A 57,671-nucleotide genomic window follows, 5' to 3' on the forward strand; every position below is an offset into this window, starting at 1 on the left:
GGCCCTCGCGCTCGGCGAACGCGCCGACGCGAGCGTCGTGCGCACCGGCTGCGGCCGCGCCGACATCACGGCCGAATTCACGCCGCACGACCGCGTCGCGCGCTGGCTCGACGAACACGCGTTCGACGCCGAGGACACCGTGATGCTGCGCCGCGTGATCGACGCGAACGGCCGTTCGCGTGCATTCATCAACGGCACCAGCGCGACGCTCGCGCAACTGCGCGAACTCGGCGAGATGCTCGTCGACATCCACGGCCAGCACGCGCACCAGCTGCTGATGCGGCCCGACGCGCAGCGCGAGCTGTTCGACACGCACGCGGGGCTCGTCGCCGATGCCGCGAACGTCGCGCGCGCGTGGCGCGTGTGGCGCGACGCGACGCAGGCGATCGACGCCGCGAAGGCGCACGAGCGCGAACTGCAGCTCGAACGCGAAAAGCTCGCGTGGCAGCTCGCCGAGCTCGACAAGCTTGCGCCGCAAGCCGGCGAATGGGACGAAGTCAGCAACGAACACAAGCGCCTGTCGCATTCGGCGAACCTGATCGAAGGCGTGCGCGGCGCGCTCAACGCGCTGTCCGAGTCCGACGACGCGATGCTCGCGCAGCTCGGCGCGATCGTGTCGAAGCTGCGCAGCCTGGCCGACTACGACACCGCGCTCGGCGACGCGCTCGCGTCGCTGGAGCCGGCCGAGATCCAGTTGCAGGAAGCCGTCTATTCGCTGTCGCACTATGCGCAGCGCGTCGATCTCGACCCGGAGCGGCTCGCGCAGGTCGAAACGCGCCTCGACGCGCTGCACTCGACCGCCCGCAAGTTCCGGCTGCCGCCCGACACGCTTCATGAGGAGCATGCGGCGCGCCGCGCGCAACTCGCCGCGCTCGACGCGGCCGCCGATCTCGGCGCGCTCGAAGCCGCGCAGGCAAAGGTGCGGGAAGCCTATCTCGCCGACGCCAAACGCCTGTCGAAGGCGCGCGCGCAGGCCGCCAAGGCGCTCGGCACGGCCGTCACGGCCGGCATGCAGGAACTGTCGATGGCGGGCGGCAGCTTCGAAGTCGCGCTCGTGCCGCTCGCCGACGGCGGCCCGCACGGGCTCGAACAGGTCGAATTCCGCGTGGCCGGGCACCCGGGCGTGCCGTTGCGACCGCTCGCGAAAGTCGCGTCGGGTGGCGAACTCGCGCGGATCAGTCTCGCGCTCGCGGTGATCGCCAGCGCGGCGAGCCCGACGCCGACGCTGATCTTCGACGAAGTCGATACGGGGATCGGCGGCGGCGTCGCCGAAGTGGTCGGCCGCCTGCTGCACCAGCTCGGGCGCGAGCGCCAGGTGTTGTGCGTGACGCACCTGCCGCAGGTCGCCGCTCGCGGCGACCATCATTTCCAGGTGGCGAAAGGCGCCGACGAGCGCGGCGGCACCGTGTCGTCGGTCGTCCCGCTCGACAAGGCGAGCCGCGTCGAGGAAGTCGCGCGGATGCTCGGCGGGCTCGAGATCACGGCCACCACGCGCAAGCACGCAAAGGAAATGCTGGCGGCCTGACCGGCTCGCAAGCGTGCCGCCCGCCGAAGCGGTGAGCGGCGTCCGCGCGAAGGCACGCTGCTGCCCGTTGTCGCGGCAGGCGGCGCAGGGCGGCGTATCACAGCAAACCCCGCGGCTTCCACCGTCACGGCTACCCGCACCGCGGCCGCAGCCGCACTTACTTGCTCTTGCACATCGCATGCATGTTCGCGACACCCTTCTCGCGCCATGCCGCCCACTCGCCGCCCGTCCCGGGCACATCGCCGAGCACCCACCAGCCGTTGAGCCAGGTCTTGCCCGCATGGCTGACCTCGTGGCACGGCGTCGCGTAAGTCTTCTTCGGATCCCACGCGGCCGCGCCCTCGCCCGCCGACGCGCGCACGGTCACGTCGTGCGCCGCGTTCGCGTGGCGGCCCTGTACGTCGGTCACCATCAGCCTGAACGCATAGCGACGCTCGTCGTGCGCCTTCGGCGCGATAAACGTCGCGCTCGCGCCGTTCTGGACGATCGACACCCCGGCCGGCCCCGTCCACGCATACGTGAGCCCCTTGCCCGTCGACGACGCGCCGGACAGCGTGACGGTCGCGCCGCCGTCGACCGACGCCGGCCCGCTGATCGCCGCGCGCGGCGGCGCGACGATCTCCTGCGCCTTCACCTTGACGACGTGGGTGGCCCGCGCCGTATAGCCGTTTTTATTACTCACGGTCAGCTCGAACGCGAAGTCGCGGTCCTGTTCGAGCGTCGGCGCGACGAAGCGCAGTTCCGCGCCGTCCGGTCGTGCGTCGATGCCGGCCGGCACCGTCCACGCATGGCGCAACGACTCGCCGGCCGACGCGGCGCCCGACAGCACGACCGCCGCGCCCGCGGCCGCGTGCTGCGGGCCGGTCACCACCGCCCGCGGCAGCAGCAGGCCGTCGTTCGTCACGTCGACCACCGCGCCGTCGGGCCCGACCGACTGGACGGTGATGATCTTGCCCGACAGCGTGTCGTGCAACGCGTGGCCCGGCATCAGCGGCGCGTCCTTCATTCCCGCCGGGCTGCCGGGCATCGCATCGACCAGCGTGTTCGTCACGACGTTGCCGCCATGCGCGACGGTCCGCACGATCACGCCGTTGACGAACGGATCGTCCGACTTCCAGTCGTCGAAGCCGCGCTGCGGCTGACGAAACTCGAGCCACAGCGTCGACCCGTCGGCGCGCGCGATGCGGTACGCCTTCGCACCCGGCGCGTCGCCCCACAACGGCGCGAGCCGGTAGGTGCCGTCCGCGTGGATCTCCGGCACGTCGGCCGCGCCGAGCCAGCCGGCGAACAGCTGATAGCTCGCCGGATACAGGCGCCGGCCGCCGCCGCCCATCGTGTCGGCCGGGTCGTCGATCTTGCCGGCGCGGCATGCGCCGCCGACCTCGACCGTGCCGCCCGGCGTCGGGCAATCGACCAGCGAGCCCGGATGCTTGGCGCCGAGGTTGTGCCCGAATTCGTGCGACCACATCCAGTAGCCGTGGCCGCTCGCGTTCGACAGGATCCAGTTGCCCGGCGTCGCGGCGAGGCCGCCCCAGTTGCAACTGCTCATTCTCGGCAGGTCGACGAACAGGTAGTTGAACTTGTCCGGATTCACGCCGCGCGCGAGCGCCGCGTTGCGAGCGGCCGCGCGGATCGCGCCCGAATCGCACGTGGCGGGCCGCTCGCCGAGGTTGACGCTGTCGAGCGTTTGCCCGTGCAGCGTCAGCTTGCCGCGCGACGCAACCTCGAGATAGCGCCGCAGCGACGCATGGTCGTCGCCGTCGCCGAACACCGCCTTGCGCACGACCTCGCTGTCGGCCGGCTTCGAGTCGTTGAAGTGCGTCACCATCAGCAGCACGGACTTGTCGCCGAGCAGCGGACGCTGCGACGGCGCGATCGACACGGCCGACTTCCAGATCGACGACGGCTGGCCGCGCAGGTTCTGCGTCGCGACGCCGGCGCCGCCGTCGCGCGGGGCCAGCACCTCGGCCGTCCGGCCGGTATTGACCCGGTACCGGTTACCGAACACCGCTTGCCCGTCCAGCCCACGGTCCGGCCGCCAGTCGCGCATCGTCTGGTCGCCCTCGCTGCAGACGCCGACCGCCACGCGCCCCATGCCGGTATCGCCGGCGGCCGCGTGCAGGCACATCTTCGTGCCGCGCGCGGCGCTCGCGCCGGTGTTGACGATGCGCTGGAAACCGTCGCGCGGCTCGAAGGTCCAGTCCTGCGCAGCGCCGCCGTCGCACGCGGCGAACACCGCCGCGTTGTCGGCCGGCCGCCATGCGAGGCACTGGCCGTCGCCGCGCGACAGGTTCGTGAGGGTCGTGGAAGCCGGCTCGGCGGCATGGGCGGAAGCGGAGAACAGTCCGGCGGCAGCCGCGGACAGCGCCGTCGTGGCAAAGGCAAGGCGAAACGGTTTCAAGATGGTACGGGCTCGTTGAGGGCGCGCGGCGCCGGTTGAACGGAAAGCCCGCATTCTTTCGATCCGGGCGCTGCCGCTCAAACAATCTCAAACGATTCTCAACACGGCCGGACCGGCCGCCCCGCACGGCAGCCGGCGCCGTGCCGACCGCCCGTCTACACGACCTTCACGCGCCGCCGAACACGCGTTCCCACAGCGCCGTCACGGCCGCGCGCTCGCCGGCCACCACCGCCGGATCGACGCGCGCCTTCTCCATCCCGTCGAGCCGCAGCTTGTGCTGCAGCTTGCGGTACTTGCGGTACGCCGCGCCGACGCGCTCGGCCTCGTCCTCGCCCATCAGTCCGAAGCGCGCGACCTCGCGCAGCAGCGCGATGTTGCCGGTATTGCGGATCAGCTCGGCGTCGCTCGACGCATGCAGCAGCACCCAGTACTGGACGATGAACTCGATGTCGACCATCCCGCCGCGATCGTGCTTCAGGTCGAACAGGTCGGTGTGGTTCGGATGGCCGGCAAATACCTTGCCGCGCATGTCGACGATCTCCTTCGCGAGCACCGCCCCGTCGCGCGGCGTCGTCAGCACCTGCTGGCGGATCGCCTCGAAATCCGCGCCGATCTGCGCGTCGCCCGCGCTGTAGCGGGCGCGCGTCAGCGCCTGGTGCTCCCACACCCACGCGGTGTTCGCCGCATCGCCCTCGCGCAGCTGGTAGCGGCGGAACGCGTCGAGATCGGTGACGAGCAGCCCGGCCTCGCCGTTCGGCCGCAGCCGCAGGTCGATGTCGAACAGCGCGCCCGCGCCGGTCGCGGTCGTGAGCCACGTGATCAGGCGCCGGGTGAACGTCGTGTAGACGTCCGCCGAGCGCTCGTCCGGGTCGTCGTACAGGAAGATCAGGTCGAGATCCGACGCGTAGCCGAGCTCCTTGCCGCCCAGCTTGCCGTACGCGATCACCGCGAACTTCGGCACGTCGCGGTGGCGCTTCGCGAGCTGCGACCAGACGACCTCGATCGTCACGTCGAGCACCGCGTCGGCCAGCTCGGACAGCCGGTCGCTCACGTGCTCGACCGACAGTTGCCCGGCCAGGTCGATCAGCAGGATCCGGAACACCTCCGCGTGCTGCGCATGACGCAGCAGGTCCATCTGCTGCTCGGGGCCGTCGGCCGCCGCGAGCCGCGCGCGCAGCGCATCCTTGAACGCGGGCCAGTCGAACGGGCTCGCGATCGCCTCGTCGTCGAGCAGCTCGTCGAGCAACTGCGGATGGCGGATCAGGTAGCCGCCGCCCCAGCGCGTCGCGCCGAGCACCGACAGCACGCGGTCGAGCGCGGCCGGATATTCGGTCAGCAGCGCGAGATAGACACCGCGCCGGCTGACCGTCTCCAGCAGGTCGAACAGGCGCACGATCGTGTCGTCGCGGCGCGCGGCGTCGATCTTCGGCGCGGCGTCGAGCGCGCGCTGCGCGACGCTGTCGAAGCGCTGCCGGCTCTTTTCCGGCAGCCCGGCGTAGCGCGACGATTGCCAGATCGCGCGCAGCCGCGCGAGCACGGCGGCCGGATCGGCGAAACCCAGCCCGTCGAGGCGCGCGACCAGCGCGTCGTCCTCGCCGTCGTCGGCCAGCGCGCCGCTCCAGATCCACGCGGCCGCCGTGTCGTCGCCGGCCGCGCAGGGCCCGCCGTTCGCCTTGTCGGCAAAAATCTGGTCGAACTGCGCTTCGACGAACGTGCGGTGGCCGTCCAGCACCGTCATCAGCGCCGCGTAGTCGGCAAAACCGAGCGACGCGGCCAGCGCCGCGCGCTCGTCGGGCTCGACCGGCATCGCGTGCGTCTGCGCGTCGTTGCGGTACTGCAGCCGGTGCTCGAGCGTGCGCAGGAAGTTATAGGCATCGGTCAGGCGCGCGCGCACGTCGTCGCCGATCAGCCCGCGTGCCTGCGCATGCCGCAGCACCGCGAGCGTCGGCCGCACGCGGAATCCCGCATCCTGGCCGCCGCGGATCAGCTGGAACACCTGCGCGCTGAACTCGATCTCGCGGATCCCGCCGCGCCCGAGCTTGATGTCGTCGGCCTTGTCGGGCCGCATCGACGCGCGCCGCGCGGCTTCGTGCCGGATCTGCTGGTGCAGCGAACGGATCGCGCCGATCACGCCGAAATCCAGATAGCGGCGGTAGACGAACGGCTTGACGATCGATTCGAGCTGCGCCGCGAGCCGCTGCGCCGCGTCGCTGTCGCCTTCCGACACGAGCCGCCCCTTGATCCACGCATAGCGCTCCCACTCGCGCCCCTGCACGTAGAAATATTCCTCGAGCATGCCGATGCTGCAGACGAGCGGCCCCGAATCGCCGTTCGGGCGCAGCCGCATGTCGACGCGAAACACGTAGCCGTCGGCCGTAACCTCGGACAGCACGCCGATCAGGCGCCGGCCGAGCCGCGTGAAGTATTCCTGGGTGGACAGCGGCGAACGCGTGCCGCCGGTGGTTTCGCCGTCGTCCTCGTAGACGAAGATCAGATCGATGTCCGACGACACGTTCAGCTCGCGGCCGCCGAGCTTGCCCATCCCGACCACGCCGAGCACGACGCGCTGGCCGTCGGCGCCGCGCGGCTCGCCGTACTGCGCCTCGAGTTCGGCCGACAGCAGCGCGAGCGAGCGCTGCACGGCCACTTCGGCGAGATCGGTCATTGCGCCCGTCACTTCGGCGACGTCCGCCAGCCCGCGCAGGTCGCGCTCCGCGACCGCGCCGAACGCCTCGATGCGCAACTGCCGCAGCGCGCGCTTCAGTTGCTCGTCGCCCGGCGCGGCCGTGCCGGCCGGCGTCGCGAGCAGCTCGGTGAGGCGCGCGTCGAGCTGCGCGCGGCCGAGCGGCGCGGCCGCCCACGCGGCGACCTGCTCGGCCAGCGCGGGCCGCGCGGCAGCCGCGCGGGCAAGGTATCGGGAATAAGACGTGCTGATCAGGGCGGAAGCGTCGGTCATCGAGAAGCGGGCCTGGCGAAAAGGCCGGCGGGCAGCGCGCCGCTGCCGACCGGCCCCATGGACTCGGCGCGGCCTCGCCGGACGCGCGTGCGCCCGTCGCGACACCGCGCGCCGGAAAGCCCGTGCCATACGGCCCCAACGGCCGCCGACACGAACCCGTGTGATACATTTCAACGTCAGTCTGCAAAACTACCATATCGCCGCCCGTCCGCCGCATGTCCGACCGTCAGGAATCCGCCGTAGCTGCGCCCGAAGCGGGACCTCCGAAGCACGATCATCCGGTCCTGCGTCGCGTGTTCAGGGTGACGCTGGCAGTCGGGATCGGCACCTACTTCGTCGCGGCCGGCACCTTCCTCGGGCTGCGCTACGTGGTACTGCCCCGCATCGACGAATTCCGCCCGCGCATCGAGCGCGCGGTGTCCGACAAGCTCCACGCGCAGCTTTCGATCGGCAAGCTTTCCCCGAACTGGTCCGGCATGCAGCCGGGCGTCGAACTCACGAACCTGACGATCCGCGGCCGTGACGGCAAGGTCGCGCTGTCGGTGCCGCACGCGACGGCCGCGCTGTCGTGGATGTCGCTGCTGCGGCTGTCGCCCGCGCTGTCGAGCCTGATCGTCGACGAGCCCGACCTCGTCGTCGCGCGGGCGGCCGACGGCTCGCTGAGCATCGCGGGCGTCGGCGTGGCCACCACCCACGGCGGCAACGACACGTTCGGCACCTGGCTGCTGAACCAGGAGGCGATCGTGCTGCGCGGCGGCACGCTGCGCTGGCGCGACGCGCAGCACGACGCCCCGGAGCTCGTGCTGTCCGGTATCCGGCTCGCGGTGCTCAACGACGGCCGCGTGCACAAGGCGGCGTTGCAGGCGCCCGCGAACGGCACGCTGCTGCTCGGCCCGCTCGATTTCCGCGCCCGCTTCAAGCACAAGCCGCTCGCACCGATCGGCAAGCCGGCGAACTGGACCGGCGACGCGTACCTGTCGACCGGCCCCGTCGACCTGCAGACGCTCACGCGCTATCTCGACGTGCCGCTCACGATCCACGCGGGCCGGATCGACAACGCGATCTGGGCGACCTTCGGCGACGGCCACCTGCGCTCGGCGGGCGGCGACCTGCAAGGCGCCGACGTCGCGCTGCGCGTGCGGCCGACGCAGCCGCGGCTCGACGTGCCGACGGTCGGCTTCGGCTGGGACATGGTGCTCGATGCGGGCCACGACTACACGCTGCACCTGACCCGCTTCAATGCGGAGCTCGGCCAGCCGCCGCTGCCGGACGGCACGCCGCTCGCCCGCTCGCTCGCGCTGTCGAGGCTGACCGCGCGCTACCGCGTGCCGACCGCGAACCAGGGGCAACTGCTCAGCGTGGTCGGCGACCGCGTCGATCTCGGCATCCTCAGCGAATTCATCCGCGGGCTGCCGCTGCCGGCGCGCCTGCGCAACGAGCTGATCAAGATCGACCCGCGCGGGATGGTGTCGAACTATCACATCGAGGTCGAGCGCGCGAAACCCGCGCACGCCGATCTCGCCGACGAGGAGCGGCGCATGGGCGCCGCGCCGATCGTCCGCTACCGCTTCCTCGGCGATCTGCAAGGCATCAGCTTCGCCGCGCAGGAGCCGCCGCCCGGGCTCTCGCCGCGCGGCCACCCGCGCGCCGGCTGGCCGGGCGTCGAGAACCTGTGGGGCCGCGTCGATGCGAACGAGACGGGCGGCGCCGCGCATATCGACACGGTCCACGCGGCCGTCACCGTGCCCGGCGAATTCGACGAGCCGCGCCTGACGTTCGACCGGCTGCGCGGCAACGCCAAATGGACGATCACGCCCGCGCCCGGCGACAAGCATGCGCGCGTCGACGTGTCGCTGCCCGACCTGCTCGTGTCGAACCCCGATGCCGAAATCGCGGTGTCGGGCTCGTACACGAACCCCGGCCACGGCCGCGGCTCGCTCGACCTGCGCGCCGATTTCGCGCGCGCGTCGGTCGCGCGCATTCCGCGCTACCTGCCGACCGGGATGTCCGAGCACCTGCGCGACTATCTCGGCCACGCGCTGCAGGACGGCAACGTGAGCAAGGGCGCGTCGATCGTCGCGCGCGGCCCGCTCGAGAAATTCCCGTTCGAACACGAGCCGGACGCCGGCGTGTTCCACATCGTCGCGCCGTTCACCGGCGGCCGCTTCGAGCCGACGCCGTATCCGCCGCGCAAGCTCGCGAACGGCACGCCGAGCGTCTGGCCGGCGCTCGACGGGATCGACGGCGTGTTCGAGCTCGCGCAGAACAAGCTGCGTTTCGACATCCACCGCGCGCACTACAAGCGCGTCGCGCTGACGAAGGTCGCGGGCCGCATCGACGATCTCGGCAATCCGTCGCACTCGCCGCTGATCATCGACGGCCATGCGCAGGGCCCGCTCGCCGACCTGATCGACTACGCGGACAACAGCTCGCTCGGCACGATGAGCAACCATATCGGCCAGCGGATCGACGCGCAGGGGCCCGCGTCGCTCGGGCTCAAGATCACGATTCCGCAGCACGTCGCCCATCCGCACACGCACATCGAGGGCGCGCTCGCGTTCGGCGGCAACACGCTGTCGACGAGCGGCGTGCCGCCGCTGTCGGCGCTGCGCGGCAGCGTCCGCTTCACCGAGGCCGGCGCATCGCTGCACGACCTGGCGGGGCGCTTCCTCGGCGGCCCGGTGCGCGCGAACGGCAGCTTCCGGTCGCACGGCCCGTACGCGGTGGACGTCGACGGCCGGCTCGCGCTCGACGCCGCGCGCGGCCTGAACCTGCACGGCGCGGCCGCCGCGCTGCTCGAACACGTGGTCGGCGACGCGCCGTACAAGGTCGCGGTGCGCGGCGCGCCGGGCCGCCTGCCCGACGTCAGCGCGCAATCCGACCTGACGGGCGTCGCGCTGAACTTCCCGGCGCCGTTCGCGAAACCGGCCGGCACGCCGATGCCGTTCCGCTTCACGCTGCAGCCGGCGCCGCAGACGGACGGCAAGCGCCTCGAACACGCCGACCTGACGCTCGGCCCGGTGACCGCGACCTACCTGCTCGACGCGACGCCCGGCCAGCCGCTGCGCGCGGTGCGCGGCGCGATGGGCATCCACCGGATGCCCGACATGCCGCAGGACGGCGTGAGCGCGGCCGTCGACGTCGACGAACTGGACGCCGACGCGTGGCTCGCCCTCGCCCATACGCTGAAGCCCGACACGCCGCGCGCACCGGCGCCGCCCGCCGCGCCGCGCGTCGATTTCGCGAGCTTCGCGCCGAAGCGCTTCGCGTTCCATTTCGGCACGCTGAAGCTGCTCAAGCGCAACTGGGAGAACGTGATCGTCGGCGCGTCGCACGTCGACGACCTCTGGCAGGCGAACATCGCGTCGAACCAGGTGTCGGGCTACCTGTCGTGGGCGCCGGGCGGCGGCCACAACGGCGCGGGCGTGCTGAACGCGCGGCTCGCGAAGCTCGTCGTGCCGCAGAGTGCGCAGCACGACCTCGTCGGCCGCGCGATGAACCTGCCGACGCCGACCGACCGCCCGATGCCGTCGATCGACCTGATCGTCGACCAGGTCGTCGCGCGCGATCACGACATCGGCCGGCTCGTCGTCAACGCGCGCAACATCGACGAAGACGGCACGCCCGTGTGGCAGCTCGACAAGCTGGAGCTGTCGAACCCGGACGCGAAGCTCACGGCGACCGGCAACTGGCGCACGTCGCGCCGCGCGCTCGCCCGCGGCGCCGACGAAACCGACGCGCCGCGCCGCACCGTGTTCGACTTCAAGCTCGACATCGACAACGCGGGCGCGCTGCTCGACCGCGTCGGCCTGCCGCGCACGCTCGCGAACGGTCACGGCTCGGTCACCGGCAAGGTCGGCTGGCGCGGCGGCCCGACCGCGCTCGACTTCCCGTCGCTCGGCGGCCAGGTCGCGATCGACCTCGAACACGGACAGATCCTGAAGGTCGATCCGGGCGCGGCCAAACTGCTCGGCGTGCTGAGCCTGCAGAGCCTCGCGCGCTTCCTGACGCTGAACTTCCGCGACGTGGTCGGCAAGGGGCTGCCGTTCGACAAGATCACCGGTACCGGCCGGATTTCGAACGGGATCGCGCGCACCGACGACTTCTCGATGACGACGGCGCCCGCGAACGTGACGGTGCGCGGCGCGGTCGATCTCGGCACCGAGACGCAGGACCTGCACGCGCACGTCGCGCCGAAGATCGGCGCCGGCACCGCGGCGATCGCGGCCGCGATCATCAACCCGCTGCTCGGCGTCGGCGTGCTGGCCGCAAACTACGCGCTGTCGGAGACGCTGTCGCGCGCGTTCGCGCTCGACTACGCGATCACCGGCTCGTGGGCGCACCCGCACATCGAGCGGGTGCGGAGCGATCAGGGTAAGATGAATCACGGTCCGGCCGATGCATCGAGCCATTGAACGCGCATCGAACCGCGGCGCGCCGGGCCGCACCCCATTTATGACGCAACCGATTCCGCGATGACCGACCACGCCCGTTCCGCCACGCCCTTCCCGGTCGCCGCGCTGCAGATGGTGAGCACGCCGGACGTCGCCCGCAATCTCGCCGAAGCGCGCCGCCTGATCGCGGAAGCCGCCGGCGAAGGCGCGCAGCTCGTGCTGCTGCCCGAGTATTTCTGCTTCATGGGCCACCGCGACACCGACAAGCTCGCGCTCGCCGAACCGTACCGGGACGGCCCGATCCAGCAGTTCCTCGCCGACGCCGCGCGCCGCCACGGCATCTGGGTGATCGGCGGCACGCTGCCGCTGAAGGCGCCGGAACCCGATCGCGTGCTGAACACGACGCTCGTGTTCGATCCGTCGGGCAACGAGGCTGCCCGCTACGACAAGATCCACCTGTTCAACTTCGAGAAAGGCGACGAATCGTTCGACGAGGCGCGCACGATCCGCGCGGGCGACACGGTCGTCGCGTTCGACGCGCCGTTCGGGCAGGTCGGCCTGTCGGTCTGTTACGATCTCCGCTTTCCCGAGCTGTATCGCCGCATGGGCGACTGCGCGCTGATGGTCGTGCCGTCGGCGTTTACGTATACGACGGGCCGCGCGCACTGGGAAATGCTGCTGCGCGCGCGGGCCGTCGAAAACCAGTGCTACGTGCTCGCGGCCGCGCAGGGCGGCAAGCACGAGAACGGCCGGCGCACGTGGGGCCACAGCATGCTGATCGACCCGTGGGGCGAGATCGTCGCGGTGCGCGACGAGGGCGCGAGCGTCGTGCTCGGCACGCTCGATCCGCAACGCATCGCCGACGTACGCCAGAGCCTGCCCGCGTGGCGGCACCGCGTGCTGAGCTGAATTCGCCGCACCGCTTGAAACGCCGCGCGGCCCACCCATCTGCCCGGCAGCACCCGACAACTTTTTGAGAACTCCCGATATCCGCATGAACATCATCGAACCCGGCATCCGCAACCTCGCGCTGGCGAAGGACATCCTGCTCACGCCGTACGGCCTCGACGAAAGCCTGCTCACGCGCACGATCGCCGACATCTTCACGCATCGCGTCGACTACGCGGACCTGTACTTCCAGGCGACCCGCAGCGAAGCGTGGAGCCTCGAGGAAGGCATCGTCAAATCGGGCAGCTTCAGCATCGACCAGGGCGTCGGCGTGCGCGCGGTCGCGGGCGACCGCACCGCGTTCGCGTACTCGGACGACCTGTCGCCCGAAGCGATCGCGCAAGCTGCTGCCGCGACCAAGGCGATCGCGGCGGCCGGCGGCGGCCGCCAGAAGATCAAGGCCGCCTCGTCGCTGACCGGCATCTCGGGCCGCGACCTGTACCTGCCGTCCGACCCGCTCGCGTCGCTCGACGCGACGGCCAAGGTCAAGCTGCTCGAACGCATCGAGCAGATGGCGCGCGGGCGCGACCCGCGCGTCACGCAGGTGATGGCCGGCCTCGCCGGCGAATACGACGTCGTGCTGGTCGCGCGCAGCGACGGCGCGCTCGCGGCCGACATCCGCCCGCTCGTGCGCGTGTCGGTCACGGTGATCGCCGAACAGAACGGCCGCCGCGAGATCGGCTCCGGCGGCGGCGGCGGCCGCTTCGACTACGGCTACTTCACCGATGACATCCTGTCGCGCTACGTCGACGACGCCGTGCACGCGGCGCTCGTCAACCTCGACGCACGCCCCGCGCCGGCCGGCGCGATGACGGTCGTGCTCGGGCCGGGCTGGCCGGGCGTACTGCTGCACGAGGCGATCGGCCACGGGCTCGAGGGCGACTTCAACCGCAAGGGCTCGTCCGCGTTCGCGGGCCGGATCGGCGAGCAGGTCGCCGCGAAGGGCGTGACGGTGGTCGACGACGGCACGCTGCCGAACCGCCGCGGTTCGCTGAACATCGACGACGAAGGCAACCCGACGCAGTGCACGACGCTGATCGAGGACGGCATCCTGAAGGGCTACATCCAGGACACGCTGAACGCGCGCCTGATGAAGATGCCGGTCACGGGCAACGCGCGGCGCGAGTCGTACGCGGCGCTGCCGATGCCGCGCATGACGAACACCTACATGCTGAACGGCGACAAGGATCCGCAGGAAATCATCGCGTCGGTGAAGAACGGCCTGTACGCGGTGAACTTCGGCGGCGGCCAGGTCGACATCACGAACGGCAAGTTCGTGTTCTCGGCGTCCGAGGCGTACATGATCGAGAACGGCAAGGTCACCTACCCGGTGAAGGGCGCGACGCTGATCGGCAGCGGCCCGGAATCGCTGAAGTACGTGAGCATGATCGGCAACGACATGTCGCTCGACACGGGCGTCGGCGTATGCGGCAAGGAAGGCCAGAGCGTGCCGGTCGGCGTCGGCCAGCCGACCCTGCGGATCGACAAGATGACGGTCGGCGGTACGGCATAACCGCATCGCGGCGCAGATAATCCGCGCATTTTGAGGAAAACGCGCGGATTGTCCGCATTTTTGAACGCCCCCGGTTGCCAGCCGCGCGCGGACCGGGTATAAATTCCGAATCAACTTTTTTGACGAGCCGAATTTCCGTCATGTCCGCCAAGTTTTACTTTTACTTTTTTTGGTATCTCAGACCGCTGGCGGATCGAGAGGGTTGATGGCGCGTGAAGCGCAACCGAAATTCCCGAAAAAACCGCCGGCGAACCCGGCGGTTTTTTTTCGCCCTTCGTCAGCCGATCGCCGCCGCAGCGGATCCCGCGGCCGTGACCGAAACCACTGAATTGCCTGAATTGATGAATCTGCCGCACGCGCACTGACCGAACGGCGCCCGGAACCAAGGAGAAACAGCATGCCCCCGCACAACACCGACGACGTCCGCATTCGCGAACTCAAGGAACTGACGCCGCCCGCCCACCTGATCCGCGAATTCGCGTGCTCCGAAGCCGCGTCCGAGCTGATCTACACCTCGCGCCAGTCGATGCACCGCATCCTGCACGGGATGGACGACCGGCTGATCGTCGTGATCGGGCCGTGCTCGATCCATGACACGAAGGCGGCGATCGAGTACGCGGGCCGGCTCGTGAAGGAGCGCGACCGGTTCAAGGGCGAGCTGGAAATCGTGATGCGCGTGTACTTCGAGAAGCCGCGCACGACGGTCGGCTGGAAGGGGCTGATCAACGATCCGCACCTCGACAACAGCTTCAAGATCAACGACGGGCTGCGCACCGCACGCGAGCTGCTGCTGCAGATCAACGAAATGGGGCTGCCGGCCGCGACCGAATACCTCGACATGATCAGCCCGCAGTACATCGCCGACCTGATCTCGTGGGGCGCGATCGGTGCACGCACGACCGAGTCGCAGGTGCACCGCGAACTGGCGTCGGGGCTGTCGTGCCCGGTCGGCTTCAAGAACGGCACCGACGGCAACGTGAAGATCGCGGTCGACGCGATCAAGGCCGCGTCGCAGCCGCACCATTTCCTGTCGGTGACGAAGGGCGGCCATTCGGCGATCGTGTCGACGGCCGGCAACGAGGACTGCCACGTGATCCTGCGCGGCGGCAAGGCGCCGAACTACGACGCGGACAACGTGAACGCCGCGTGCGCGGACATCGGCAAGGCCGGCCTCGCCGCGCGCCTGATGATCGACGCGAGCCACGCGAACAGCTCGAAGAAGCACGAGAACCAGATTCCCGTGTGCGCCGACATCGGCCGCCAGATCGCGGCCGGCGACGAGCGCATCGTCGGCGTGATGATCGAGTCGCACCTCGTCGAGGGCCGCCAGGACCTGAAGGAAGGCTGCGCGCTGACCTACGGCCAGAGCATCACCGACGCGTGCATCGCGTGGGACGACAGCGTGAAGGTGCTCGAAGGCCTCGCGGAATCGGTGAAGGCGCGGCGCGTCGCGCGCGGCAGCGGGAACTGAAGGACGCCGACAGGCTGACCGTATGGCCCCGCCTCGCGGCGAAATGGCCACGCGGCCAGCCTGCGGTCGGCGTGTCGCTCTGCTAGACTAGCTAACATCATCTAGCTAACCAAGGGGATCGACCATGTCGACCGTCAACATGCACGATGCCAAGTCGCGGCTTTCCAGCCTCGTGGAAGCGCTTGAATCGGGGCGCGAAGCCGAAGTCGTGATCGCCCGCAATGGTCATCCGGTCGCCCGGATCGTTCCGTACACCGCGCCGAAGCGGATCGGCGCGGCCCGTCAGTTGCTTGCCGGATTGAACATCCCGACCAGCGTCGAGGCATTCAATGCCGGCGATGAATCGATCGCCGCCGACTTCGATGCCAGCTCGGACCAAGGGCTTGCACCGTGAAGCTGCTGCTCGATACGCACATCGCGCTCTGGGCGGCTGAAGGCGCGCCGCAACTTTCGGCAACCGCGGCCGCATGGATCGAACATCCCCAAAACACGCTGTACGTCAGCGCCGCGTCGATTTGGGAAATCGCGATCAAATACCGCAAAGGCAATCTGCCCGTCCATCCGAGAGATGCGCGTTCGGCATTTCGGCTTGCAGGTTTTGCGGAGTTGCCGATCAGCAGCGATCACGCCGAGGCAGTCGCCACGTTGCCGGATTTCCCGGACCATGCCGATCCGTTCGACCGCATGATGGTCGCGCAGGCACTCCATGAGGGCATGCCGCTCGTCAGTGCCGATCCGAAGGTGTGGCGCTACCATGCAACGCTGATGTTGCGCGCCTGACGTCGCCTGCCCGGCGCCGCAAGTAAAAAGCCCGGCTAGCGCCGGGCTTTTTACTTGCATCGCTGCATTGGCCGGGACCGGCCACCGGTACCTCATTCGAGCGCGCCGGACCCGAAGATCTCGGTATTCACGCGCTCCGGTGCGACGCCGAGCGCGACGAGCGCGTCGCGCTGCGCCTTCATGAACGCGACCGGCCCGCAGATGTAGTAATCGGCGTCCGGCACCCGCGCGTACTGCTGCACGCGTTCCGGCGTGAGGCGCCCTTCGAGGTCGTGATCGATGCCGACGCGATCGTTCGGGCCGACCACTTCGTACAGCACCGTGCGCTGGACGTTCGCGTGCTCGCGCGCCGCGTCGTTCAGCCAGTCGCGGAACGCGTGCACCGCGCCCGAACGGCAGGCGTGGATGAACCGCACGTCGCGCTGGCTGCCCGCGGCGATCAGCGTCGACGCCATCGACATCATCGGCGTGATGCCGACCCCGCCCGAGATCAGCACGACCGGCGTATCGACGTCGCGCTTCAGCGAGAAGTCGCCCATCGGCGCGGTTACTTCGACGATCGCGCCTGCTTCCACGCCATCGTGCATCAGCGTCGACACCTTGCCGGCCGGGATCGCCTCCGGCTTGCCGGCCTCGCGCTTCACCGAGATGCGCAGCCACTTGCCGTGCGGCGCGTCGGACAGGCTGTACTGGCGCGGCTGGTCGACGCCGAGCTCGCCGACGAAGCGCTTCACCGTGATGTACTGGCCCGGCTCGAACGTCGGCGCGTCGCCGCCGTCGGCGGGCGTCAGGTAGAACGACGTGATCTCGTCGCTTTCACGCACCTTGCGCGCGACCTTGAACGGCCGGAAGCCGCTCCACGCGGCGTTCGCGTACAGGTCGGCCTCGGCGCCGATCATGATCTGCGCGAGCTGGCCGTACGCGACGCGCCACGCTTCCAGCGTGTCGGCATCGACCGCGTCGCCGAGCACCTCGACGATCGACGCGAGCAGGTGCTCGCCGACGATCGGGTAATGCTCGGGGCGGATGTTCAGGCTCGCGTGCTTGTGCGAGATCCGCGACACCGCGCCGCCCAGTGCGCCGAGGTTGTCGATGTTCGCCGCGTACGCATAGACGGCCTTCGCGAGCGTCTCGGGCTGGCTGCCGGTCTTCTGGTGCGTCTGGTTGAACAGGTTCTTCAGTTCCGGATGACGCGCGAACATGCGCTGATAAAAATGCTTCGTGATCGTCGCGCCGTGCTCGGCAAGGACGGGGGCGGTGGCCTTCACACGGGCCATCTGGTCAGCGGTGAGGTGGGTCATGTTCGTTCTCCGTTAAACATGCTCATACGATACATGTTTAAAAACGCGCGCTCCCCAGGCAAATTGTCGCAGTGCGCAAAACCGCGACGGCGCGCTAGCGCACGCGCCCGCGCTCCCACAGCACGTCGGTGCCGCCGTCGGCGCGGTTCAGTACGCGCGCCAGCACGAACAGCAGGTCGGACAGCCGGTTCACGTACCGCCGCGGCGCATCATTGAGCGTGTCGCCGCGCCCGAGCGCGACGATCGAGCGCTCCGCGCGGCGGCACACGGTTCGGCACACGTGCGCGAGCGACGCCGCGCGCGAGCCGGCCGGCAGGATGAATTCCTTCAACGGCGGCAGCGTCGCGTTGTAATCGGCGAGCCATCGGTCAAGGCGCGCGAGGTGCGTATCGTCGAGCACCGTGTGGCCGGGGATGCACAGCTCGCCGCCGAGATCGAACAGGTCGTGCTGGATCGTGACGAGCGCGGTGCGCACGTCGTCCGGCAGCGGCTCGGCCAGCAGCACCCCGAGCGTCGAGTTCAGTTCGTCGACGTCGCCGATCGCGGCGATCCGCGCGTCGTCCTTGCCGACGCGCCGTCCGTCGCCGAGGCCGGTGGTGCCGTCGTCGCCCGTGCGCGTCGCGATCTTGCTCAAGCGGTTGCCCATGCGAATGTCCTCTCGTGCGCGGCCGCGACGCGGCCCGGTTGGCTGGAACGCGATTATCGCAGCCCGCGGCGGGAGGCGCAGCAGGCGTTACAGCGTAGAATGGGCCGACGGTATGACAAGCAGTCAGGAGACATTCGTGAACCACCCTGCCCCGCCGGCCGCCACGCGCCGCCCGCTGCCCCCCGCCATGCTCGATGCGCTGCGCGCCGCCTTCGGCGAGCGTGTGTCGACCGCCGACGCGGTCCGCGCCCATCACGGCCGCGACGAATCGCCGTTCGATCCGCAACTGCCCGACGCCGTCGTGTTCGCGCGCAGCACCGACGACGTGCGCGAGGTCGTGTCGCTGTGCTCGCTCTACGGCGTGCCGCTGATCCCGTACGGCGCCGGCTCGTCGCTCGAAGGCCACCTGCTGGCGGTGCGCGGCGGCGTGTCGCTCGATCTGTCGGAAATGAATCGCGTGCTGTCGATCAACGCGGAAGACCTGACCGTGACGGTCGAGCCGGGCATCACGCGCAAGGCGCTCAACGAAGCGCTGCGCGACACCGGCCTGTTCTTCCCGATCGATCCGGGCGCCGACGCCAGCATCGGCGGGATGACCGCGACCCGCGCATCGGGCACCAACGCGGTGCGCTACGGCACGATGCGCGAGAACGTCCTCGGCCTGAGCGCGGTGCTCGCCGACGGCCGCGTGGTGAAAACCGGCTCGCGCGCACGCAAGTCGTCGGCCGGCTACGACCTCACGCGCCTGTTCGTCGGGTCTGAAGGCACGCTCGGCGTGATCACCGAGATCACGCTGCGCCTGCACCCGCTGCCCGAAGCCGTGTCGGCCGCGATCTGCACGTTCCCGACGATGAGCGACGCGGTGCGCACGGTGATCGAGACGATCCAGATCGGCGTGCCGATCGCGCGCGTCGAATTCGTCGATGCGCTCGCGGTGCGCTCGATCAACCGTCACTCGAACCTGACGCTGGCCGAAGCGCCGACGCTGTTCTTCGAATTCCACGGCACCGACGCCGGCGTGAAGGAACAGGCCGAACTCGTGCAGGCGCTCGCCGGCCAGAACGCCGGCCAGGGCTTCGAATGGGCGACCCGCCCCGAGGATCGCACGCGGCTCTGGTCCGCGCGCCACAACGCGTACTTCGCGATGCTGCAGCTGAAGCCCGGCTGCCGCGCGGTGACGACCGACGTGTGCGTGCCGATCTCGCAACTCGCCGCGTGCGTCGAGGAAACCGAGGTCGACCTGCGCGCGTCGTCGCTGCCCTGCCCGATCGTCGGCCACGTCGGCGACGGCAATTTCCACGTCGCGATCCTGATCGATCCCGACAAGCCCGAGGAGCTCGCCGAAGCCGAACACATCAACGACCGGATCGTCGAGCGCGCGCTGCGGCTGGGCGGCACCTGCACGGGCGAGCACGGCGTCGGGCTGCACAAGATGCGCTTCCTGCCGAAGGAGCACGGCGACAACGCGATCGACACGATGCGCGCGATCAAGCTCGCGCTCGATCCGCGCAACCTGATGAATCCGGGCAAGATTTTCACGTGCTGACACGGCGGCGCGAGCTCGCGCCGCACGCAGGAGACCTCATGAACGCTCCCGTCGAACTGTCGAGCGCCGCACGCGCGCAGCGCCAGCGCGAAGTCGTGCAGGCGCTGATGGCCGTGCTGCCGACGCACTGCCTGCTGTACCGCGACGAGGACACGGCGCCGTACGAATGCGACGGCCTGTCCGCGTACCGCCGCTTGCCGCTCGCGGTCGCGCTGCCCGAGACGGAATCGCAGGTGCAGCGGATCGTGCAGATCTGCCGCCGCATGGAAGTGCCGATCGTGCCGCGCGGCGCCGGCACGAGCCTGTCGGGCGGCGCGCTGCCGATCTCGCTCGGCGTCGTGCTGTCGCTCGCGCGCTTCACGCGCATCGTCGAGGTCGACCCGTACGCGCGCACGGCGACCGTGCAGCCCGGCGTGCGCAACCTCGCGATCTCGGAGGCGGCCGCGCCGTACGGCCTGTACTACGCACCCGATCCGTCGTCGCAGATCGCGTGCACGATCGGCGGCAACGTCGCGGAAAATTCCGGCGGCGTCCACTGCCTGAAATACGGGCTGACCGTGCACAACGTGATGCGCGTGCGTGCGGTGACGATCGACGGCGAGGTCGTCGAATTCGGCTCGCTCGCGCTCGACATGCCGGGCCTCGATCTACTCGCCGTGATGATCGGCAGCGAAGGGATGTTCGCGATCGTCACCGAGGTCACGGTGCGGCTGATCCCGAAGCCGCAGACCGCGCAGCTCGTGATGGCGAGCTTCGACGACGTCGTCAAGGGCGGCGAGGCGGTGGCGGCGATCATCGCGTCGGGCATCATCCCGGCCGGGCTCGAGATGATGGACAAGCCGGCCACGCAGGCCGTCGAGGCGTTCACGCACGCGGGCTACGACCTCGACGCGAAGGCGATCCTGCTGTGCGAATCGGACGGCACGCCGGAAGAGGTCGCCGAGGAAATCGTGCGGATGACGGCCGTGCTGCGCGAACACGGCGCGACGCGCATCCAGGTGTCGCGCAACGAACAGGAGCGGCTGCGCTACTGGTCCGGCCGCAAGAACGCATTCCCGGCCGCCGGCCGCATTTCCGCCGACTACTACTGCATGGACGGCACCGTGCCGCGCCGCGCGATCGGCCCGCTGCTCGCGCGCATCGAGCAGCTCGAAACGCGCTACGGGTTGCGCTGCATCAACGTGTTCCATGCGGGCGACGGCAACATGCATCCGCTGATCCTGTACAACGCGAACGATCCGGACGAGCTGCACCGCGCCGAGCAGTTCGGCGCGGAAATCCTCGAATGCTGCGTGGAATTCGGCGGCAGCGTGACCGGCGAGCACGGTGTCGGCATCGAAAAACTCAATTCGATGTGCGTGCAGTTCTCGCCGCAGGAGCGCGATGCGTTCTTCGCGGTCAAGCGCGCGTTCGATCCGGCCGGGCTGCTGAACCCGGACAAGGGCATCCCGACCCGCGCGCGCTGCGCCGAATACGGTCGCCAGCACGTGCGCGGCGGGCTGCTGCCGCACCCCGACCTGCCGCGTTTCTGAGCGGCGCGCGGGGCGCGGCCCGCACCGGCGGCCGCGGGGCGGTGGTCTGCCGCGCCCGCGCGACGGATCCGCGCGCCGGCGCCCGCATGCCGTATCCGGGACGGGGCTTAGGGATAGTCGCGATGTGGAATCGCGCCACCCCGGTACAATCGACCGAACAACAAGTCGAGGCAGCAACGGAACATGGAAGAGGACGACATCGTCGCCGGATGGGCCGAGCGCGTGCGCGCCGCCAGTGCCGACGGCCGGCCGCTGCGGATTCGCGGCGGCGGCACCAAGGACTGGTACGGGCAAGCGCTCGAGGGCGAAATACTCGACACGCGCGGGTTTCAGGGCGTCGTGTCGTACGACCCGGCCGAGCTCGTCGTCACGGTCCGCGCGGGCACGCCGCTCGCGCAGCTTGAAACGGTCCTCGCCGAGTGCGGGCAGATGCTGCCGTTCGAGCCGCCGCACTTCGGCCGCGCGGCCACCGTCGGCGGCTGCGTCGCGGCCGGCCTCGCGGGCCCGCGCCGCGCCGCCTGCGGCGCACCGCGCGATTTCGTGCTCGGCACCACGTTGATGAACGGCCGCGGCGAAGTGCTGCGCTTCGGCGGGCAGGTCGTGAAGAACGTCGCCGGCTACGACGTGTCGCGGCTGATGGCCGGCGCGCTCGGCACGCTCGGGCTGATGCTCGACCTGTCGATCAAGGTGCTGCCGATGCCCGTCGCCGAGGTCACGCTGAAGTTCGAGATGACCGCGACCGACGCGGTGCGCAAGCTCAACGAATGGGGCGGCCATCCGCTGCCGGTCAGCGCGAGCGCATGGCGCAACGGCACGCTCGTGCTGCGCCTGTCGGGCGCGGAAGCCGCGGTGAAATCCGCGAAAACGCTGCTCGGCGGCGAAGTCGTCGACGCGGTCGAGGCCGAGCGCTTCTGGTCCGGCCTGCGCGAGCATACCGACCCGTTCTTCAACGGCATCCCGCCCGGCTACGCGCTGTGGCGCCTGTCGCTGCCGTCGATCACCGAACCGATGCACCTGCCCGGCACCCAGTTGATGGAATGGGGCGGCGCGCAGCGCTGGTGGATCACCGACGCCGACGCGCAAACCGTGCGCATGAGCGCGAAGCAGGCCGGCGGCCATGCGACGCTGTTCCGCGCGGGCGACACCTACGACCGCAGCGCGGGCGTGTTCACGCCGCTGCCCGCGCCGATGATGAAGATCCACCGCGGGTTGAAGAGCGCGTTCGATCCCGCGCGCATCTTCAATCGCGGGCGGCTTTACCCAGATCTCTGAGGGCTGGATGCAAACGAATCTCGCCGATTTCATCCGCAACACGCCCGACGGCGACGAGGCCGACGCGATCCTGCGCAAGTGCGTGCACTGCGGGTTCTGCACCGCGACCTGCCCGACCTATCAACTGCTCGGCGACGAACTCGACGGCCCGCGCGGCCGCATCTACCTGATCAAGCAGATGGTCGAAGGCGCGCCCGTCACGCGCAGCACGCAACAACACCTCGACCGCTGCCTGACGTGCCGCAGTTGCGAGACGACCTGCCCGTCCGGCGTCCAGTACGGCCGGCTCGTCGAGATCGGCCGCAAGCACGTCGAGGCGCAAGTGGAGCGCCCCGCGCAGCAGCGGCTGATGCGCCGCGTGCTCGCGAGCGTCGTGCCGAACGCCGCGCTGTTCTCGCCGGTGATGCGGCTCGGCCAGCACGTGCGGCCGCTGCTGCCGAAGCGGCTGCGCGACAAGGTGCCGCCGCGCACGCGGCTGCTCGAATGGCCGCACCGCACGCATACGCGCAAGATGCTGATGCTCGGCGGCTGCGTGCAGCCGTCGATGCTGCCGAACATCAACATCGCGACCGCACGCGTGCTCGACGCGCTCGGCATCGAGACGGTCGTCGCGCCCGACGCGGGCTGCTGCGGCGCGATCCGCCTGCACCTGAACTATCACGACGAAGCGCTCGACGACGCGCGCCGCAACATCGACGCGTGGTGGCCGCACGTCGAACAGGGCGTCGAGGCGATCGTGATGAACGCGTCGGGCTGCGGCGCGACGGTGCTCGAATACGCGCACCTGCTGCGCGACGATCCGGCCTACGCGGAGAAAGCGCAGCGCATCGTGTCGCTGACGCGCGACATCTCCGACGTGCTGCTCGCGTTCGAGGCCGAGCTCGCGACGATCGCGCGGCGCCGCGCGATCCATACGGTCGCGTACCACCCGCCGTGCACGCTGCAGCACGGCCAGCAGTCGCGCGGCAAGGTCGAGCGCCTGCTGGAGACGCTCGGCATCGACGTGCGGCTGCCGGCCGACAGCCACCTGTGCTGCGGCTCGGCCGGCACCTACTCGCTGACGCAGCCGTCGCTGTCGTACCGGTTGCGCAAGCAGAAGCTGCTGAAGCTGCAGGCGCTCGAACCGCAGATGATCGTGTCCGGCAACATCGGCTGCATCGCGCATCTGCAAAGCGGCACGCAGGTGCCGGTCGCTCACTGGGTCCAGCTCGTCGAGCATTTGCTGTACGGCTAGTCCCGGCGCGCAACGGGTGGACGGGCGCACGCGCGGCGTCCGTATAATGAGCGGATCGATGCGCCGCGTATCGCGGCGCATCGGCTTCATGCCCGCTTCCCGTGCTGCTTCCGTGCCTGCTTTCGTGCCCGTCATGTCCGATCTCGCCGCCCGCCTCGCCTCCGTTCACCGCCGCATCGCCGACGCCGCCCGCGCGGCCGGCCGCGATCCCGCCACCGTGTCGCTGCTCGCCGTGTCGAAGACGTTCCCGGCCGACGACGTGCGCGCCGCGCATGCGGCCGGGCAGCGCGCGTTCGGCGAGAACTACGTGCAGGAGTCGATCGACAAGATCGACGCGCTCGCCGACCTGCGCGCGAGCCTCGAATGGCATTTCATCGGGCCGCTGCAATCGAACAAGACGCGCCCCGTCGCCGAGCGCTTCGACTGGGTCCATTCGGTCGACCGGCTGAAGATCGCGCAGCGCCTGTCGGAACAGCGCCCCGCACACCTGCCGCCGCTGAACGTGTGCGTGCAGGTGAACATCAGCGGCGAGGCGTCGAAGAGCGGCGTCGCGCCGGCCGACGTGGCCGAGGTCGCGCGTGCGGTCGCCGCGCTGCCGTCGCTGCGGCTGCGCGGCCTGATGGCGATTCCCGAACCGGCCGGCGACACCGACGCGCAACGCACGCCGCATCGCGCGCTGCGCGCGTTGTTCGACGCGTTGCGCGCCGACGGCCTGCCGCTCGACACGCTGTCGATGGGCATGTCCGCCGATCTCGACGCGGCCGTGCTCGAAGGCGCGACGATCGTGCGCGTCGGCACCGCGATCTTCGGCGCGCGCGATTACGCGCACTGAACGTCGCGCCCTTTTCCGCCTTTCCGTTCACTCACTCGCTCATTCCCGACATCATGAAAATCGCATTCATCGGCGGCGGCAACATGGCCGCGGCCCTGATCGGCGGCCTGATCAAGCGCGGCGTCGCCGCGGACGGCCTGTACGCCATCGACGTCAACGAAGACGTCCGCGCGCGCGCCGCGCAGCAGTTCGGCATCCGCACCGGCGCGGCCGTCGACGCGACGCTCGCCGACTACGACGCAATCGTGCTCGCGGTGAAGCCGCAGGTGCTGAACGACGTCGCGCAGGCGCTCGCGCCGCACCTGAAGTCGCAGCTCGTGATCAGCATCGCGGCCGGCATCCGTGGCACGGATCTCGCCCGCTGGCTCGGCGGCTATGCGCGCGTCGTGCGCACGATGCCGAACACGCCCGCGCTGGTCGGCATGGGCGTGACGGGCCTGGCCGCGCTGCCGGGCGTCGACGCCGCCGGCCGCGAACTCGCGTCGAACGTGCTCGGCGCGGTCGGCGAGATCGTGTGGTTCGACGACGAAGCGCGGCTCGACGCGGTCACCGCGATTTCGGGCAGCGGCCCCGCGTACGTGTTCTATTTCATCGAAGCGCTGCAGGAAGCCGCGCGCCGCCTCGGCATGAACGACGAGCAGGGCCGCGCGCTCGCGGTCGCGACGTTCACGGGCGCCGCGCAGCTCGCCGCGCAGTCGGGCGAGCCGGCGAGCGTGCTGCGCGAACGCGTGACGTCGAAGGGCGGCACGACGGCCGCCGCGCTCGCGGCCTTCGACGCGCAGGGCGTGAAGGAAGCGATCGTGCGCGGCACGCTCGCGGCCGAAGCGCGCGCGAAGGAAATGGGCGACGAGCTCGGCCGCGCGTAAGCGCGATGGCGACGCCGGTTTGCCCGGCGCCGGACGTAAAAAAAAGCGACCGTCAGGTCGCTTTTTCGTTGGCGCCGCACGAAAGGACGCGCGCAGTGTCGTTCAGTTGCCGGCCAGCAGGTAATGCACGGCGATGCCCGCGAACAGCACGCCGCCGAGCCAGTTGTTGTGACGGAACGCCGCGAAGCACGGCATCCGTTCGCGATCCTTGATCAGCGTGTAGTGATACAGCGCGCAACCGGCCGCCGCCGCCCAGCCCGCCCAGTATGCGAGGCCGAAGCCGAGCGTCACGCCGATCCACACGTAGATGCCGAGCGTCACCGCGTAGCACGCCATCACGGCCGCGACGTCGAAACGGCCGAACGTCAGCGCGGACGTGCGGATGCCGATCTTGATGTCGTCGTCGCGATCGACCATCGCGTATTCGGTGTCGTACGCGACCGACCAGAAGATGTTCGCGACCAGCATCACCCAGGCCAGCATCGGCACCGTGTCCTGCACGGCCGCGAACGCCATCGGGATGCCGAAGCCGAATGCGATGCCGAGATACGCCTGCGGAATCGCGAAGAAGCGCTTCATGAACGGGTAGGAGCCGGCGACGAACAGCGCGACGACCGACAATTCTTTCGTCAGCGCATTGAGCGGCAGGATCAGGAGGAACGCGATGAACGACAGCACCACCGCGATCGCGACGGCTTCCCATGCGCGGATCTTGCCCGACGTCAGCGGCCGGTCGGCCGTGCGCTTCACGTGGCGGTCGAAATCGCGGTCGGCGTAATCGTTCATCGCGCAGCCGGCCGAGCGCATCAGCAGCGTGCCGAGCGTGAAGATCACGAGCAGCGGCCAGCGCGGGTGGCCGTCCGATGCGATCCACAGCGCGTTGAGCGTCGGCCACAGCAGCAGCAGGCTGCCGATCGGCTTGTCCATCCGGACGAGCCGCAGATACAGGGGGAAGCGGGCAAGCATGGCGAAGCACCGGGAAGAGAATCCCGGCATTTTAGAGCCGAGCGGTGCTTTGCGTCATGTCGGCGCGACCCGCGGCCGGCGGTCGCGGCGGGCCGGCAGGCCGCCGCGGCCCGCTGCGCGCGGCCGCGCCGCAACGCACGCCAATCAGGGGACAGATTCAGCGCCGCCTCGAATCGGGCCAGCCTGCCGTCCCCGGCCGCGCCGGGCTTACGCGAGCAGCGACCGCAGCATCCATGCGGTCTTCTCATGCGTCTGCAGGCGCTGCGTGAGCAGGTCGGCGGTCGGCTCGTCGCTCGCCGCGTCGGCGATCGGGAAGATTTCGCGCGCGGTGCGCACGACCGTCTCGTGCCCTTCGACGAGCTGGCGGATCATTTCCTCGGCGGCCGGCACGCCCTTCGCTTCCGGCACCGACGACAGCTTCGCGAAATCGCCGAACGTGCCGGGCGCGACGACGCCCAGCGTGCGAATGCGCTCGGCGACGGAATCGACCGCGAGCCACAGTTCGTTGTACTGCTCCTCGAACATCAGGTGCAGCGTGTTGAACATCGGTCCGGTCACGTTCCAGTGGAAATTGTGGGTCTTCAGGTACAGCGAAAACGTATCGGCGAGCAGGCGCGACAGGCCGTCCGCGATGTTCTTGCGGTCCTTGTCGCTGATACCGATGTTGATCTGCGTGGCGTTGCCTTTCTTGGCCATCTTCGGGACTCCTCATTCGAAATGTTGAACCGGCGAAAATGTGTCTAGCAATCCGCATGCCGCGTCGTGCGACATCCGTTCGCGACTCGCCAGTCTAGCGTCGCGAATCCATCCGTGGCGTCGACCGCCGTCGACCGCCGTCAACCGCCGGCGATCGACACGACCGGCGCAAGCGCGTGCAGCGCCTGCGAGACCAGCTCCGCCGCGCCACCGACGACGATCGCGAAACCGACGACATAGCGCGCCAGCTCGCCCGGCGATCGCAGAATGGGCGATGCGGCGGCACGCATGTTGAGCATCATTTGCGTCATGGTCGTCACTCCTTCGACAAGACATCGTTCCGAGAAGAAACGGCCGGTCGTGGGACCGGCCGTTTCACGTTACTGCACGACTGCATCACCGCGTCAGGATGCGGCCGGTTTCATGCGAGATCGAAGCGGTCGAGGTTCATCACCTTGTTCCAGGCCGCGACGAAATCGCGTGCGAACTTCTCCTTCGCATCGGCGCTGCCGTACACCTCGGCCAGCGCGCGCAACTGCGAGTGCGAACCGAAGATCAGGTCGACGCGCGTGCCCGTCCACTTGACCGCACCCGTCGCGCGGTCGCGCCCTTCGAACACGTCGTTCGCGGCCGACACCGGCTTCCATTCCGTGCCCATGTCGAGCAGGTTCACGAAGAAGTCGTTCGTCAGCGTTTCCGGACGATCGGTGAACACGCCGTGCTTCGCGCCGCCCGCATTCGCGCCGAGCACGCGCAGGCCGCCGACGAGCACCGTCATTTCCGGCGCGCTCAGCGTCAGCAGTTGGGCCTTGTCGACCAGCAGCGCCTCGGCCGGCGTCTTGTACGCATGCTTCAGGAAGTTGCGGAAACCGTCGGCGAGCGGCTCGAGCACGGCCATCGCGTCGACGTCGGTTTCTTCCTGCGACGCATCCATCCGGCCCGGTGCGAACGGCACCGTGATCGCGATCCCCGCGTTCTTCGCCGCCTGCTCGACGCCGGCCGCACCGGCCAGCACGATCAGGTCGGCCAGCGACACCTTCTTGCCGTCCGTCTGCGCATCGTTGAACGCCTTCTGCACGCCTTCGAGCGTTTCGAGCACCGCCGCCAGCGCCGCCGGCTGATTCACTTCCCAGTCCTTCTGCGGTGCGAGGCGGATGCGCGCACCGTTCGCGCCGCCGCGCTTGTCCGAGCCGCGGAACGTCGCCGCCGACGCCCATGCGGTCGACACGAGCTGCGACACCGACAGCCCGCTGGCCAGCACCTTCGCCTTCAGCGCGGCGACGTCGGCGGCGTCGATCAGCGGGTGATCGACGGCCGGGATCGGGTCCTGCCACAGCAGGTGTTCCGCCGGCACGTCCGGGCCGAGATAGCGGGCACGCGGGCCCATGTCGCGGTGCGTGAGCTTGAACCACGCACGTGCGAACGCGTCGGCGAATTCGGCCGGGTTCTCGTAGAAACGGCGCGAGATCTTTTCGTAGGCCGGGTCGAAACGCAGCGACAGGTCGGTCGTCAGCATCGTCGGACGATGCTTCTTCGACGCGTCGTACGCATCGGGGATCACCTCGCCGGCGTCCTTCGCGACCCACTGGTGCGCGCCGGCCGGGCTCTTCGTGAGCTCCCACTCATAGCTGAACAGGTGCTTGAAGAAGTCGTTGCTCCACTGCGTCGGCGTCGACGTCCACGTGACTTCGAGGCCGCTCGTGATCGTGTCCTTGCCCTTGCCCGTGCCGAACGTGCTCTTCCAGCCGAGGCCCTGCTGCTCGATGCCCGCGGCTTCCGGCTCGGGGCCGACGTTCGATGCCGGGCCGGCGCCGTGCGTCTTGCCGAACGTGTGGCCGCCCGCGATCAGCGCGACCGTTTCCTCGTCGTTCATCGCCATGCGCGCGAACGTCTCGCGGATGTCGTGCGCGGCGGCGACCGGGTCGGGATTGCCGTCCGGGCCTTCCGGATTCACGTAGATCAGGCCCATCTGCACCGCGGCGAGCGGGCTTTCGAGCTCGCGCTTGCCCGTGTAGCGGCTGTTCGGGCCGCCGCTCAGTTCCAGCCAGATCTTTTCCGAGCCCCAGTAGACGTCGTCCGGTTCCCACGTGTCGGCGCGGCCGCCCGCATAGCCGAAGGTCTTGAAGCCCATCGATTCGAGCGCGACGTTGCCGGTCAGGATCAGCAGGTCGGCCCACGAGATGTTGCGGCCGTACTTCTGCTTGATCGGCCACAGCAGGCGGCGCGCCTTGTCGAGGCTCACGTTGTCCGGCCAGCTGTTGAGCGGCGCGAAGCGCTGCTGCCCGCCGCCCGCGCCGCCGCGGCCGTCGGCCGTGCGGTACGTGCCGGCGCTATGCCATGCCATGCGCACGAACAGGCCGCCGTAGTGGCCGAAGTCGGCCGGCCACCAGTCCTGCGACGTCGTCATCAGCGCGTGCAGGTCCTGCTTCACCGCGGCGAGATCGAGCTTCTTGAACGCTTCTGCGTAGTCGAAATCCGGGTCCATCGGATCGGACAGCGCCGAATGCCGATGCAGGACGTTGAGGTTCAGCTGATTCGGCCACCAGTCCTTGTTCGTCGTGCCGCTGCCTGCGGTGTGGTTGAACGGGCACTTCGTTTCGTTCGACATGCTTTTTCTCCTTGTCTTGCTCGTAGGCCCCCACGTGCCGGGCGCGGTTCGTGGAGCATTGCGGGGGGATGAAACGGAACAGGCGGTTCCTCCGGTCGTACTACGGGACGTCGTGCGCGGCCTGCGACCCGCGTTCCGGCTGCGACGTGCCGCGGGCGGGGCGCTCGGGGAAGCGGCTGCCGGCGGTCGTCGTGCCGGCGCGGCGGGCGGCTTTTCGGGTATCGGACATGCAATGCTCCCTCATGGCTCGACGGCAGTTAATCGGGGGAACACAGGATCGGCGTGCGGCGGCACTCATCCGCCATACACACGATCCGCCAGGTACGCGAACGCAATCGGACGCAGGCTGCGAACCGCCGCCCTGGCGCGATGTACGACCGTGTCGCGCGACGGGATGTTCCGCTGCGCGTGCTGCAATACCGACCGCATCATGACATCCTCCTTTGACGCCTGCATTCAACCTGCATCCCGCCCGTCGGCGCGACGCCGATCCATGTAGAGGATTCTATCTACATCTATCAATTATTTGAATTTGATAAATTTCATCTATGCGATAGGGAAAAATAAACGGGGTCGTACGACCCCGTTCATCACGCTGCCACGTGGGCATGCGCAGGCGCATCCCTGTCAGTTCATCGTCGCCGGCATGTCGAGCTTCGCGACGCCGGGCAGTTCGCACGCGGTAATCGCGTCGCTGATCGCGTCGATCGCGGGCATCCGCGTGAAGCTCTTGCGCCACACGAGCACCACGCGACGGTCGGGCACCGGTTCGTTGAACGGCACGTACGACAGCAGCTCGGCGTCGGGGCCGTTCGCGCGCGGGCCGACCTCGGCGACCGACATCCGCGGCAGCACGGTGATGCCGACGCCGCTCGCGACCATATGGCGAATCGTTTCCAGTGACGAGCCCTCGAAGGTCTTCTGGATGCCGTCGGCCGTCTGCGAGAAGCGCATCAGTTCCGGACACACGCCGAGCACGTGATCGCGGAAGCAATGGCCGTTGCCGAGCAGCAGCATGGTTTCCTGCTTCAGGTCCTCGGCGTCGATTTCGTCGCGCTTCTCCCACGGGTGGCCGGCCGGCAGCGCGACGACGAACGGCTCGTCGTACAGCGGCCGCACCATCAGGCCGGTTTCCGGGAACGGCAGCGCCATGATCGCGGCGTCGATCTCGCCCTGCTTCAGCAATTCGAGCAGCTTCAGCGTGTAGTTCTCCTGCAGCATCAGCGGCATCTGCGGAACACGCTGGATCATCTGCTTGACGAGGGTCGGCAGCAGGTACGGCCCGATCGTGTAGATCACGCCGAGGCGGAACGGGCCGACGAGCGGGTCCTTGCCCTGCTTCGCGATCTCCTTGATCGCGAAGGTCTGCTCCAGCACGCGCTGCGCCTGGGTGACGATCTGGTCGCCGATCGGCGTCACGCTCACTTCGCTCGCGCCGCGCTCGAAAATCTGCACGTTGAGCTCGTCCTCGAGCTTCTTGATCGCCACCGACAGCGTCGGCTGGCTCACGAAGCACGCTTCGGCCGCGCGGCCGAAATGCCGCTCGCGCGCGACCGCGACGATGTACTTCAATTCAGTCAGGGTCATTGTGGGTCAATCAGAGATATACAAGCGATAGGTTTAATTTATACACCCGTTGGCACCGGTTCGCCAAGTTTCTCTGCATCGGGATGCGTCGATTGGCGTCGATTGGCGGCTTCCGATCCGGCCCCAAGGCCGCTCGATCAGGCCTTCAGGTACTGTTCGCGTGCGCCGAGCCAGCGCGCGAGATGCTGGGTGACGACCTCCGGATACGCGGCGATCAGCCGCGCCGCGGCCTCGCGGGCCGGATCGATCAGCCAGCCGTCGGTCTCGAGGTTCGCGAAGCGCAGCATCGCCGCGCCCGACTGGCGCGCGCCGAGGAATTCGCCGGGGCCGCGGATTTCGAGGTCGCGCCGCGCGATCTCGAAGCCGTCGGTCGTCTCGCGCATCGTCTTCAGCCGCTCGCGGCCGGTGAGCGACAGCGGCCCGGTGTACAGCAGCACGCACACCGACGCCGCGGTGCCGCGCCCGACCCGGCCGCGCAACTGGTGCAGCTGCGCGAGGCCGAAACGCTCCGCGTGCTCGATCACCATCAGCGATGCGTTCGGCACGTCGACGCCGACCTCGATCACGGTCGTCGCGACCAGCAACTGCACTTCGTTGCGCGTGAACGCTTCCATCACCGCCGCCTTGTCGGCCGGCGACAGCCGGCCGTGCACGAGGCCGACCTTCAACTCGGGGAGCGCCGCGGCGAGCGTCTCGTAGGTCTCGACGGCCGTCTGCAGCTGCAGCGTCTCGCTCTCCTCGATCAGCGGGCACACCCAGTACACCTGGCGCCCGGTCAGCGCGGCCTCGCGCACGCGGGCGATCACCTCCTCGCGCCGCGCGTCGCCCACCAGCCGCGTCAGCACGGGCGTGCGGCCCGGCGGCAGCTCGTCGATCGTCGACACCTCGAGATCCGCGTAGTACGTCATCGCGAGCGTGCGCGGGATCGGCGTGGCCGACATCATCAGTTGGTGCGGCTGAAAGTCGCGCGCGCCGTTGGCCGCATTCGCGGCCTTCGCGCGCAGCGCGAGACGCTGCTCGACGCCGAAGCGGTGCTGCTCGTCGACGATCACGAGGCCGAGCCGCGCGAATTCGACCGTGTCCTGGATGATCGCGTGCGTGCCGATCACGAGTTGCGCGGTGCCGAGCGCGGCCGCCTCGATCGCCGCGCGTTTCTCCTTCGCCTTCAGGCTGCCCGCGAGCCACGCGACCGTCACGCCGAGCGGCTCGAGCCATGCGCGCAGCTTGCGCGCGTGCTGTTCGGCGAGGATTTCGGTGGGCGCCATCAGCGCGGCCTGGTAGCCGGCGTCGATCGCCTGCGTGGCGGCCAGCGCCGCGACGACCGTCTTGCCGCTGCCGACGTCGCCCTGCAGCAGCCGCTGCATCGGGTGCGCGAGCGTGAGATCGTGCGCGATCTCGTCGACGACGCGCGCCTGCGCGCCCGTCAGCGTGAACGGCAGCGCCGCGTAAAAGCGCGTGGTCAGCGCGTCGGTATCGGTCGCGGTGCGGCGCGGCATCGCGGGCGCGGCGCGCGTGCGGCGCTCCTCGTGCGCGCGCTTGAGCGACAGTTGCTGCGCGAGCAGCTCCTCGAACTTGATGCGCGTCCACGCCGGATGCGAGCCGTCCATCAGCGCGGCTTCGTCGGAATCGACGCCCGGGTGGTGCAGGATCCGCACGGCCTGCGCGAGCGTCGGCACGCCGAGCGGCTTCAGGTAATCGCGCTCGATCTCGGGCGGCAGCAGTTCAGGCAGCGGCGTGCGCTCGACCGCGTTCTCGATCGCCTTGCGCAGATACGCCTGCGACACGCCGGCCGTGCTCGGGTAGACGGGCGTGAGCACCTGCGGCAGCGGCGCATCGGCTTCGACGACGCGCACGGCCGGATGCACCATCTCCATCCCGAAGAAGCCGCCGCGCACGTCGCCGCGCACGCGCAGCCGCTGGCCGATGGCCATCTGCTTGACCTGCGACCCGTAGAAATTCAGGAAGCGCAGCACGAGCTGCTCGCCGTCGTCGTCCTGGATCTTCACGACGAGCTGGCGGCGCGGCCGGTACGCGACCTCGTTGTCGAACACGACGCCTTCGGTCTGCGCGATGCCGCCCGGCAGCAGTTCGCCGATCGGGGTGAGCGTGGTTTCGTCCTCATAGCGCATCGGCAGATGCAGCACGAGATCGATCGAACGCGTGAGGCCGAGCTTCGCGAGCTTGTCGGCGGTTTTCACCGGCTTGTCGGCGGCCGGCTTCTTCTTGCGCTTCGCACCCGATGCGCCGGGCGCATCCGCTTCGTCGCCGCCCGCGCCCGGTTCGACGTCGGGCGCGGCGGCCGCGGGTTGCGCGAGCCGGCCGTCGGCGCCGCGCTTCGGGCCGGCGCGGCGCGCGCCGGAACCCGACGCGGACGGCGCGGGCATGGCGGCGTCGCCCGCGTCGAACGGATCGGCGGAATCGGCAACGGCAGCGGGGGAACGGCGTGGTGACACAGGCATCGGATCGTCTGGGTGCTTCGCAAGGCAAGTACAATAGCGGCTTTCACGTCGTCCGAACGAACGACGCCGGCCAGGCCGCGCATCCCGTCATCATAGCGGCTCGCGCGCCCCATTTACGCGTTTCCGCCTTGCCGGCGACGCCCGCCGGCCGCTTCGAACCAGCCCGCATGTTCACGCTTTCCGATTTCGATTTCAATCTGCCGCCCGAGCTGATTGCACAAACCGCGCTGCCCGATCGCACCGCGAGCCGCCTGCTCGAGGTCGACGGCACCGTCGAGCCCGCACGCCTCGTCGACCGCCGTTTCGCCGAGCTGCCGTCGTGCATCGCGCCCGGCGACCTGCTCGTGTTCAACGATACCAAGGTGCTGAAGGCGCGTTTCTTCGGCCAGAAGGCCAGCGGCGGCAAGATCGAGGTGCTGATCGAGCGCGTGACCGGCACGCGCACGGCGCTCGCGCAGATCCGCGCGAGCAAGTCGCCGGGCGCCGGCACGACGCTGCGTCTGGCCGATGCGTTCGACGTGACGGTCGGCGAGCGCGTCGAGCCGTTCTTCACGCTGCACTTTCCCGCGCCGTGCCTCGACCTGATCGAGCAGCACGGCCGCCTGCCGCTGCCGCCGTATATCGAGCACGACGCCGATGCGACCGACGAAACGCGCTACCAGACCGTCTACGCGAGCAATCCGGGCGCGGTCGCGGCGCCGACGGCCGGGCTGCACTTCGACCAGCCGCTGCTGGAGCAGCTCGACGCGATGGGCGTCGAGCGCGCGACGCTGACGCTGCACGTCGGCGCCGGCACGTTCCAGCCGGTGCGCGTCGACAACATCGCCGAGCACAAGATGCACAGCGAGTGGTACGACCTGCCGCAGTCGCTCGTCGACAAGATCGCCGCGACCCGTGCGCGCGGCGGCAACGTGATCGCGGTCGGCACGACGTCGATGCGCGCGCTCGAAGCCGCCGCGCGCGCCGCCGACGAAGCGGGCCGCCCGCTCGCGGCCACGCAGGCCGAAACCGACATCTTCATCACGCCCGGCTACCGTTTCCGCGTGGTCGACCGGCTCGTCACGAATTTCCACCTGCCGAAATCGACGCTGCTGATGCTGGTGTCCGCGTTCGCGGGCGTCGAGACGATCCGCGCCGCGTACCGGCACGCGATCGAAGAACGCTACCGGTTCTTCAGCTACGGCGACGCGATGCTGCTCACGCGGCGCGACACGCCGGAGGCGCCGGGCGCGTAAGCGCGGCGGGCGCGATCACGCACCGGCCTGCGATTGCGCAGCAGCCGTTGTGCGCCGCGCGGTCGCGCCCAGCGCCGTTGCCCCGTTTTCCCGCCGTACGCGCTACGATGCGCGCACCCGCTTTTCCCCGCCGCCGGTTGCCCGGCGGCGTTTCCAACATGCGCCGGACTTGCGATCCGGAGTCAGCGCTTCAGCGCATACTCCGGTCCCATGCAAAGCTTTTTCCGGTAGCGAGGAGAACAACACGATGACCGAAGGTTCATCCCACGATACGCACGCCCCCGTGCAGGACCGCCCGGCGAACGGGCTCGAATTCGAACTGCTGACGACCGACGGCCGCGCGCGCCGCGGCCGCGTGAAGCTCAACCACGGCACGGTCGAAACGCCGATCTTCATGCCGGTCGGCACGTACGGCACCGTGAAGGCGATCCAGCCGCGCGAGCTGCACGAGATCAACGCCCAGATCATCCTCGGCAACACGTTCCACCTGTGGCTGCGCCCGGGCCTCGACACGATCGACGCGCACGGCGGCCTGCACGGCTTCATGGGCTGGAACAAGCCGATCCTGACCGACTCGGGCGGCTTCCAGGTGTTCTCGCTCGGCGACCTGCGCAAGATCACCGAGGACGGCGTCACGTTCGCGTCGCCGATCAACGGCGACAAGCTGTTCCTGTCGCCGGAAGTGTCGATGCAGATCCAGAAGGTGCTGAACTCGGACATCGTGATGCAGTTCGACGAGTGCACGCCGTACGCGACCAACGGCGTGCCGACGACGCACCAGGAAGCGGCCGACTCGATGCGCATGTCGCTGCGCTGGGCGAAGCGCTCGCTCGACGAGTTCGACCGCCTCGGCAATCCCAACGCGCTGTTCGGGATCGTCCAGGGCGGGATGTTCGAGGACCTGCGCGACGAATCGCTCGCGGGCCTCGCCGAACTCGGTTTCCACGGCCTCGCGATCGGCGGGCTGTCGGTGGGCGAGCCGAAGGAAGACATGATGCGCGTGCTGCGCCACGTCGGCCCGAAGCTGCCGGCCAACAAGCCGCACTACCTGATGGGCGTCGGTACGCCGGAGGACCTGGTCGAGGGCGTCGCGAACGGCATCGACATGTTCGACTGCGTGATGCCGACCCGCAACGCGCGCAACGGCTGGCTGTTCACGCGCTTCGGCGACGTGAAGATCCGCAACGCGACGCACAAGAACGCGCTGAAGCCGCTCGATTCCACGTGCTCGTGCTACACGTGCCAGAACTTCTCGCGCGGCTACCTGCACCACCTGCACCGGGTCGGCGAGATCCTCGGCGCGCAGCTCAACACGATCCACAACCTGCACTACTACCTGCAGCTGATGAGCGAGATCCGCGACGCGATCGAAACGCATACGTTCGACGCATTCCGGCAGCGCTTCGCGGAGGATCGGGCAAGAGGGGTCGACTGAGACGGGCCGGCGGCCGCGCGGCTGCCCGCCGCATAGGACGAGTACTAAATTGAGCCGTCCCCGTACCGGTCGCGACCGCCAAACATTACAATTGCCTTTCCAAACAAGCCGCAACGGTATCGGTTCATGCTTTAACAGCTTGATCCGAAAGCGCATTTGCCGATCCGTTTGCGCATGGGGCCGGTGGTAGAATAACCGGCTTATTTTTCGATCTTCCCCTACGGAGAGACCAACGTGCCGTTCATTTCCAATGCCTTCGCGCAAGGTGCCGGTGGCGCCGAATCGAGCCTGATGAGCTTCCTGCCGCTCATCCTGATGTTCGCGGTGCTGTACTTCATCATGATCCGTCCGCAGATGAAGCGCCAGAAGGAACACCGCAACATGCTCGCGGCCATGGCGAAGGGCGACGAAGTCGTCACGAGCGGCGGCCTCGTCGGCAAGGTGACGAAGGTCACCGAAGGCTACATCGGCGTCGAAATCGCCGAAGGCACCGAAATCACCGTGCAGAAGGCTGCCGTCACGACCATTCTGCCGAAGGGCACGATCAAGTCGCTGTAAGGCTTATACCGAGCGTCCGGCTCCCCGCGCCGCGCCCGCCTGAGAGAGCGGGCCGCCGCGGCGCCGGACGCGACGCTTTCACGCCAACCACCCGTTCGGCCCCCTCATGAATCGTTATCCACTCTGGAAATATGTCGTGATGGTCGTGGCGCTCGCCATCGGCCTTCTGTACACATTGCCCAACTTCTTCGGCGAAGCGCCGGCGGTGCAGGTGTCGAGCGGCAAGGCCACGGTCAAGCTCGACTCGACCACGCTGACCCAGGTCGAATCCGCGCTCGCGTCCGCGCAGATCACGCCGGACGACGTCACCTTCGAGAACACGGCGACCAACGCGAACATCCGCGTGCGCCTGAAGGACACCGATACGCAGCTGCGCGTCAAGGACCTGCTGCAGAAGTCGCTGAACACCGACCCGAACGATCCGCAGTACGTCGTCGCGCTGAACCTGCAGAGCGCGTCGCCGCGCTGGCTGACCGCGCTGCACGCGCTGCCGATGTATCTCGGCCTCGACCTGCGCGGCGGTGTGCACTTCCTGCTCCAGGTCGACATGACGGGCGCGCTCACGAAGAAGCTCGACTCCGACGCGTCCGACGCGCGCTCGCTGCTGCGCGACAAGAACATCCGCGACGGCGGCGTGAGCCGCGTCGAGCAGTCCGTGATCGTCAACTTCAGCGATGCGCAGACGGCGGAAGACGCCCGCAAGGTGCTCGCCGCTTCGATCACCGAGCTGCAATGGGCGACGCAGCCCGGCGGCGGCGGCACGCAAGTCGTCGGCACGTTCACGCCGGCCGTGCAGAAGGCCGTCGAGGACGCCGCGCTCAAGCAGAACCTGACGACGCTCCACAACCGCGTGAACGAACTCGGCGTGTCCGAGCCGATCCTGCAGCAGCAAGGCAGCGACCGCATCGTCGTCGAACTGCCGGGCGTGCAGGACACCGCGAAGGCGAAGGACATCATCGGCCGCACCGCGACGCTCGAGGCGCGCCTGGCCGACCCGATCAACACGCACCCGAACCCGAACGACCCCGTGCCGCCGGGCGAGGAGCTGTTCACGCAGGGCAACCAGGCGCCCGTGCTGCTGAAGAAGGACGTGATCTTCACCGGCGACCGCATCATCGACGCATCGGCCGGCTTCGACGAACACCAGCGTCCGTCGGTCAACATCCGCCTCGATTCGGCGGGCGGCCGCGCGGTGCGCACGGTGTCGCGCGAGAACATCGGCAAGCCGATGGCGATGGTGCTGTTCGAGAAGGGCAAGGGCGAAGTGCTGACGGTCGCGACGATCCAGTCCGAACTCGGCGACCGCTTCCAGATCACGGGCCAGCCGACGCCGCAGGCCGCGGCCGACCTCGCGCTGCTGCTGCGCGCCGGTTCGCTCGCGGCGCCGATGGACATCATCGAGGAACGCACGATCGGCCCGAGCCTCGGCGCCGACAACATCAAGATGGGCATCCACTCGGTGATCTGGGGCTTCTGCGCGATCGCCGTGTTCATGGTCGCGTACTACATGCTGTTCGGCGTGGTGTCGGTGATCGGCCTGTCGGTGAACCTGCTGCTGCTCGTCGCGGTGCTGTCGCTGATGCAGGCGACGCTGACGCTGCCCGGTATCGCGGCCATCGCGCTCGCGCTCGGCATGGCGATCGACTCGAACGTGCTGATCAACGAGCGCGTGCGTGAGGAACTGCGCGCCGGCCAGCCGCCGCAGCTCGCGATCCAGGCCGGCTACGCGCATGCGTGGGCGACGATTCTCGACTCGAACGTCACGACGCTGATCGCCGGCCTCGCGCTGCTCGCGTTCGGCTCGGGCCCGGTTCGCGCGTTCGCGATCGTGCACTGCCTCGGCATCCTGACGTCGATGTTCTCCGCGGTGTTCTTCTCGCGCGGGATCGTCAACCTCTGGTACGGCGGCCGCAAGAAGCTGAAGTCGCTCGCGATCGGCCAGGTGTGGAAGCCGGAAGGCGCGGCGGCCGCCGCGTCGTTCGCCGACGCGGACGAATCGACCGACACCGCGCGCGCCGCGAAGCTCGCCGCGCCGGCGAAGGGCAACGCGCCGCGCGCCGGCAAGCCGCAGTTGCGCAACCGCGCGCAGCAAGGCGTGTCGCCGAAGAAACCGGGCTCGACCCAATAAGGCCCCGGAGACGAAGCCATGGAATTTTTCCGCATCCGTAAAGACATTCCGTTCATGCGGCACGCGCTGGTGTTCAACGTGATCTCGCTGGTCACGTTCCTCGCCGCCGTGTTCTTCCTGTTCCACCGCGGGCTGCACCTGTCCGTCGAATTCACCGGCGGGACGGTGATCGAGGTGCAGTACCAGCAGGCCGCGGAGCTCGAACCCGTGCGCGCGACGCTCGGCAAGCTCGGTTACGCCGACGCGCAGGTGCAGAACTTCGGCACGTCGCGCAACGTGCTGATCCGCCTGCAGCTGAAGGAAGGCCTCACGTCGGCGCAGCAGAGCGACCAGGTGATGGGCGCGCTGAAGGCGCAGAGCCCGGACGTCACGCTGCAGCGCGTCGAGTTCGTCGGCCCGCAGGTCGGCCGCGAGCTCGCGACCGACGGGCTGCTCGCGCTCGCGTGCGTCGTGATCGGCATCGTGATCTACCTGTCGTTCCGCTTCGAATGGAAATACGCGGTGGCAGGCATCATCGCCAACCTGCACGACGTCGTGATCATTCTCGGTTTCTTCGCGTACTTCCAGTGGGAGTTCTCGCTGGCGGTGCTCGCGGCGATCCTCGCGGTGCTCGGCTACTCGGTCAACGAGTCGGTCGTCATCTTCGACCGGATCCGCGAGACGTTCCGCCGCGAACGCAAGATGAGCGTGCAGGAAGTGATCAACCACGCGATCACGACCACGATGTCGCGCACGATCATCACGCACACGTCGACGGAAATGATGGTGCTGTCGATGTTCTTCTTCGGCGGCCCGACGCTGCACTACTTCGCGCTCGCGCTGACGGTCGGCATCATGTTCGGCATCTACTCGTCGGTGTTCGTCGCGGGCTCGCTCGCGATGTGGCTCGGCATCAAGCGCGAAGACCTGATCAAGGACAAGAAGACCGCGCACGATCCGGACGACCCGAACGCGGGCGCGCAGGTTTAAGCGCCACGCCGTTTCGGCATCGAAGCAAAGCCGGCCCGTTTGGGCCGGTTTTTTTATGTGCGGGCCGCCGCCGCGCGGCACGAAGACGGCTCGACCGGCGCCGTCGCGGGCGTCGGCTACAATCGTCACCGCCTTGCCCCGTTGGCCATGCCGGCCGTGCAAGCGCTCTCGCCACCTCGTTCGAACGTGCGGTCCCGATGATGCTTCCCATGCGTGTCGTTCGTCGCCTCGCCGTCTGCGCAGCCGCTGCGGCCGCGTTCCCGTATGCGCCGCTCGCCGGTGCGCAACCGGCATCCGCACCGGCCGCTGCTTCGCTGCCGGCCGCTTCACCTGCCGCCGCTTCGGCTGCCGTCGCCCCACCGCCGTCGCCCTGTCCGCCCGACTGGGAGCCGCAGCTCTGCGAACTGAAAGCGGCCGTCGAAGTGCTGAAGAAACAGCACCTGACCGACGTCGACATCGGCGCGCTGCTCGACGCCGCGACCCACGAAGGCATCAAGACGCTGCCGTACGCGCGCTTCTTCAACGCGAAGGAAGAGCAGGAACGGCGCGACGACGAGCGGCGCGCGCGCGACGGCACGCCGGGCATCGGAATCGTGTTCGAGACACGGCCCGACGGGCTGCACATCATCGACGTGATTCCCGATGCGCCGGCCGAGAAGGCCGGTGTGCGGCCCGACGATCTCGTCGTCGCGATGAACGACAGGAGCGTCGTCGGCGTCGACGGCAGCGCGCTGATGAAGCTCGCGAAGGGCGACGCCGGCGTGCCGCTGAAGCTCACGGTACAGCGCGGCCCGAAGCATGCGGTGCTGAGCTTCGCGCCCGTGCGCGCGATCGTCAAACCGCATCCGGCGACCGCGAAGCGGCTCGACGGCGACATCCTGTACACGCGGCTGTCGAGCTTTCCTGAGCCGGCGGTTGGAGACTATATCGACGCGGTGCAAGCCGCGCGCCGCGCGGGCCCGCCGGTGAAGCAGGTAATCCTCGACCTGCGCATCAACGGCGGCGGCGCACTTAACGCGGCGATCGGCATCACCGCGCTGTTCGCGGGACGCGACCGCACCGCGATGGTGACGGTCGAGCGCGGCGACACGCACCGCCGCCGCTACACGACCAACTGGCCCGACTACGAACTGCCCGTCATGCATGGGCAGGATCCGCTCGCGCCGCTGCAGGCCGACGCCTGGTGGCGCACCGTGCCGCTCGTCGTGCTGGTCGACGGACAGAGCGCGTCGGCCGCCGAAGCGACCGCGGCGGCGCTCAAGGATCTCGGCCGCGCGACGCTGCTCGGCATGCCGACCTACGGGAAAGGGCTCGCGCAGACGGGCGTCGACCTGATCGACGGCACGCGCCTGAATTTCACGTTCGCGCGCAACCTGCGGCCGAACGGCTGCCCGATGGACGGGTACGGCGTCGTGCCGGACCGGCTCGTGCCGCCGCGCCGCGATTCGGATGTCGACGGCGTGCTGCTGTGGTACCGCGAAGTCGACCTCGCCCGCGCGCCGTATGCGGACCGCGAGGCGCCCGACCCGTTCGCGCAGGTGCGCAAGGCCCGGCAAAAGCTGCGCGACGAGCGCATGCGCGCGACGGTCGATACGGCGAAGAGCGCGGCGCTGCCGCAGCGCGCCTTCGGCACGGCCGCCGACTGGCAGCTTCGGCAGGCGCTCAATGCCCTCGCCGGCCGCCCGGTGCAGACCATTGCCGCGCCCGCGCAATTGATGCCGGCGCAGCCGGTATGCGAGCGCGGCGCCGACTGACGCGCCGCCCGCCCGTTTCAGCGAAACCCGAACCGCCGCCGCAGCACGACCAGCGCCGCGAGGCTCAGCACGGCCGCGAACATCAGGTAGAAGCTCGGCGCGGTCTTCATCCCGGTCTCGCGGATCAGCCACGCGATGATGAACGGCCCGAAGCCGCCGAAGATCGTCACCGCGACGTTGTACGCGAGCGACATCCCGGTCGTGCGCGTCTGCACCGGAAACACCTCGGACAACAGCCCCGGCAGCGCCGCGAAATAGCCGGTCATCAGGAACGCGAGCAGCACCTGCAGCGCGATCAGCGTGCCGAAGCCCGGATGCGCGACGAGATACGCGAACGCCGGATAGATCAGCACGAGGATGCCGACGGCCGGCGCGATCATCACGCGCACGCGGCCGTAGCGATCCGACCAGTGGCCGACGAGCGGCGCGAACGCCATCTGGATCACGCCGACCACGAGAATCGCGGCAAACGCGGCGGACGGCGCGAGGCCGAGCTGCTTCACGCCGTAGGTCGGCATGAACAGCACGAGATAGGTCGCGACGGTGCCGAGCACGACCACGCCCATGGCAGCCACAAGACGCGCCTTGTGCGACGCGAACGTATCGCGCAGCGGGTTCGCGGTGCCTTCGGCCGCGAGGAATTCGGGCGTCTCGTCGACCTTGGTGCGGATGTAGTACGCGAGCGGCCCGAGCAGCAGCCCGAAGAAGAACGGCACGCGCCAGCCCCACGACGCCATCTGGTCCGCCGTGAGCTGCGCGTTCAGCACGGTGCCGAAGCCCGCGGCGAGCAGCGTCGTGAGCCCCTGGCTCGCGACCTGCCAGCTCGCGAAGAAGCCGCGTCGGCCCGGCACGTGCTCGGCGAGGAACGCGGTCGCGCTGCCGAATTCGCCGCCGGCCGAGAAGCCCTGCATCAACCGCGCGGCGACGAGGATCACCGGCGCGGCGACGCCGATCGTCGCGTAGGTCGGAAGCACCGCGATGATCAGCGTGCCGGCCATCATCAGCAGGATCGACAGCGTGAGCGCGGCCTTGCGGCCCGCGCGGTCGGCGTACGCGCCGAGCACGATCGCGCCGAGCGGGCGCATGAAGAACGACACGCCGAACGTGCCGAGCGTGAGCAGCAGCGACACGGTGTCGTTGCCGGACGGAAAGAACAGCTTCGAGATCGTCACCGCGAAAAAGCCGTAGACGACGAGATCGAACCACTCGAGCGCGTTGCCGATCGACGCGGCGACCACCGCGCGCCACACGCGCGGCGACGAGGCAATGGAGCTGGACTGCGTGACGGCATGCATCGGCGATCTCCTTGTCGTTGTACGTTCTGTTCGGGGCGGCCGCCGTCGCGCCGTCGGCCTGCCCGGCGCCGCACGATCCGCAGGGTCGCAGGCGGCGCTCGGGCGATTATAGGCGCGCAAAAAAAACCGCCGCGCCCCGGTGACGGGAGCGCGGCGGTTTGTCCGCGGGGGCCGGCACGATGGCCGGCCCCGCCGGGAAGCGTTACTGCTGCTTGACCGCTTCGGCCGTGATCAGCAGCTTCGTCTTCATCTTGAAACCGTACTGCTTGCCGTAGTCGAGGCCGAAGTCGTCGCGGCTGAATTCGCCGACCGCGTCGACGCCGCACACTTCACGCTTGAGCATCGGGTGCGGCATGCACTTGAACGAATCGATCTTCAGCGTCAGCGGCTTCGTGACGCCATGCAGCGTCAGGTTGCCGACCACCGACACCGGCTTGTCGCCGTCGAACTTGATCGTGCCCTTGTAGTTCGCCTGCGGAAACTTCGCCGCATCGAAGAACTCGGCCGTCTGCAGGTGCTCGTCGAGCTTCGCGCTGCCCGTGTGGATCGACGCGATGTCGGTCGTCACGTCGACCGTGCCGGTCTTCGCCGCGCGGTCGAGCGTCACGGTGCCGCTCGACTTGTCGAACTTGCCGCGCCAGACCGACAGGCCGCCGAAGTGGTCGGCCTCGAAGCTCGGGTACGTGTGGCTCGGGTCGAACTGGTACGTGGCGCTTTCGGCGAAGGCCGAGAACGACAGCGAAGCGGCGAGCGCGCCGGCGGCGATGATCAGATGCTTTTTCAAACTTTTTCTCCTGGAAACGGCGCCGCGCCCTCGCGCGGCATTCAGTTGAGGCGGCAACCTGCCGCTTACTTCGTGGCGACGAGATGGAACTTGATCTGCACTTCGTCCGCGACGATCGACGTGTCCTTCCACTCGCCGGTGCCGACGCTGAAGGTCGAACGCTTGATCGGCAGCACGCCGTCGAAGGTCTGCGTCGCGCCGTTTTGCGCGACCGTGACGGGCACCGTGACGGTCTCGGCCTTGCCCTTGATCGTCAGCTTGCCGGTCACGTTGTACTTGTTGCCGCCGGCCGGCGCGATCGCCGACGACACGAAGGTCGCCTGCGGATAGGTCTTCGCGTCGAACCAGTCCTTGCCGGCGACCTGGTCGTTGTACATCTTGTCGCCGAGGTCGAAGCTCGCGACGTCGATCGTCATTTGCGCGCTGCCCTGCGCGGCTTTCGCCGGGTCGAACTTCACCTGAGCGGAAAACTTCTTGAACGCGCCTTCGGTCGGCACGTTCATCTGCTTCGACACGGCGGACACCTTGCTCTTCGCGAGATCGACGTCGGCATGCGCCGCGCCCGACGCGACAAGCGCCGCCGCGGCGAACGCGGTCAGCATGGAGCGGGAGAAAGACACTTTCATGGGATCCTTCATTTGGCAAAGGGAAGCATGCGCGACAACAGGCCGTCGCGGTCCAACAGCTGGTGCTTGAGCGCCGCGAGCACGTGCATCGCGACGAGCGCAAGCAGAATGTAATTCAAAGAGACGTGCAGCGTCTTGAAGGTTTCCTTGAGCGCCGGATCGGGGTCGATCAGCCGCGGCAGCGGCACGATGCCGAGATAGACGACCGGGATGTTCGACGCGGAGCTGTACAGGTAGCCCGTCACCGGGATCACGATCATCAGCACGTACAGCAGCATGTGCACGCTGTGCGACACCGCGCGCTGCCACGCCGGCGTGCCGCCCGGCAGCGGCGGCGGCACGTGGGTCGCACGCCACAGCACGCGCACGACGGCCAGCGCGAACACCGTCACGCCGATCCACTTGTGCCACGAGAAGTACTTCAGCTTGGTCGGCGTGAAGCCGGGGATGTCCGTCATCACCCAGCCGAGCGCGAAGCCGCAGACGATCAGCAGCGCGATCAGCCAGTGCAGGGCGATCGCGGTGTGCGCGTAGCGTGCCGGCGTGGCCGGCGGCGAATTCGATGCCATCTTGGGTTCCTCAGTTCAGCGAACGGCTGCGCCGGTAAATTCGGCCGACGCACGTCAAGGGCGCCATGCTACCGCAACCTTTTGACGCGCGCGGACTCTGAGGACAGGCGCGCCAGCCGGCTGACGGCTTCCCGCCATGTTACCGATCGGTCACGAAACTCACGATCCTTGACGCATCGAAAAAGCCCTTTTGGTAAGATTGGCGCGGGTTCCGGCCCCGTCGACGCGTTCCCCCAGCCGTCGCGACACCGCCTTTTCCATGCAACGATACGACCTGATTGCCTGCCACGAATGCGACGCACTGTTGCATAAACCGCGCCTCGCCGGCCGCGAGATCGCGCGCTGCCCGCGCTGCGACGCGCTGCTCTATCGCAACAGCACCACGCAGATCGAGCGCATCACCGCGCTCGCGGTCGCGGCCCTCGTCACGTTCATCATCGCGCAGACTTTCCCGATCCTCGAAATGGACCTGAACGGCACCCGCGTGCAGACGACGCTGATCGGCGCGATCGACACGCTGTGGCATCAGGACATGGAGATCGTCGGCGTGATGGTGTTCTGCTCGACCGTGCTGTTCCCGCTCGTCGAGATGGCCGCGCTGCTTTACGTCCTGCTGCCGATCCGCCGCGGCGTCGTGCCGCCCGGCCTCAACCGCGTGCTGCGCACGATCCAGCTCGTGCGGCCGTGGGGGATGATCGAGGTGTTCATGCTCGGCATCGTGGTCACGATCGTGAAGATGGTGAGCCTCGCGCGCGTCGTGCCCGACGCGGCGCTGTTCGCGTTCGGCGCGCTCACGCTGATGACCGCCGTCGTGCTGATGTTCGACCCGCGCACCGTGTGGGACATCGCCGACGACCTGCGCGCCGGCCGCGCGCCCGGGCGGCCCGCCCCCGCCGCGCCGCTGCCGGACGCGCCCCGCCGATGACGCGCCCCACGCCGACCGCCGCCCGCGAGGGCTACGCCAGCTGCCACGCGTGCGGGCTCGTGCAGACGATCGACCAGCCGCACGCGCATTGCGCGCGCTGCGGCAGCGCGCTGCACCTGCGCACGCCGAACAGCATCGCGCGCACGTGGGCGCTGCTGCTCGCGGCTGCGATCCTCTACATTCCGGCGAACCTGCTGCCGATCATGCGCACGTCGTCGATCGTCGGGTCGCAGCAGGACACGATCATGAGCGGCGTCATCTACTTCTGGACGTCCGGCGACTGGCCGCTCGCCGTCGTCGTGTTCGTCGCCAGCATCCTCGTGCCGATGCTCAAGCTCGGGGTACTGACGATCCTCGTCACCAGCGCGCAGCGCCGCGCCGCCTGGCGGCCGCTGCAGCGCACGCGCCTCTACCGGATCGTCGAGCGCATCGGCCGCTGGTCGATGCTCGATATCTTCGTCGTGACGCTGACCGTCGCGCTCGTCCATTTCCGTTCGCTCGCCGTCATCACGGCCGGCCCCGGCGCACTCGCGTTCGGCTCGGTCGTGATCCTGACGATGCTCGCGTCGATGCAGTTCGATCCCCGCCTGATCTGGGATCCAGTCGAAACCTCAGGGAATCACCATGAATAGTCCACAAGGCCCGCAGCACGACGCGCCCCGGCCGCCCGATCCGACGATCTCGACGAAAAGCGGCTGGCTGCCGTCGCTCGTCTGGCTCGTGCCGCTGATCGCCGCGCTGATCGGCATCGGCCTCGTGATCAAGTCCGTGCGCGAGCGCGGCCCGGAAATCACGATCAGCTTCCACAGCGCCGAAGGGCTCGAGCCGGGCAAGACCCAGGTCAAGTACAAGGACGTCGAGATCGGCACGGTCAAGACGATCAAGCTGTCGAAGGACCTGTCGCGCGTGCTGGTCCAGGTGCAGCTCAAGAAGGAGGCCGAGGATTTCGCGGTCAAGGGCTCGCGCTTCTGGATCGTGCGGCCGCGCGTCGGCGCGACCGGCGTGTCGGGGCTCGGCACGCTGCTGTCCGGCGCGTACATCGGCGTCGACGCCGGTCACGGCCAGGACACGCTGACCGACTTCACCGGCCTCGAGACGCCGCCCGCCGTCACGGGCGACCAGAAAGGCACGCAGTACGTGCTGCGCGGCGATTCGCTCGGCTCGGTCGACATCGGCTCGCCGGTCTACTACCGCCGCGTGCAGGTCGGCCAGGTGGTCGGCTTCTCGCTCGACAAGGACGGCACGGGCGTCACGTTCAACGTGTTCGTCAATGCGCCGTACGACCAGTACGTCGGGATGAACACGCGCTGGTGGCAGGCGAGCGGCGTCGATCTGCGGCTCGATTCGAGCGGCCTGAAGCTGAACACGCAGTCGCTCGCGACGGTGATCCTCGGCGGCATCGCGTTCCAGACGCCGCCGAACCAGGGCAGCGGCACGACCGCGCCGAACAACACGACGTTCCGCCTCGGCTCCGACGAGGGCGACGCGATGCGCGACCCGGACGGCCAGCCGCTGCAGGTCGTGATGAACTTCAACCAGTCGCTGCGCGGGCTCGCCGTCGGCGCGCCGGTCGACTTCCGCGGCATCGTGCTCGGCGAAGTGACGAACATCGGCATCGACTTCGATCCGAAGACGAAGAACTTCCTGATGCCGGTGACGATCAACGTGTATCCGGAACGCCTCGGCCGCCGCTTCCGCGAGACGATCGAGAGCAAGGGCGAACCGGCGCGCCGCGAGATCGTCGAGCGGCTCGTCCAGCACGGGCTGCGCGGCCAGTTGCGCACCGGCAACCTGCTGACGAGCCAGCTGTACGTCGCGCTCGACTTCTTCCCGAAGGCGCCGCCCGTGAAGATCGACACGGCCCGCCTGCCGTTCGAGCTGCCGACCGTGCCGAACACGCTCGACGAGTTGCAGCTGCAGGTCGCCGACATCGCGAAGAAGCTCGACAAGGTGCCGTTCGACCAGATCGGCGCGAACCTGAACAGCGCGCTGTCGAACGCGGACAAGCTGTTCAAGCAGCTCGACACGCAGGTCGCGCCGGAAGCGCGCGACACGCTGTCGGCCGCGAAGCAGACCTTCTCGACCGCCGAGGCGACGCTGCAGCAGGATTCGCCGCTGCAGTCCGACGTGCGCGGCGCGCTGAAGGAACTCACGCGCACGCTGCAATCGCTGAACGCGCTCGCCGACTATCTGGAGCGCCACCCCGAATCGCTGCTCAAGGGCAAGCCAGGAGATAAACAATGACGACACGCGTGAACGGTTTCGCGAGCGGCGCGGCGGCGGCGCTCGCCGCACTCGCGCTCGCCGCGTGCAGCTCGCCGCCCGCACGGTTCTACACGCTCAGCCCGGCCGACGCCGCGGCGCCGCTGCGCACCGCGCCGGCCAACCCGGCGTTCCTGATCGAGGTGCCGTCGGTCGGCGTGCCCGAGCAGGTCGCGAAAAGCCAGCTGGTCGTGCAGAAGAACGCCGCGCAGGTCGACGTGCTCGAGCAGGAACGCTGGGCGTCGCCGCCCGCCGACGAGATCCGCCGCGCGCTGTCGGACGATCTCGCCGCGCAGCTCGGCACGATCGACGTCGCGAATTCCGCGTATCCGGCCGGCGTGCCCGTGTACCGCATCAGCGTGAACGTGCAGCGCTTCGAGTCGTGGCCGGGCAAGCGCGCGGCGGTCGACGCCGTCTGGAGCGTGCGTTCGCTCGCCACCCAGGCCGTGATGACCTGCCGCACGAGCATCGCGGAACCGGTCGCCGACGGCTACGATGCGCTCGTCGCCGGCCACCGGCGCGCGCTCGACGTGATTGCCACGCAGGCCGCGGCCGGCGTGCGCGCGATGGCCACGCGCCGCAGCGCGGCGGCCGCACCCGCGGCCGGCGGCAAGACGGCCGCCGCGCCGGTCGTGCCGTGCCCGGCCAACCCGGCGTCTGGCGGCGACGCCGGCGCGACGGGCAAGTCCGGCGCATAAGCGAACGCGGACGGCGCGCGGGCGAACGTTCGACACGGCGGTCGCCTGCGCACGGTGTCGAATGGCGCGGCGCGTCCAGTCGCACTCGCCGAAAAGCGAACACGAGCAGCACGCCGCCGCACCCGCCCACGCACACCGCCTCCATCGGCCGCGCGGCCATTTACATTCTTTGTCAAAGCCGCCGGAACCCGCGCCATGCCACGCGGTCGGCTTGCGTTTTCCGGCCCGATTGACGATCCTACGCACTTTCAGGCTCGCGCCGTTCGTCGTGCATGCGAGCCAGCGGCGCCGGGCCGCGTTCGGCCCGACCGCCGTGCCTGCCGGTACCCGCACGCGAACCGCGTGCACCGCGGCGGGGCAGCCGCATCGCGGGTCGCCGCGCGCGTCGTCCGGCCACCGGCCCCGTCTCACCCGTTCTCACCGGCGCCGCGCCGTTTCCCCGGCCGGCATCCCGAACCCGCCCGTCCCGGGCTTTCGCTATTCCGTTTATGTTTCGTTCCCTGACGACCCTGATCAAGAAGTGGCGCGCGTCGCGCAATGCCGGTCACCAGCTCGATGCGCTGCTCGCCAGCGCCGATGCCGACGCGTCGTACGCCGAGCGCAGCGAATGGCTGATCGAGCTCGCGCACTGGCTGCGCCGCACCGGCACCGTGCAGGACGCGCCGGCCGAGCGTGACGCCGACACGCGCGCGTATCCGGCCCATGCGCGGCTGCGCTACCTGTTCCACGTGCTCGACCGCAATCCCGCGTGGAAAGCGCACGCCGCGCGCATCGTGCGCGGCATCCTGCGCGAGTGCGACGGCATCTCGCTGCTGTGCGACGCCGGCATGCCGGTGCATTCGGGCTTCTTCGGTGCGCTGTTCGAGCGGATCGACTCGTCGCTGATCCCGCCCGCGCCGAACCGCCGCGAGTTGTCGGCGCTGTTCACGCTGATGTTCCCGACGCCCGAGGACGCGAAATGGATCGACGCGCTGCCCGACGACCTGCTCGCGCGCCTGACCGACCTGTTCTCGTTCGACGTCACCGAAGAAGAGCGCCACGAGCCCGGCTCGTTCTCGCGCGACCTGCTGGCCGCGCTGCACAACCTGACCTGCCAGATCAGCTCGACCGGCCTGTCGCAGACGGTACGCAGCCGGCTCTCCGACGACGACGCGCGCAAGCCGCTCGAAACGCAGCCGTTCTACCGCCTCACGCGCGCGATGCTCGCGGTCGAGACCGCGCATGCGGCCGTCGAGGACGGCGGCGACCCGAGCAAGCTGCTGCACGAGGTGAACTACCTGCGCGTGCTGCTCGACGAATGCCGGATCGCCGTCGACGACGTGTTCGCGCACCTGTACCGCAACGGCGTGTCGGTCGACATCGTGTTCCAAGTCGAACGGATGCGCATGCGCATCCTGCGCGCGGAAATGCTGCTGAACGCGTGGATGGCGCGCGACGACCTGCGCGGCATGGCGCACCTGACCGCCGAACTCGTCGACGCGAACCAGAGCAGCCAGAGCGTCGCGCACCTCGTGCGCAGCAACTTCTCGCTGTTCGCGCGCAAGCTCGTCGAGACCAACGCGGACACCGGCGAGCACTACATCTCGCGCGGCCGTGCCGAGTACCTGAAGATGCTGCGGATGGCCGCGGGCGGCGGACTCGTCACGGTCGTGACCGTGTGCGTGAAGTTCGCGATCACGGGCGCGCACCTGCAGTCGATGCTCGAAGGGCTGCTCGCGGGCGTCAACTACGCGGCCAGCTTCATGCTGATGCACTTCCTGCACTTCACGCTCGCGACCAAGCAGCCCGCGATGACCGCGCCGACGCTCGCCCGCGAGCTCGACGAGACGGGCCACGAGGAAGGCGTGAAGGCGTTCGTCGCGTCGGTGATCGCGCTGATCCGCACGCAGGCGGCCGCGATTTCCGGCAACGTGCTCGTCGTGCTGCCCGTGTGCCTGCTCGTGCAGCTGTTCGCGAGCAACGTGCTGCACGCGAACCTGATCTCGCCCGAGAAGGCGCACGCGACGCTGCACTCGTTCTCGCTGCTGGGCCCGACGCCGTTCTACGCGGCGCTCACGGGCGTGCTGCTGTGGGCGTCGAGCCTGCTCGCGGGCTGGGCCGACAACTGGTTCGTGCTGCACCGGGTCGGCGACGCGCTCACGTACAACCGCCGGCTGCGCCTGACGCTCGGCGCGGCCGGCGCCGCGAAGCTCGCGCACTTCTGCCGCTCGAACGTCGCGGGCGTGGTCGCGAACGTCGGCCTCGGCCTGATGCTCGGCCTCGTCCCGGCGATCGTCACCGTGTTCATGTTCCCGTTCGAGGTGCGGCACGTGACGCTGTCGGCCGGGTCGATCGGGGTCGCGCTCGGCGTGCTCGGCAAGGATGCGCTCGGCACGCCCGAGCTGTGGTGGGCCGGCGCGGGGGTGCTCAGCATGGCGATCCTCAACGTGCTCGTGAGCTTCGCGCTCGCGTTCACGATGGCCGTGCGCTCGCGCAGCCTGCGCCCGACCCGGGTGCGCGCGCTCGTCGCGGCGATCGTCCGCACGGTGCTGTCGAATCCGCTCGTGCTGTTCTGGCCGGCGGCCAACCCCGCCGCGCGCGCCGGCCAGCCGGGCGCGCACTGACCGGCGGCGGCGCAGCGGCGCCTGCCCGGCCGGCTCTCCCCGCCCTCCCGGCACGCGCGAGCGGCGGCCGCGCCGACGCCGCCGCGCCGAAACGCCGGCCCCGGTCGCCCGCGCCGCGTACAATAGTGGACTTTTGCACGTCCTCACCCGCCTTATGTCCTCGCCCACCCTGTTCGAATTCTTCGCCCCCTGCCCGCGCGGCCTCGAAGCGGCGCTTGCCGCCGAGCTGGCCGAAATCGCCGGCCGCCACCTGAACGGCGCGCCGTTCACCGCGGGCGCGCAGGTGCCGGGCGGCGTCCATTTCAGCGGCGGCTGGGCCGCCGGCATGGCCGCGAACCTCCATTCGCGGATCGCGAGCCGGATCCTGCTGAAGATCGCGCACGGCGCGTACCGCAACGAACAGGACGTCTACGCGCTCGCGCTCGAGCAGCCGTGGGAACGCTGGTTCGCGTCGACGCAGACGCTGCGGATCGACATCACCGCGATCAAGTCGCCGCTGAAGAGCCTCGAATTCACGACGCTGCGCGTGAAGGATGCGATCTGCGACCGCATGCGCGACAAGACCGGCTCGCGCCCGAGCATCGACACCGGTGCGCCGGACGTGCGCGTGTTCGCGTTCCTGACCGTCAACGAGTGCACGCTGTACCTCGACACGTCGGGCGAGCCGCTGTTCAAGCGCGGCTGGCGTCTCGACAAGGGCGCGGCGCCGCTGCGCGAGAACCTCGCGGCCGGCATCCTGCGCCTGACGGGCTGGACGCCCGGCACCGCGCTGTACGACCCGATGTGCGGCAGCGGCACGTTCCTCGCGGAAGCCGCGCAGATCGCCCTCGGCGTGGCGCCCGGCGTCGAGCGCCGGTTCGGCTTCGAAAAGCTCAAGCAGTACGACATCACCGCGTGGCAGGGGCTGAAGGTCCCGGCGCTCGACGCGAAGCGCGCGGCGCGGGCCAAGCGCGGCGACGCGCTCGGCGTGTACGGCAGCGACATCTCCGGCGACATGCTCGAGAAGGCGCGCGCGAACCTCGAACGCGCGGGCGTGCCGTCGGTGTGGCTCAAGCAGGTCGACGCGCGCGGGATGACGCCGCCGTGCGACGGGCCGGGCATCCTCCTCGCGAACCCGCCGTACGGCGAGCGGATCGAGGTGCGCGGCCGCAGCGCGCGCGGCGAAGTGCGCGAAACCGGCCGCAACCGCGGCAACGACGACGCATTCCGCCGCACGCACACCGACGCGCCGGACAGCGAGTTCTTCAACGCGCTCGGCGATGCATTGAAGCAACGCTTCACCGGCTGGCAGGCGTTCCTGCTGACGTCCGACCGTTCGCTGCCCGGCCAGTTGCGGCTGCGCGAATCGGCCAAGACGCCGCTGTTCAACGGCGCGCTCGAATGCCGGCTGTTCCGCTTCGACCTGATCGCCGGCAGCGTGAAGGCACGCGCGGCCGCGCCGGAAGGCGACGACGCGTAAGCCATCCGTCCGCGTCCGCAAGCAACGACGTGTCAGGGGCCGCCATCGCGGCCCCTGTGCTTTTCCGCGGCCGGTCAGTGCTTCGACTGCGACCAGCGCGCCTTCGTGAACGGCAGTGCATGCCCCGTCTCGAGCAGCGTCTTCAGGCTCGACAGCACGACCGGCCAGCCGCCGCGAATCCCGCGGTCCATCTCCGAACCGGGTACGAGCCCGTCGTGCGTGACGGTCAGCTTCACGACGCCTTCGTGCGGCTCGACCAGATAGGTCACGCGCGATTCCTCGCCGTCCCCCGACGGCGCGCGCCACGTGACGACCAGCCGATGCGGCGGATCGTTCTCCACGACTTCGCCGACGATGTCGACCCGCGACGGATCGTCGTAGTCCTGATGTTCCCAGCGCGAGCCCGGCCGCCAGTCGGGCGACGCGTTGCGATGCCGCACCCAGTAGTCCTTCGTCAGCTCGGCGTTGGTCAGCGCGTCGAACACGCGCTCGGGCGTCGCCGCGATGAAGGTCACGTACACAAAGGCGGGATTACCCATCGTCATCTCCTGTGTCGCGCGGCGCTTCCAGCCCGCGCTTGAGATCCGCCAGCGCCTGCAGGCGCTGACGCTCGAACTTGCCGATCCAGCGTTCCGCGATGTCATGGATCGGCACCGGATTCAGGTAATGCAGCTTCTCGCGGCCGCGCCACGTCGTCGCGACGAGATTCGCGGCCTCGAGCAGCGCGAGATGCTTGCTCACGGCCTGCCGGCTCATCGCGAGCCCGTCGCACAGCTCGGACACGGTCTGGCCGTTTTTTGCATGCAGCAGATCGAGCAACTGACGGCGCGTGGCGTCGGCCAGCGCCTTGAAAACGAGATCCATGCCGCTCCCGGGTCGATGACCTTATTATGCAACCAAATAGTTGCATGTCAAGGATGACAACTCTACTGACAATACGGTGTCAGCAGCCCGCGATCACACTGCAATCCCGGCGCAATGCAGGCTGGTTTCCACACCGAATCCGAATAACAACGCAAACAACGTAACAAGGAGCTCGTCATGACGTCAGCAACCGCCACTGCCACCCCGGAACGCGCGATCGCCTGGTTCGACATTCCGTCCCTCGATTTCGACCGCGCGATCCGCTTCTACGAAACCGTGCTGCAAACCACGTTGCAGCGCGCGGTCATCGGCGGCGTGCCGATGGCGACGTTCGACCGCGACGCGTCGAGCACGGGCGGCAGCATCGTGTTCGATCCGCAGCAGATCAAGCCGAGCGCGAACGGCGTGCTCGTCTACCTGAACGCCGGCGAATCGGTCGTCGCGGCGCTCGAACGCGTGAAGCGCGCGGGCGGCGTCGTGCAGGGCTCGGTCGTCGAGCTGCCGAACAACTACGGCTACGTCGGCTACCTGATCGACACGGAAGGCAACCGCGTCGGCCTGCATGCGCCGAAATGCCACTGAGCGCGGCGGTCAGCGGGCCGGCGCGGCGCTATCATCGCGAAGTCCCCGTTGCCAGAGGAATCGAGGTGCTGTCATGACCCGCCGTGCCGACCGCCTGTTCCAGATCGCCGAGCTGTTGCGCGGGCGTCGTCTCACGACCGCGCAGCAACTGGCCGACTGGCTGTCGGTGTCGCCGCGCACGGTCTATCGCGACGTGCGCGACCTGCAACTGTCAGGGGTGCCGATCGAAGGCGAAGCCGGCATCGGCTACCGGCTGAACCGCAACGCGAGCCTGCCGCCGCTCACGTTCACGGCCGAGGAGCTGGCGGCGCTCGCCACCGGCGCGCGCATGCTCGAGACCTGGGGCGGGGCGCGCTTCGCGAGCGGCGCGCGCTCGGCGCTCGCGAAGATCGCGTCGGCGATGCCGGCCGACAAGCGCACGGCGCTCGACCGGCTGCCCGTGTTCGCGCCGTCGTTCCACATCGACGAAACGTTTTGCGCGAAGGTCGATGCGATCCACCAGGCGATCGACACGCGCCACATCGTCAGCTTCGATTATCGCGACCGGCTCGGCGCGCATTCGCAGCGTCGCGTGTGGCCGCTCGGGCTCGTCTACTGGGGCGGGCGCTGGACGATCGGCGCGTGGTGCGAGCTGCGCGACGATTTCCGCACCTTCGACATCGCGCGGATGGGCGACATCACCGTGCACGAGCAGTTTCCGGACATGGAAGGCCGGCGGATCGCCGACTACATGCGGATCGCGGAAGCGCCGATGCGCTGACGCGCTGACGTGGCAAGACGGCGGACGCACGCCACCCCTTCGTTTGCCGGGCGCCATGTGGCGCCCGGCCCCGCTGGGCTACCCGCCGAACACCACCGGCCGCTTCGGCCGCTCGTCGACGTGCAGCGAAAACACGTCCGCACGCGCGTAGTGGCCGACGACGTCGAAGTCGTAGCGCGCCTTCACGAGCTCGTCGGTGTCGATCCGCGCGGTCACGAGCCCGGCCTCGCCGATCAGCGGCGCCGTCAGCAGGTCGCCGAGCGGCCCGACGATCACGCTGCCGCCGCGGATCAGCGGCCGCTCCGGGTCCCAGCCCGGCACGTCGATGCCGAGCGCGCGCGGCGACGGCTGCACCTGGCACGCGCTCACCACGAAGCAGCGCCCTTCGTGCGCGATGTGCCGCATCGAGCACTGCCACACGTCGCGCTCGTCGACGGTCGGCGCGCACCAGATCTGCACGCCTTTCGCGTACATCGCGCAGCGCAGCAGCGGCATGTGGTTCTCCCAGCAGATCGCGGCGCCCGCGCGGCCCGCGGCGGTGTCGACCACCGGCAGCGTCGAGCCGTCGCCTTGCCCCCAGATCAGCCGCTCGGTGCCGGTCGGCATCAGCTTGCGGTGCTTCGCGACGAGCCCGTCGCGCGGATCGAAGAACAGCGCCGAGCAGTACAGCGTGCTGCCGCCGCGCTCGATCACGCCGACCACGAGGCTCGCGCCCGTGCGTTGCGACAGCGCGGCCAGCTCGTCGGTTTCCGGCCCCGGCACGTCGATCGCCTGCGCGGCGTAGCGCGCATACGCGTCGCGCCCTTCGGGCAGCCGGTAGCCGAGCCGCGTGCCGAAGATCTCGCCTTTCGGATAGCCGCCGAGCACGGCCTCGGGCAGCACGACCAGCGACGCGCCGCTGTCGCGGATCGCGGTTTCGTAGCCGAGGATCGTGTCGAGCGTGGCGCGCGTGCCGGCGGGCGATGCGCCGATCTGCAGCGCGGCGATGACTGAGGTGGACATGAAGGCGTCTCCGGTGAATGCGGTGAATGGGATGCCGCCATCTTTATCGATAAGATGTCATCGATCAAATCGATACAACGATAATTGACATGAATACAGATGATATCGCCGGCCTCGACCTGAACCTGCTGAAAGTGTTCGAAGCGCTGTACGAGGAAGGCGGCGCGAGCCGCGCGGCGCTGCGGCTCGATCTCACGCAGTCGGCGGTCAGCGCGGCGCTCGGGCGGCTGCGCGTGATCTATGCCGACCCGCTGTTCGTCCGCACCGGCCGCGGGCTCGCGCCGACGCCGCGCGCGGACGAACTGAAGCCGATCCTGTCCGATGCGCTCGACCGCTGCCGCGAAAGCCTCGCGATCGCGGCCGACGGCGGCGACCGCGTCGGCCGCACGATCTCGATCGGGCTGTCCGACGATTTCGAGATCGCGCTCGGCCGCGCGCTGATCGACGCGGTCGCGCGCGAAGCCGCCGGCATCCGGCTGATCTTCCGGCAGACGCACAGCGGCATCGCCGGCGACGCGCTGCTGCGGCACGGCGTCGATCTCGCGATCGCGTCGGGCGGGTTCTCGGCGAACGGGCTCAGCCGACGCGCGGTCGCCACCGGCGGCTACGCGTGCCTGATCGATCCGGCCGGCCGCGCGCGGGCGCCGCGCACGCTGACGCTCGCCGATTTCCTGCGGCGCGACCACCTGCTCGTGTCGTCGGGCGGCGTGATCGGGATCGTCGACGAGGCGCTGGCCGCGCTCGGCCACAAGCGGCGCGTCGCGGCGTCGACCACGCATTTCGCCGCGCTGCCGTACCTGCTCGCCGGCTCCGACGCGGTCGCGACGATTCCCGCGCATGCGGCGCATGCGATCGCGCAAGCGACCGCGCTGCGCGCGCTCGCGTGCCCGGTCGACCTGCCGCGCTATCCGGTCGAGATCGGCTGGCGCACGAGCACGCAGCGCGACCCGGCGATCGTGCGCGTGCGCGACACGATCGCCGCCTGCGTCGCACGCCTCGTCGCACCATGAAAAAAGGCCCGGCCGGCTTGCGCCGGTCGGGCCTCTCCGGGGCGCGGCGCCCGCGCATCGAAGCGGGCGCCGCGTAGCCGGGGCGTGCGTCAGTCGACGGCCTTCACCATGTCCTCGATGACCTTCTTCGCATCGCCGAACACCATCATCGTCTTGTCCATGTAGAACAGGTCGTTGTCGAGGCCCGCGTAGCCGGCCGCCATCGAGCGCTTGTTGACGATCACCGTGCGCGCCTTGTACGCCTCGATGATCGGCATCCCCGCGATCGGCGATTTCGGATCGTTCTTCGCGGCCGGGTTCACCACGTCGTTCGCGCCGAGCACGAGCACCACGTCCACCTGGCCGAATTCGCCGTTGATGTCCTCCATCTCGTGCACGATCTCGTACGGCACTTCGGCTTCCGCGAGCAGCACGTTCATGTGCCCCGGCATCCGCCCGGCGACCGGGTGGATCGCGTACTTCACGTCGATGCCCTTCTCGACCAGCTTGTCGGTCAGCTCCTTCAGCGCGTGCTGCGCACGGGCGACGGCGAGCCCGTAACCCGGCACGATCACGACCGATTCCGCGTTGCCCAGCATGAACGCCGCGTCGTCGGCCGAACCCGACTTCACCGGCCGCTG

General features: G+C 69.1%; 48 protein-coding genes (2 of these 48 running past the window's edge). 28 read left to right on the top strand and 20 right to left on the bottom strand.

The features are described from left to right. Window positions 1-1,525 carry the 3' portion of a DNA repair protein RecN gene (recN, locus tag HWX14_RS07685; RefSeq protein WP_175882183.1) on the top strand. Its footprint begins 125 nt before the window's first position, so 1,525 of the gene's 1,650 nt are visible here — the last part of the coding sequence; the start codon falls outside the window, past its left edge; the stop codon is at window positions 1,523-1,525. Window positions 1,526-1,682: 157 nt separating this feature from the next. On the opposite strand, the gene HWX14_RS07690 is transcribed toward recN, so the two are convergent. Beyond that, window positions 1,683-3,926 (bottom strand): carbohydrate-binding protein, encoded by a 2,244-nt coding sequence (locus HWX14_RS07690; protein ID WP_244130174.1) that lies wholly within the window; start codon window positions 3,924-3,926, stop codon window positions 1,683-1,685. Window positions 3,927-4,092: 166 nt separating this feature from the next. Next, window positions 4,093-6,882: a bifunctional [glutamate--ammonia ligase]-adenylyl-L-tyrosine phosphorylase/[glutamate--ammonia-ligase] adenylyltransferase gene (gene glnE / locus HWX14_RS07695; RefSeq protein WP_175882185.1), complete on the bottom strand. Its 2,790-nt coding sequence runs from the start codon at window positions 6,880-6,882 to the stop codon at window positions 4,093-4,095. 215 nt (window positions 6,883-7,097) lie between these two features. On the opposite strand from glnE, the gene HWX14_RS07700 reads away from it, so the two are divergent. From HWX14_RS07700 to tldD, 3 genes are all read left to right on the top strand, one after another. Continuing rightward, window positions 7,098-11,297, top strand: coding sequence for a YhdP family protein (locus HWX14_RS07700; RefSeq protein ID WP_175882186.1), 4,200 nt, complete (start codon window positions 7,098-7,100; stop codon window positions 11,295-11,297). A gap of 60 nt (window positions 11,298-11,357) precedes the next feature. After that, complete coding sequence (locus HWX14_RS07705) at window positions 11,358-12,185, top strand: carbon-nitrogen hydrolase family protein (protein WP_175882187.1); 828 nt, start codon at window positions 11,358-11,360, stop codon at window positions 12,183-12,185. An 85-nt stretch (window positions 12,186-12,270) separates the two neighbouring features. Next, window positions 12,271-13,737 carry a metalloprotease TldD gene (tldD, locus tag HWX14_RS07710; RefSeq protein WP_175882188.1) on the top strand — a complete coding sequence of 489 codons (1,467 nt, stop codon included), beginning with the start codon at window positions 12,271-12,273 and terminating at the stop codon, window positions 13,735-13,737. A 110-nt stretch (window positions 13,738-13,847) separates the two neighbouring features. Here tldD and HWX14_RS07715 read toward each other — a convergent pair whose 3' ends face one another. Next, window positions 13,848-14,093: a hypothetical protein gene (locus tag HWX14_RS07715; protein ID WP_175882189.1), complete on the bottom strand. Its 246-nt coding sequence runs from the start codon at window positions 14,091-14,093 to the stop codon at window positions 13,848-13,850. A 41-nt stretch (window positions 14,094-14,134) separates the two neighbouring features. Here HWX14_RS07715 and aroG point away from each other — a divergent pair, with 41 nt between their 5' ends. From aroG to HWX14_RS07730, 3 genes are all read left to right on the top strand, one after another. Further along, entirely contained in the window at window positions 14,135-15,208 is a 1,074-nt protein-coding gene (gene aroG, locus HWX14_RS07720) for a 3-deoxy-7-phosphoheptulonate synthase AroG (protein ID WP_175882190.1), read from the top strand. A gap of 124 nt (window positions 15,209-15,332) precedes the next feature. Next, window positions 15,333-15,602 (top strand): type II toxin-antitoxin system Phd/YefM family antitoxin, encoded by a 270-nt coding sequence (locus HWX14_RS07725; protein ID WP_059574295.1) that lies wholly within the window; start codon window positions 15,333-15,335, stop codon window positions 15,600-15,602. Next, entirely contained in the window at window positions 15,599-15,988 is a 390-nt protein-coding gene (locus tag HWX14_RS07730; RefSeq protein ID WP_175882191.1) for a type II toxin-antitoxin system VapC family toxin, read from the top strand. Before HWX14_RS07725 ends, HWX14_RS07730 begins: the two co-directional genes overlap by 4 nt. Window positions 15,989-16,080: 92 nt before the next feature. Here the strand turns inward: HWX14_RS07730 and hmpA are convergent, their stop codons facing one another. After that, complete coding sequence (hmpA, locus tag HWX14_RS07735) at window positions 16,081-17,289, bottom strand: NO-inducible flavohemoprotein (RefSeq protein ID WP_175882192.1); 1,209 nt, start codon at window positions 17,287-17,289, stop codon at window positions 16,081-16,083. A 94-nt stretch (window positions 17,290-17,383) separates the two neighbouring features. Beyond that, complete coding sequence (locus HWX14_RS07740) at window positions 17,384-17,935, bottom strand: cob(I)yrinic acid a,c-diamide adenosyltransferase (RefSeq protein WP_175882193.1); 552 nt, start codon at window positions 17,933-17,935, stop codon at window positions 17,384-17,386. Window positions 17,936-18,071: 136 nt separating this feature from the next. Between HWX14_RS07740 and HWX14_RS07745 the strand changes: the two genes are divergently transcribed. From HWX14_RS07745 to proC, 6 genes are all read left to right on the top strand, one after another. After that, the gene (locus tag HWX14_RS07745; protein WP_175882194.1) at window positions 18,072-19,481 is read left to right on the top strand and encodes an FAD-linked oxidase C-terminal domain-containing protein; all 1,410 of its coding nucleotides are present in this window, start codon (window positions 18,072-18,074) and stop codon (window positions 19,479-19,481) included. 38 nt (window positions 19,482-19,519) lie between these two features. Then, complete coding sequence (locus HWX14_RS07750; protein ID WP_126359853.1) at window positions 19,520-21,013, top strand: FAD-linked oxidase C-terminal domain-containing protein; 1,494 nt, start codon at window positions 19,520-19,522, stop codon at window positions 21,011-21,013. A gap of 183 nt (window positions 21,014-21,196) precedes the next feature. Continuing rightward, window positions 21,197-22,285: a glycolate oxidase subunit GlcE gene (gene glcE / locus HWX14_RS07755; protein ID WP_175882195.1), complete on the top strand. Its 1,089-nt coding sequence runs from the start codon at window positions 21,197-21,199 to the stop codon at window positions 22,283-22,285. A 7-nt stretch (window positions 22,286-22,292) separates the two neighbouring features. Continuing rightward, entirely contained in the window at window positions 22,293-23,519 is a 1,227-nt protein-coding gene (gene glcF, locus HWX14_RS07760) for a glycolate oxidase subunit GlcF (protein WP_027812713.1), read from the top strand. A gap of 133 nt (window positions 23,520-23,652) precedes the next feature. Next, entirely contained in the window at window positions 23,653-24,351 is a 699-nt protein-coding gene (locus HWX14_RS07765; RefSeq protein ID WP_175882196.1) for a YggS family pyridoxal phosphate-dependent enzyme, read from the top strand. Window positions 24,352-24,404: 53 nt separating this feature from the next. Beyond that, window positions 24,405-25,217, top strand: coding sequence for a pyrroline-5-carboxylate reductase (gene proC / locus HWX14_RS07770; RefSeq protein ID WP_175882197.1), 813 nt, complete (start codon window positions 24,405-24,407; stop codon window positions 25,215-25,217). A 102-nt stretch (window positions 25,218-25,319) separates the two neighbouring features. Here the strand turns inward: proC and ubiA are convergent, their stop codons facing one another. The 7 genes from ubiA to recG all read right to left on the bottom strand — a co-directional run bounded on the left by ubiA (window position 25,320) and on the right by recG (window position 33,533). After that, complete coding sequence (gene ubiA, locus HWX14_RS07775) at window positions 25,320-26,183, bottom strand: 4-hydroxybenzoate octaprenyltransferase (protein ID WP_175882198.1); 864 nt, start codon at window positions 26,181-26,183, stop codon at window positions 25,320-25,322. 207 nt (window positions 26,184-26,390) lie between these two features. Beyond that, entirely contained in the window at window positions 26,391-26,879 is a 489-nt protein-coding gene (gene dpsA, locus HWX14_RS07780) for a non-specific DNA-binding protein DpsA (protein WP_175882199.1), read from the bottom strand. Window positions 26,880-27,019: 140 nt separating this feature from the next. Then, window positions 27,020-27,181, bottom strand: a complete 162-nt coding sequence (locus HWX14_RS07785) for a hypothetical protein (RefSeq protein ID WP_175881051.1) — start codon at window positions 27,179-27,181, stop codon at window positions 27,020-27,022. Between the two features lie 119 nt (window positions 27,182-27,300). Next, a complete protein-coding gene (gene katG / locus HWX14_RS07790) occupies window positions 27,301-29,487 on the bottom strand; it encodes a catalase/peroxidase HPI (RefSeq protein WP_175882200.1) in 2,187 nt (728 codons plus the stop codon). Between the two features lie 100 nt (window positions 29,488-29,587). Beyond that, window positions 29,588-29,716 carry a hypothetical protein gene (locus HWX14_RS36715; protein ID WP_279611799.1) on the bottom strand — a complete coding sequence of 43 codons (129 nt, stop codon included), beginning with the start codon at window positions 29,714-29,716 and terminating at the stop codon, window positions 29,588-29,590. A 398-nt stretch (window positions 29,717-30,114) separates the two neighbouring features. Next, a complete protein-coding gene (locus HWX14_RS07795) occupies window positions 30,115-31,074 on the bottom strand; it encodes a hydrogen peroxide-inducible genes activator (RefSeq protein WP_175882201.1) in 960 nt (319 codons plus the stop codon). 137 nt (window positions 31,075-31,211) lie between these two features. Continuing rightward, window positions 31,212-33,533: an ATP-dependent DNA helicase RecG gene (gene recG / locus HWX14_RS07800; protein ID WP_175882202.1), complete on the bottom strand. Its 2,322-nt coding sequence runs from the start codon at window positions 33,531-33,533 to the stop codon at window positions 31,212-31,214. Between the two features lie 167 nt (window positions 33,534-33,700). On the opposite strand from recG, the gene queA reads away from it, so the two are divergent. The 6 genes from queA (at window position 33,701) to HWX14_RS07830 (ending at window position 41,612) form a co-directional block, all read left to right on the top strand. Further along, window positions 33,701-34,768 (top strand): tRNA preQ1(34) S-adenosylmethionine ribosyltransferase-isomerase QueA, encoded by a 1,068-nt coding sequence (gene queA, locus HWX14_RS07805; protein WP_175882203.1) that lies wholly within the window; start codon window positions 33,701-33,703, stop codon window positions 34,766-34,768. 247 nt (window positions 34,769-35,015) lie between these two features. Beyond that, window positions 35,016-36,203 (top strand): tRNA guanosine(34) transglycosylase Tgt, encoded by a 1,188-nt coding sequence (gene tgt / locus HWX14_RS07810; protein WP_175882204.1) that lies wholly within the window; start codon window positions 35,016-35,018, stop codon window positions 36,201-36,203. A gap of 234 nt (window positions 36,204-36,437) precedes the next feature. Further along, complete coding sequence (gene yajC / locus HWX14_RS07815; protein ID WP_006476868.1) at window positions 36,438-36,761, top strand: preprotein translocase subunit YajC; 324 nt, start codon at window positions 36,438-36,440, stop codon at window positions 36,759-36,761. A gap of 106 nt (window positions 36,762-36,867) precedes the next feature. After that, window positions 36,868-38,889 carry a protein translocase subunit SecD gene (gene secD / locus HWX14_RS07820; RefSeq protein WP_175882205.1) on the top strand — a complete coding sequence of 674 codons (2,022 nt, stop codon included), beginning with the start codon at window positions 36,868-36,870 and terminating at the stop codon, window positions 38,887-38,889. An 18-nt stretch (window positions 38,890-38,907) separates the two neighbouring features. Further along, window positions 38,908-39,858: a protein translocase subunit SecF gene (gene secF / locus HWX14_RS07825; RefSeq protein ID WP_175882206.1), complete on the top strand. Its 951-nt coding sequence runs from the start codon at window positions 38,908-38,910 to the stop codon at window positions 39,856-39,858. 209 nt (window positions 39,859-40,067) lie between these two features. Next, the gene (locus HWX14_RS07830) at window positions 40,068-41,612 is read left to right on the top strand and encodes a S41 family peptidase (RefSeq protein WP_175882207.1); all 1,545 of its coding nucleotides are present in this window, start codon (window positions 40,068-40,070) and stop codon (window positions 41,610-41,612) included. Window positions 41,613-41,629: 17 nt separating this feature from the next. Here HWX14_RS07830 and HWX14_RS07835 read toward each other — a convergent pair whose 3' ends face one another. The 4 genes from HWX14_RS07835 to HWX14_RS07850 form a co-directional block, all read right to left on the bottom strand. Then, on the bottom strand, window positions 41,630-42,907 hold the full coding sequence (locus HWX14_RS07835) for an MFS transporter (RefSeq protein ID WP_175882208.1): 1,278 nt from the start codon (window positions 42,905-42,907) through the stop codon (window positions 41,630-41,632). Between the two features lie 202 nt (window positions 42,908-43,109). Beyond that, a complete protein-coding gene (locus HWX14_RS07840) occupies window positions 43,110-43,691 on the bottom strand; it encodes a YceI family protein (protein ID WP_006476873.1) in 582 nt (193 codons plus the stop codon). A gap of 65 nt (window positions 43,692-43,756) precedes the next feature. Continuing rightward, window positions 43,757-44,317: a YceI family protein gene (locus tag HWX14_RS07845; RefSeq protein WP_175882209.1), complete on the bottom strand. Its 561-nt coding sequence runs from the start codon at window positions 44,315-44,317 to the stop codon at window positions 43,757-43,759. A gap of 8 nt (window positions 44,318-44,325) precedes the next feature. Next, window positions 44,326-44,886 (bottom strand): cytochrome b, encoded by a 561-nt coding sequence (locus tag HWX14_RS07850; RefSeq protein ID WP_175882210.1) that lies wholly within the window; start codon window positions 44,884-44,886, stop codon window positions 44,326-44,328. Between the two features lie 259 nt (window positions 44,887-45,145). Here HWX14_RS07850 and HWX14_RS07855 point away from each other — a divergent pair, with 259 nt between their 5' ends. The 6 genes from HWX14_RS07855 to HWX14_RS07880 all read left to right on the top strand — a co-directional run bounded on the left by HWX14_RS07855 (window position 45,146) and on the right by HWX14_RS07880 (window position 52,833). Next, a complete protein-coding gene (locus tag HWX14_RS07855; RefSeq protein WP_175882211.1) occupies window positions 45,146-45,811 on the top strand; it encodes a paraquat-inducible protein A in 666 nt (221 codons plus the stop codon). Next, the gene (locus HWX14_RS07860; protein ID WP_175882212.1) at window positions 45,808-46,443 is read left to right on the top strand and encodes a paraquat-inducible protein A; all 636 of its coding nucleotides are present in this window, start codon (window positions 45,808-45,810) and stop codon (window positions 46,441-46,443) included. The genes HWX14_RS07855 and HWX14_RS07860 overlap by 4 nt, the downstream gene beginning before the upstream one ends. Beyond that, window positions 46,436-48,055 (top strand): MlaD family protein, encoded by a 1,620-nt coding sequence (locus tag HWX14_RS07865; protein WP_175882213.1) that lies wholly within the window; start codon window positions 46,436-46,438, stop codon window positions 48,053-48,055. The genes HWX14_RS07860 and HWX14_RS07865 overlap by 8 nt, the downstream gene beginning before the upstream one ends. Beyond that, on the top strand, window positions 48,052-48,771 hold the full coding sequence (locus HWX14_RS07870; protein WP_175882214.1) for a PqiC family protein: 720 nt from the start codon (window positions 48,052-48,054) through the stop codon (window positions 48,769-48,771). Before HWX14_RS07865 ends, HWX14_RS07870 begins: the two co-directional genes overlap by 4 nt. A gap of 488 nt (window positions 48,772-49,259) precedes the next feature. Beyond that, on the top strand, window positions 49,260-51,374 hold the full coding sequence (locus tag HWX14_RS07875) for a site-specific recombinase (RefSeq protein WP_175882215.1): 2,115 nt from the start codon (window positions 49,260-49,262) through the stop codon (window positions 51,372-51,374). 154 nt (window positions 51,375-51,528) lie between these two features. Beyond that, the gene (locus HWX14_RS07880) at window positions 51,529-52,833 is read left to right on the top strand and encodes a class I SAM-dependent RNA methyltransferase (protein ID WP_175882216.1); all 1,305 of its coding nucleotides are present in this window, start codon (window positions 51,529-51,531) and stop codon (window positions 52,831-52,833) included. A gap of 74 nt (window positions 52,834-52,907) precedes the next feature. Here the strand turns inward: HWX14_RS07880 and HWX14_RS07885 are convergent, their stop codons facing one another. Continuing rightward, a complete protein-coding gene (locus HWX14_RS07885) occupies window positions 52,908-53,372 on the bottom strand; it encodes an SRPBCC family protein (protein WP_175882217.1) in 465 nt (154 codons plus the stop codon). Beyond that, window positions 53,365-53,697, bottom strand: a complete 333-nt coding sequence (locus tag HWX14_RS07890; protein ID WP_175882218.1) for a metalloregulator ArsR/SmtB family transcription factor — start codon at window positions 53,695-53,697, stop codon at window positions 53,365-53,367. The genes HWX14_RS07885 and HWX14_RS07890 overlap by 8 nt, the downstream gene beginning before the upstream one ends. Before the next feature lie 177 nt (window positions 53,698-53,874). On the opposite strand from HWX14_RS07890, the gene HWX14_RS07895 reads away from it, so the two are divergent. Both HWX14_RS07895 and HWX14_RS07900 read left to right on the top strand, forming a co-directional pair. After that, a complete protein-coding gene (locus tag HWX14_RS07895) occupies window positions 53,875-54,279 on the top strand; it encodes a VOC family protein (protein ID WP_175882219.1) in 405 nt (134 codons plus the stop codon). Window positions 54,280-54,352: 73 nt separating this feature from the next. Next, on the top strand, window positions 54,353-55,039 hold the full coding sequence (locus tag HWX14_RS07900) for a YafY family protein (protein ID WP_006497518.1): 687 nt from the start codon (window positions 54,353-54,355) through the stop codon (window positions 55,037-55,039). Between the two features lie 78 nt (window positions 55,040-55,117). On the opposite strand, the gene HWX14_RS07905 is transcribed toward HWX14_RS07900, so the two are convergent. Continuing rightward, window positions 55,118-56,041, bottom strand: a complete 924-nt coding sequence (locus HWX14_RS07905) for a carbon-nitrogen hydrolase family protein (RefSeq protein ID WP_175882220.1) — start codon at window positions 56,039-56,041, stop codon at window positions 55,118-55,120. 89 nt (window positions 56,042-56,130) lie between these two features. On the opposite strand from HWX14_RS07905, the gene HWX14_RS07910 reads away from it, so the two are divergent. After that, window positions 56,131-57,051, top strand: coding sequence for a LysR family transcriptional regulator (locus HWX14_RS07910; protein WP_175882221.1), 921 nt, complete (start codon window positions 56,131-56,133; stop codon window positions 57,049-57,051). Between the two features lie 89 nt (window positions 57,052-57,140). Here the strand turns inward: HWX14_RS07910 and HWX14_RS07915 are convergent, their stop codons facing one another. Beyond that, window positions 57,141-57,671, bottom strand: the final stretch of a protein-coding gene (locus HWX14_RS07915) for an NAD(P)(+) transhydrogenase (Re/Si-specific) subunit beta (protein ID WP_175882222.1). Its footprint extends 924 nt past the window's final position; 531 of the gene's 1,455 nt are visible here — the last part of the coding sequence; its start codon lies beyond the right edge, outside the window — the gene reads right to left on this strand; its stop codon occupies window positions 57,141-57,143.

The sequence above is a fragment of the Burkholderia sp. BCC0044 genome, from assembly GCF_902832955.1.
Classification (GTDB): Bacteria; Pseudomonadota; Gammaproteobacteria; order Burkholderiales; family Burkholderiaceae; genus Burkholderia.

What these genes read in the sequence shown, in the direction of transcription:
- HWX14_RS07870 (WP_175882214.1), top strand. Translation starts at nt 48,052, where the DNA reads ATGACGACACGCGTGAACGGTTTCGCGAGCGGCGCGGCGGCGGCGCTC.
- HWX14_RS07785 (WP_175881051.1), bottom strand. Translation starts at nt 27,181, where the DNA reads ATGATGCTCAACATGCGTGCCGCCGCATCGCCCATTCTGCGATCGCCG.
- HWX14_RS07875 (WP_175882215.1), top strand. Translation starts at nt 49,260, where the DNA reads ATGTTTCGTTCCCTGACGACCCTGATCAAGAAGTGGCGCGCGTCGCGC.
- katG (WP_175882200.1), bottom strand. Translation starts at nt 29,487, where the DNA reads ATGTCGAACGAAACGAAGTGCCCGTTCAACCACACCGCAGGCAGCGGC.
- glcE (WP_175882195.1), top strand. Translation starts at nt 21,197, where the DNA reads ATGGAAGAGGACGACATCGTCGCCGGATGGGCCGAGCGCGTGCGCGCC.
- HWX14_RS07880 (WP_175882216.1), top strand. Translation starts at nt 51,529, where the DNA reads ATGTCCTCGCCCACCCTGTTCGAATTCTTCGCCCCCTGCCCGCGCGGC.
- HWX14_RS07845 (WP_175882209.1), bottom strand. Translation starts at nt 44,317, where the DNA reads ATGAAAGTGTCTTTCTCCCGCTCCATGCTGACCGCGTTCGCCGCGGCG.
- HWX14_RS07855 (WP_175882211.1), top strand. Translation starts at nt 45,146, where the DNA reads ATGCAACGATACGACCTGATTGCCTGCCACGAATGCGACGCACTGTTG.
- HWX14_RS07895 (WP_175882219.1), top strand. Translation starts at nt 53,875, where the DNA reads ATGACGTCAGCAACCGCCACTGCCACCCCGGAACGCGCGATCGCCTGG.
- HWX14_RS07910 (WP_175882221.1), top strand. Translation starts at nt 56,131, where the DNA reads ATGAATACAGATGATATCGCCGGCCTCGACCTGAACCTGCTGAAAGTG.
- HWX14_RS36715 (WP_279611799.1), bottom strand. Translation starts at nt 29,716, where the DNA reads ATGTCCGATACCCGAAAAGCCGCCCGCCGCGCCGGCACGACGACCGCC.
- tgt (WP_175882204.1), top strand. Translation starts at nt 35,016, where the DNA reads ATGACCGAAGGTTCATCCCACGATACGCACGCCCCCGTGCAGGACCGC.
- recG (WP_175882202.1), bottom strand. Translation starts at nt 33,533, where the DNA reads ATGCCTGTGTCACCACGCCGTTCCCCCGCTGCCGTTGCCGATTCCGCC.
- HWX14_RS07700 (WP_175882186.1), top strand. Translation starts at nt 7,098, where the DNA reads ATGTCCGACCGTCAGGAATCCGCCGTAGCTGCGCCCGAAGCGGGACCT.
- HWX14_RS07705 (WP_175882187.1), top strand. Translation starts at nt 11,358, where the DNA reads ATGACCGACCACGCCCGTTCCGCCACGCCCTTCCCGGTCGCCGCGCTG.
- HWX14_RS07860 (WP_175882212.1), top strand. Translation starts at nt 45,808, where the DNA reads ATGACGCGCCCCACGCCGACCGCCGCCCGCGAGGGCTACGCCAGCTGC.
- glcF (WP_027812713.1), top strand. Translation starts at nt 22,293, where the DNA reads ATGCAAACGAATCTCGCCGATTTCATCCGCAACACGCCCGACGGCGAC.
- HWX14_RS07750 (WP_126359853.1), top strand. Translation starts at nt 19,520, where the DNA reads ATGAACGCTCCCGTCGAACTGTCGAGCGCCGCACGCGCGCAGCGCCAG.
- HWX14_RS07900 (WP_006497518.1), top strand. Translation starts at nt 54,353, where the DNA reads ATGACCCGCCGTGCCGACCGCCTGTTCCAGATCGCCGAGCTGTTGCGC.
- glnE (WP_175882185.1), bottom strand. Translation starts at nt 6,882, where the DNA reads ATGACCGACGCTTCCGCCCTGATCAGCACGTCTTATTCCCGATACCTT.
- ubiA (WP_175882198.1), bottom strand. Translation starts at nt 26,183, where the DNA reads ATGCTTGCCCGCTTCCCCCTGTATCTGCGGCTCGTCCGGATGGACAAG.
- secD (WP_175882205.1), top strand. Translation starts at nt 36,868, where the DNA reads ATGAATCGTTATCCACTCTGGAAATATGTCGTGATGGTCGTGGCGCTC.
- HWX14_RS07765 (WP_175882196.1), top strand. Translation starts at nt 23,653, where the DNA reads ATGTCCGATCTCGCCGCCCGCCTCGCCTCCGTTCACCGCCGCATCGCC.
- proC (WP_175882197.1), top strand. Translation starts at nt 24,405, where the DNA reads ATGAAAATCGCATTCATCGGCGGCGGCAACATGGCCGCGGCCCTGATC.
- aroG (WP_175882190.1), top strand. Translation starts at nt 14,135, where the DNA reads ATGCCCCCGCACAACACCGACGACGTCCGCATTCGCGAACTCAAGGAA.
- HWX14_RS07905 (WP_175882220.1), bottom strand. Translation starts at nt 56,041, where the DNA reads ATGTCCACCTCAGTCATCGCCGCGCTGCAGATCGGCGCATCGCCCGCC.
- HWX14_RS07795 (WP_175882201.1), bottom strand. Translation starts at nt 31,074, where the DNA reads ATGACCCTGACTGAATTGAAGTACATCGTCGCGGTCGCGCGCGAGCGG.
- tldD (WP_175882188.1), top strand. Translation starts at nt 12,271, where the DNA reads ATGAACATCATCGAACCCGGCATCCGCAACCTCGCGCTGGCGAAGGAC.
- HWX14_RS07850 (WP_175882210.1), bottom strand. Translation starts at nt 44,886, where the DNA reads ATGGCATCGAATTCGCCGCCGGCCACGCCGGCACGCTACGCGCACACC.
- HWX14_RS07890 (WP_175882218.1), bottom strand. Translation starts at nt 53,697, where the DNA reads ATGGATCTCGTTTTCAAGGCGCTGGCCGACGCCACGCGCCGTCAGTTG.
- HWX14_RS07885 (WP_175882217.1), bottom strand. Translation starts at nt 53,372, where the DNA reads ATGGGTAATCCCGCCTTTGTGTACGTGACCTTCATCGCGGCGACGCCC.
- dpsA (WP_175882199.1), bottom strand. Translation starts at nt 26,879, where the DNA reads ATGGCCAAGAAAGGCAACGCCACGCAGATCAACATCGGTATCAGCGAC.
- HWX14_RS07865 (WP_175882213.1), top strand. Translation starts at nt 46,436, where the DNA reads ATGAATAGTCCACAAGGCCCGCAGCACGACGCGCCCCGGCCGCCCGAT.
- HWX14_RS07830 (WP_175882207.1), top strand. Translation starts at nt 40,068, where the DNA reads ATGCGTGTCGTTCGTCGCCTCGCCGTCTGCGCAGCCGCTGCGGCCGCG.
- queA (WP_175882203.1), top strand. Translation starts at nt 33,701, where the DNA reads ATGTTCACGCTTTCCGATTTCGATTTCAATCTGCCGCCCGAGCTGATT.
- hmpA (WP_175882192.1), bottom strand. Translation starts at nt 17,289, where the DNA reads ATGACCCACCTCACCGCTGACCAGATGGCCCGTGTGAAGGCCACCGCC.
- HWX14_RS07740 (WP_175882193.1), bottom strand. Translation starts at nt 17,935, where the DNA reads ATGGGCAACCGCTTGAGCAAGATCGCGACGCGCACGGGCGACGACGGC.
- HWX14_RS07725 (WP_059574295.1), top strand. Translation starts at nt 15,333, where the DNA reads ATGTCGACCGTCAACATGCACGATGCCAAGTCGCGGCTTTCCAGCCTC.
- HWX14_RS07835 (WP_175882208.1), bottom strand. Translation starts at nt 42,907, where the DNA reads ATGCATGCCGTCACGCAGTCCAGCTCCATTGCCTCGTCGCCGCGCGTG.
- secF (WP_175882206.1), top strand. Translation starts at nt 38,908, where the DNA reads ATGGAATTTTTCCGCATCCGTAAAGACATTCCGTTCATGCGGCACGCG.